The organism is Kitasatospora sp. NPDC043949 (assembly GCF_056435365.1).
Genome location: NZ_JBWKEQ010000010.1, coordinates 56,971 through 112,709 on the forward strand (window position 1 = coordinate 56,971; position 55,739 = coordinate 112,709).

General features: G+C 72.5%; 54 protein-coding genes (1 of these 54 running past the window's edge). 22 read left to right on the forward strand and 32 right to left on the reverse strand.

Going from position 1 to position 55,739, the window contains the following annotated elements:
• The first annotated feature begins 235 nt into the window (after positions 1–235).
• The 4 genes from AC07AL_RS10855 to AC07AL_RS10870 all read left to right on the forward strand — a co-directional run bounded on the left by AC07AL_RS10855 (position 236) and on the right by AC07AL_RS10870 (position 3,511).
• Positions 236–1,111: an alpha/beta fold hydrolase gene (locus tag AC07AL_RS10855; RefSeq protein ID WP_363629529.1), complete on the forward strand. Its 876-nt coding sequence runs from the start codon at positions 236–238 to the stop codon at positions 1,109–1,111.
• Positions 1,112–1,471: 360 nt separating this feature from the next.
• A complete protein-coding gene (locus tag AC07AL_RS10860; RefSeq protein ID WP_159398440.1) occupies positions 1,472–1,630 on the forward strand; it encodes a hypothetical protein in 159 nt (52 codons plus the stop codon).
• Between the two features lie 310 nt (positions 1,631–1,940).
• Positions 1,941–2,579, forward strand: coding sequence for a DUF6758 family protein (locus tag AC07AL_RS10865; RefSeq protein WP_363586743.1), 639 nt, complete (start codon positions 1,941–1,943; stop codon positions 2,577–2,579).
• 71 nt (positions 2,580–2,650) lie between these two features.
• Positions 2,651–3,511, forward strand: a complete 861-nt coding sequence (locus AC07AL_RS10870; RefSeq protein WP_363586744.1) for a PHP domain-containing protein — start codon at positions 2,651–2,653, stop codon at positions 3,509–3,511.
• Between the two features lie 74 nt (positions 3,512–3,585).
• Here AC07AL_RS10870 and AC07AL_RS10875 read toward each other — a convergent pair whose 3' ends face one another.
• Positions 3,586–4,227: a suppressor of fused domain protein gene (locus tag AC07AL_RS10875; RefSeq protein ID WP_363586745.1), complete on the reverse strand. Its 642-nt coding sequence runs from the start codon at positions 4,225–4,227 to the stop codon at positions 3,586–3,588.
• A 426-nt stretch (positions 4,228–4,653) separates the two neighbouring features.
• Between AC07AL_RS10875 and corA the strand changes: the two genes are divergently transcribed.
• Positions 4,654–5,775: a magnesium/cobalt transporter CorA gene (gene corA / locus AC07AL_RS10880; protein WP_363586746.1), complete on the forward strand. Its 1,122-nt coding sequence runs from the start codon at positions 4,654–4,656 to the stop codon at positions 5,773–5,775.
• A gap of 23 nt (positions 5,776–5,798) precedes the next feature.
• Here corA and AC07AL_RS10885 read toward each other — a convergent pair whose 3' ends face one another.
• Positions 5,799–6,731: a DMT family transporter gene (locus AC07AL_RS10885; RefSeq protein WP_400809854.1), complete on the reverse strand. Its 933-nt coding sequence runs from the start codon at positions 6,729–6,731 to the stop codon at positions 5,799–5,801.
• A gap of 160 nt (positions 6,732–6,891) precedes the next feature.
• Between AC07AL_RS10885 and AC07AL_RS10890 the strand changes: the two genes are divergently transcribed.
• The 4 genes from AC07AL_RS10890 (at position 6,892) to AC07AL_RS10905 (ending at position 10,695) form a co-directional block, all read left to right on the forward strand.
• The gene (locus tag AC07AL_RS10890) at positions 6,892–7,431 is read left to right on the forward strand and encodes a hypothetical protein (RefSeq protein ID WP_400809852.1); all 540 of its coding nucleotides are present in this window, start codon (positions 6,892–6,894) and stop codon (positions 7,429–7,431) included.
• 129 nt (positions 7,432–7,560) lie between these two features.
• On the forward strand, positions 7,561–8,856 hold the full coding sequence (locus AC07AL_RS10895) for a magnesium transporter MgtE N-terminal domain-containing protein (protein WP_363586748.1): 1,296 nt from the start codon (positions 7,561–7,563) through the stop codon (positions 8,854–8,856).
• A gap of 49 nt (positions 8,857–8,905) precedes the next feature.
• Positions 8,906–9,478, forward strand: a complete 573-nt coding sequence (locus AC07AL_RS10900; protein WP_371522685.1) for a DUF1003 domain-containing protein — start codon at positions 8,906–8,908, stop codon at positions 9,476–9,478.
• A gap of 56 nt (positions 9,479–9,534) precedes the next feature.
• Entirely contained in the window at positions 9,535–10,695 is a 1,161-nt protein-coding gene (locus AC07AL_RS10905; RefSeq protein WP_363586749.1) for an Mrp/NBP35 family ATP-binding protein, read from the forward strand.
• 70 nt (positions 10,696–10,765) lie between these two features.
• Here the strand turns inward: AC07AL_RS10905 and AC07AL_RS10910 are convergent, their stop codons facing one another.
• The 4 genes from AC07AL_RS10910 to sigE all read right to left on the reverse strand — a co-directional run bounded on the left by AC07AL_RS10910 (position 10,766) and on the right by sigE (position 14,011).
• The gene (locus AC07AL_RS10910) at positions 10,766–11,443 is read right to left on the reverse strand and encodes a hypothetical protein (protein WP_063347930.1); all 678 of its coding nucleotides are present in this window, start codon (positions 11,441–11,443) and stop codon (positions 10,766–10,768) included.
• 222 nt (positions 11,444–11,665) lie between these two features.
• Positions 11,666–12,103 (reverse strand): sec-independent translocase, encoded by a 438-nt coding sequence (locus AC07AL_RS10915; protein ID WP_363621459.1) that lies wholly within the window; start codon positions 12,101–12,103, stop codon positions 11,666–11,668.
• A 154-nt stretch (positions 12,104–12,257) separates the two neighbouring features.
• On the reverse strand, positions 12,258–13,286 hold the full coding sequence (locus AC07AL_RS10920) for a zf-HC2 domain-containing protein (protein WP_363586752.1): 1,029 nt from the start codon (positions 13,284–13,286) through the stop codon (positions 12,258–12,260).
• A complete protein-coding gene (gene sigE / locus AC07AL_RS10925; RefSeq protein ID WP_371522687.1) occupies positions 13,283–14,011 on the reverse strand; it encodes an RNA polymerase sigma factor SigE in 729 nt (242 codons plus the stop codon). The genes AC07AL_RS10920 and sigE overlap by 4 nt, the downstream gene beginning before the upstream one ends.
• Before the next feature lie 312 nt (positions 14,012–14,323).
• Between sigE and AC07AL_RS10930 the strand changes: the two genes are divergently transcribed.
• Complete coding sequence (locus tag AC07AL_RS10930) at positions 14,324–14,932, forward strand: O-methyltransferase (protein ID WP_350879900.1); 609 nt, start codon at positions 14,324–14,326, stop codon at positions 14,930–14,932.
• A 177-nt stretch (positions 14,933–15,109) separates the two neighbouring features.
• Here AC07AL_RS10930 and AC07AL_RS10935 read toward each other — a convergent pair whose 3' ends face one another.
• The gene (locus tag AC07AL_RS10935) at positions 15,110–15,277 is read right to left on the reverse strand and encodes a DUF3117 domain-containing protein (protein WP_014137929.1); all 168 of its coding nucleotides are present in this window, start codon (positions 15,275–15,277) and stop codon (positions 15,110–15,112) included.
• Positions 15,278–15,573: 296 nt separating this feature from the next.
• On the opposite strand from AC07AL_RS10935, the gene AC07AL_RS10940 reads away from it, so the two are divergent.
• Positions 15,574–16,374, forward strand: a complete 801-nt coding sequence (locus tag AC07AL_RS10940; RefSeq protein WP_363586753.1) for an enoyl-CoA hydratase-related protein — start codon at positions 15,574–15,576, stop codon at positions 16,372–16,374.
• Positions 16,375–16,399: 25 nt separating this feature from the next.
• On the opposite strand, the gene AC07AL_RS10945 is transcribed toward AC07AL_RS10940, so the two are convergent.
• Together AC07AL_RS10945 and AC07AL_RS10950 are read right to left on the reverse strand one after the other, a co-directional pair.
• Positions 16,400–16,993 carry a DNA-3-methyladenine glycosylase I gene (locus AC07AL_RS10945; protein WP_363586754.1) on the reverse strand — a complete coding sequence of 198 codons (594 nt, stop codon included), beginning with the start codon at positions 16,991–16,993 and terminating at the stop codon, positions 16,400–16,402.
• Positions 16,990–17,430, reverse strand: coding sequence for a DivIVA domain-containing protein (locus AC07AL_RS10950; RefSeq protein ID WP_363586755.1), 441 nt, complete (start codon positions 17,428–17,430; stop codon positions 16,990–16,992). The genes AC07AL_RS10945 and AC07AL_RS10950 overlap by 4 nt, the downstream gene beginning before the upstream one ends.
• Positions 17,431–17,608: 178 nt before the next feature.
• Here AC07AL_RS10950 and folP point away from each other — a divergent pair, with 178 nt between their 5' ends.
• The gene (gene folP, locus AC07AL_RS10955; protein WP_363586766.1) at positions 17,609–18,421 is read left to right on the forward strand and encodes a dihydropteroate synthase; all 813 of its coding nucleotides are present in this window, start codon (positions 17,609–17,611) and stop codon (positions 18,419–18,421) included.
• 36 nt (positions 18,422–18,457) lie between these two features.
• On the opposite strand, the gene AC07AL_RS10960 is transcribed toward folP, so the two are convergent.
• Both AC07AL_RS10960 and dapE read right to left on the reverse strand, forming a co-directional pair.
• A complete protein-coding gene (locus tag AC07AL_RS10960) occupies positions 18,458–19,267 on the reverse strand; it encodes an LOG family protein (RefSeq protein ID WP_350879904.1) in 810 nt (269 codons plus the stop codon).
• A gap of 123 nt (positions 19,268–19,390) precedes the next feature.
• Complete coding sequence (gene dapE, locus AC07AL_RS10965; protein ID WP_363586757.1) at positions 19,391–20,467, reverse strand: succinyl-diaminopimelate desuccinylase; 1,077 nt, start codon at positions 20,465–20,467, stop codon at positions 19,391–19,393.
• Positions 20,468–20,636: 169 nt separating this feature from the next.
• Here dapE and AC07AL_RS10970 point away from each other — a divergent pair, with 169 nt between their 5' ends.
• On the forward strand, positions 20,637–21,701 hold the full coding sequence (locus AC07AL_RS10970; RefSeq protein WP_363586758.1) for a VldE C-terminal domain-containing protein: 1,065 nt from the start codon (positions 20,637–20,639) through the stop codon (positions 21,699–21,701).
• Positions 21,702–21,981: 280 nt separating this feature from the next.
• Positions 21,982–22,749, forward strand: coding sequence for a hypothetical protein (locus AC07AL_RS10975; protein WP_363586759.1), 768 nt, complete (start codon positions 21,982–21,984; stop codon positions 22,747–22,749).
• A gap of 65 nt (positions 22,750–22,814) precedes the next feature.
• On the opposite strand, the gene dapC is transcribed toward AC07AL_RS10975, so the two are convergent.
• Together dapC and fdxA are read right to left on the reverse strand one after the other, a co-directional pair.
• Positions 22,815–23,906 (reverse strand): succinyldiaminopimelate transaminase, encoded by a 1,092-nt coding sequence (gene dapC / locus AC07AL_RS10980; protein WP_400809891.1) that lies wholly within the window; start codon positions 23,904–23,906, stop codon positions 22,815–22,817.
• A gap of 95 nt (positions 23,907–24,001) precedes the next feature.
• Positions 24,002–24,328, reverse strand: coding sequence for a ferredoxin (fdxA, locus tag AC07AL_RS10985; protein WP_030061559.1), 327 nt, complete (start codon positions 24,326–24,328; stop codon positions 24,002–24,004).
• Positions 24,329–24,459: 131 nt separating this feature from the next.
• On the opposite strand from fdxA, the gene AC07AL_RS10990 reads away from it, so the two are divergent.
• Both AC07AL_RS10990 and AC07AL_RS10995 read left to right on the forward strand, forming a co-directional pair.
• On the forward strand, positions 24,460–25,473 hold the full coding sequence (locus AC07AL_RS10990; RefSeq protein WP_400809845.1) for a GNAT family N-acetyltransferase: 1,014 nt from the start codon (positions 24,460–24,462) through the stop codon (positions 25,471–25,473).
• 92 nt (positions 25,474–25,565) lie between these two features.
• Positions 25,566–26,438, forward strand: coding sequence for a transglutaminase-like domain-containing protein (locus AC07AL_RS10995; protein ID WP_350879909.1), 873 nt, complete (start codon positions 25,566–25,568; stop codon positions 26,436–26,438).
• Between the two features lie 84 nt (positions 26,439–26,522).
• Here the strand turns inward: AC07AL_RS10995 and AC07AL_RS11000 are convergent, their stop codons facing one another.
• Positions 26,523–27,152, reverse strand: coding sequence for a response regulator transcription factor (locus AC07AL_RS11000; protein ID WP_063347943.1), 630 nt, complete (start codon positions 27,150–27,152; stop codon positions 26,523–26,525).
• Between the two features lie 83 nt (positions 27,153–27,235).
• On the opposite strand from AC07AL_RS11000, the gene AC07AL_RS11005 reads away from it, so the two are divergent.
• Positions 27,236–27,736: a GNAT family N-acetyltransferase gene (locus AC07AL_RS11005; protein ID WP_363629541.1), complete on the forward strand. Its 501-nt coding sequence runs from the start codon at positions 27,236–27,238 to the stop codon at positions 27,734–27,736.
• 114 nt (positions 27,737–27,850) lie between these two features.
• On the opposite strand, the gene AC07AL_RS11010 is transcribed toward AC07AL_RS11005, so the two are convergent.
• The 5 genes from AC07AL_RS11010 to AC07AL_RS11030 form a co-directional block, all read right to left on the reverse strand.
• Complete coding sequence (locus AC07AL_RS11010; protein ID WP_363629543.1) at positions 27,851–28,201, reverse strand: hypothetical protein; 351 nt, start codon at positions 28,199–28,201, stop codon at positions 27,851–27,853.
• 14 nt (positions 28,202–28,215) lie between these two features.
• Entirely contained in the window at positions 28,216–29,478 is a 1,263-nt protein-coding gene (locus AC07AL_RS11015) for a sensor histidine kinase (RefSeq protein WP_363629545.1), read from the reverse strand.
• A gap of 8 nt (positions 29,479–29,486) precedes the next feature.
• The gene (locus tag AC07AL_RS11020) at positions 29,487–30,209 is read right to left on the reverse strand and encodes an ABC transporter permease (protein WP_363585413.1); all 723 of its coding nucleotides are present in this window, start codon (positions 30,207–30,209) and stop codon (positions 29,487–29,489) included.
• The gene (locus AC07AL_RS11025) at positions 30,206–31,153 is read right to left on the reverse strand and encodes an ABC transporter ATP-binding protein (protein ID WP_363629547.1); all 948 of its coding nucleotides are present in this window, start codon (positions 31,151–31,153) and stop codon (positions 30,206–30,208) included. Before AC07AL_RS11025 ends, AC07AL_RS11020 begins: the two co-directional genes overlap by 4 nt.
• 205 nt (positions 31,154–31,358) lie before the next feature.
• On the reverse strand, positions 31,359–33,512 hold the full coding sequence (locus AC07AL_RS11030) for a S9 family peptidase (protein WP_363585415.1): 2,154 nt from the start codon (positions 33,510–33,512) through the stop codon (positions 31,359–31,361).
• Between the two features lie 311 nt (positions 33,513–33,823).
• Here AC07AL_RS11030 and AC07AL_RS11035 point away from each other — a divergent pair, with 311 nt between their 5' ends.
• From AC07AL_RS11035 to AC07AL_RS11055, 5 genes are all read left to right on the forward strand, one after another.
• On the forward strand, positions 33,824–34,018 hold the full coding sequence (locus AC07AL_RS11035; RefSeq protein ID WP_063347949.1) for a DUF2304 family protein: 195 nt from the start codon (positions 33,824–33,826) through the stop codon (positions 34,016–34,018).
• 31 nt (positions 34,019–34,049) lie between these two features.
• Positions 34,050–34,985: an N-acetyl-1-D-myo-inositol-2-amino-2-deoxy-alpha-D-glucopyranoside deacetylase gene (gene mshB, locus AC07AL_RS11040; RefSeq protein WP_363629549.1), complete on the forward strand. Its 936-nt coding sequence runs from the start codon at positions 34,050–34,052 to the stop codon at positions 34,983–34,985.
• A complete protein-coding gene (locus tag AC07AL_RS11045) occupies positions 34,982–35,443 on the forward strand; it encodes a DUF6113 family protein (protein ID WP_363585417.1) in 462 nt (153 codons plus the stop codon). Before mshB ends, AC07AL_RS11045 begins: the two co-directional genes overlap by 4 nt.
• Positions 35,444–35,680: 237 nt before the next feature.
• Complete coding sequence (locus tag AC07AL_RS11050; protein WP_478317335.1) at positions 35,681–37,999, forward strand: peptidoglycan binding domain-containing protein; 2,319 nt, start codon at positions 35,681–35,683, stop codon at positions 37,997–37,999.
• Positions 38,000–38,120: 121 nt separating this feature from the next.
• Entirely contained in the window at positions 38,121–39,833 is a 1,713-nt protein-coding gene (locus AC07AL_RS11055; RefSeq protein ID WP_478317336.1) for an ABC transporter family substrate-binding protein, read from the forward strand.
• Between the two features lie 23 nt (positions 39,834–39,856).
• Here the strand turns inward: AC07AL_RS11055 and AC07AL_RS11060 are convergent, their stop codons facing one another.
• The 13 genes from AC07AL_RS11060 to AC07AL_RS11120 all read right to left on the reverse strand — a co-directional run.
• Positions 39,857–40,906, reverse strand: coding sequence for an ABC transporter ATP-binding protein (locus AC07AL_RS11060; protein ID WP_363585420.1), 1,050 nt, complete (start codon positions 40,904–40,906; stop codon positions 39,857–39,859).
• 158 nt (positions 40,907–41,064) lie between these two features.
• Complete coding sequence (locus AC07AL_RS11065; RefSeq protein WP_478317337.1) at positions 41,065–42,249, reverse strand: ABC transporter ATP-binding protein; 1,185 nt, start codon at positions 42,247–42,249, stop codon at positions 41,065–41,067.
• Complete coding sequence (locus AC07AL_RS11070; protein ID WP_363621425.1) at positions 42,239–43,291, reverse strand: ABC transporter ATP-binding protein; 1,053 nt, start codon at positions 43,289–43,291, stop codon at positions 42,239–42,241. Before AC07AL_RS11070 ends, AC07AL_RS11065 begins: the two co-directional genes overlap by 11 nt.
• A 16-nt stretch (positions 43,292–43,307) precedes the next feature.
• Complete coding sequence (locus tag AC07AL_RS11075) at positions 43,308–44,222, reverse strand: ABC transporter permease (protein WP_363585478.1); 915 nt, start codon at positions 44,220–44,222, stop codon at positions 43,308–43,310.
• Positions 44,223–44,298: 76 nt separating this feature from the next.
• Entirely contained in the window at positions 44,299–45,225 is a 927-nt protein-coding gene (locus tag AC07AL_RS11080; protein ID WP_363585423.1) for an ABC transporter permease, read from the reverse strand.
• 117 nt (positions 45,226–45,342) lie between these two features.
• The gene (locus AC07AL_RS11085) at positions 45,343–46,968 is read right to left on the reverse strand and encodes a peptide ABC transporter substrate-binding protein (RefSeq protein WP_363621423.1); all 1,626 of its coding nucleotides are present in this window, start codon (positions 46,966–46,968) and stop codon (positions 45,343–45,345) included.
• Positions 46,969–47,140: 172 nt separating this feature from the next.
• A complete protein-coding gene (locus tag AC07AL_RS11090; RefSeq protein ID WP_478317338.1) occupies positions 47,141–48,157 on the reverse strand; it encodes an ABC transporter ATP-binding protein in 1,017 nt (338 codons plus the stop codon).
• Positions 48,150–49,202: an ABC transporter ATP-binding protein gene (locus AC07AL_RS11095; RefSeq protein ID WP_478317339.1), complete on the reverse strand. Its 1,053-nt coding sequence runs from the start codon at positions 49,200–49,202 to the stop codon at positions 48,150–48,152. The genes AC07AL_RS11090 and AC07AL_RS11095 overlap by 8 nt, the downstream gene beginning before the upstream one ends.
• A 19-nt stretch (positions 49,203–49,221) precedes the next feature.
• The gene (locus AC07AL_RS11100; RefSeq protein ID WP_478317340.1) at positions 49,222–50,166 is read right to left on the reverse strand and encodes an ABC transporter permease; all 945 of its coding nucleotides are present in this window, start codon (positions 50,164–50,166) and stop codon (positions 49,222–49,224) included.
• A complete protein-coding gene (locus AC07AL_RS11105; protein WP_478317341.1) occupies positions 50,159–51,085 on the reverse strand; it encodes an ABC transporter permease in 927 nt (308 codons plus the stop codon). Before AC07AL_RS11105 ends, AC07AL_RS11100 begins: the two co-directional genes overlap by 8 nt.
• Before the next feature lie 140 nt (positions 51,086–51,225).
• Entirely contained in the window at positions 51,226–52,863 is a 1,638-nt protein-coding gene (locus AC07AL_RS11110) for a peptide ABC transporter substrate-binding protein (RefSeq protein WP_478317342.1), read from the reverse strand.
• Positions 52,864–53,292: 429 nt separating this feature from the next.
• The gene (gene typA / locus AC07AL_RS11115; RefSeq protein ID WP_063347962.1) at positions 53,293–55,197 is read right to left on the reverse strand and encodes a translational GTPase TypA; all 1,905 of its coding nucleotides are present in this window, start codon (positions 55,195–55,197) and stop codon (positions 53,293–53,295) included.
• Positions 55,198–55,470: 273 nt separating this feature from the next.
• Positions 55,471–55,739, reverse strand: the 3' portion of a protein-coding gene (locus tag AC07AL_RS11120; RefSeq protein WP_400809828.1) for an ABC transporter family substrate-binding protein. 1,579 nt of this gene lie beyond the right edge of the window; the window shows 269 of its 1,848 coding nt (coding positions 1,580–1,848); the start codon falls outside the window, past its right edge; it ends in the stop codon at positions 55,471–55,473.

The window sequence follows — 55,739 nt, forward strand, 5'->3', positions numbered from 1 at the left end:
TAGCCCCCTGTTTGCTTTCCTCCCCTCCGCTCTCGGGGGTTTTCCCCCTCCTCCCTGCCATCCCCCCCCCCCCCCCCGGGGGGGGGGGCCCCCCCCCCCCCCCCTCCCCCCCCCCCCCCCTCCGGCGTTCCGGCGTTCCGGCGTTCCGGCGTTCCGGCGTTCCGGCGTTCCGGCGTTCCGGCACAGGCTGGATAGGGTCGGGGTCACCGGCCAGTCGCCTGCAGGAGAGCAGCCCATGAGCACGCCGCCGTTCCTCACCCTTCCCCGCTGCGCCCGCGCGCTGCGGCTGTCCACAAGCCGCGGCGGGTTCGCCGCGCTGCGGGCCGAGCCGGACGGGCCGGTGCGCGGCTCGGCGCTGCTGGTGCCGGGCTTCACCGGCAGCAAGGAGGACTTCATCGCCCTGCTGGAGCCGCTGGCGGCGGCCGGCTACCGGGTGACCGCCGTCGACCAGCGCGGCCAGTACGAGACCGGCGGCCCGGACGACCCGGCCGCGTACGCCGTCGAGGCGCTGGGCGCGGACGTCCGGGCGCTCACCGAGGCCGTGGCCGCCGACGGCGGGCCGCCGCACCTGCTGGGGCACTCCTTCGGCGGCCAGGTGGTCCGGGAGGCAGTGCTGGCCGCGGCCGCGGACGGCCCGTCGCCGTGGCGCTCGCTGACCCTGATGTCCACCGGCCCGGGCGCGATCGACCCGGCCGAGGCGGCCCGTACCCAGCTGCTGCTGGACGTGCTGCCGGTCATGAGCCTGGAGGAGATCTGGCAGGTCATGCGGCAGATGGAGGAGGGCAGCGGGGACCAGAAGCAGCGCCCGGAGCCGGCCGTCGCGGAGTTCCTGCACCGCCGCTGGCTGGCCAACGTACCGCTGTCGCTGAGCGTCACCGGTGGCCATCTGGTCGCCGCGCCGGACCGGGTGGCGGAGCTGGCCGCCGCCACCGCCGGCCTGCCGGTGCTGGTGCTGTCCGGGGTGCGGGACTACGCCTGGCCGGTGCCGGAGCAGACCGGGATGGCGGAGCGCCTGGGGGCCCGCCGGGTGGTCGTCGAGGACGCCGGCCACTCCCCCAACGCCGAACGCCCGGCCGCCACGGCCGAGGCGCTGGCCGCGTTCTGGGCCTGAGCCGCACCGGTCCCGGAGAGTGGTCTGAACCACTTCTCGAAGTTCGACCGTCCTCAACACAGGACAAAAGTCGTTAGTTACGGTAATCTTTGATTCTGTCCGGGAATCATCGCCGGCCTCCGCGTCGGCGCGAATCAGCCGAAACCTGGACTTCACGGTCGGGCAACGACCCGGAAGCATCACCACGTCACCGTGGTTCACGAGGCACCAGGCAAGCAGGGGGAGCCCTTGCCGCAGCAGACCGCCGCACGTACGAACCGAACGATCCGGCCGCACCGCCGGACCCGCAGGACCCCGAAAGGGCTGGTACCCACTCAGCCGCAATCGCCCCGACCGACGGGGCAAGAAGAGGAGACGCCCATGACGAAGACCATGCGCTTCGAGATCGTCCGACTGGACGACGCCAACGGCTCCGCCGCCGACCGCCTGATAGCCGACGCCGAGACCGTCCGCGAGTTCGTCCAGGCCGCCGCCCGCACCGGTGAGCGCCTGCTCATCCGCCCGTGCCCGACCGTCTGACCACGCGCGGCGCCTCCGACCGGGAGCCCTCACCCGCCGCCGACGAGCCGGGAGCGTCCGATCCGGACGTTCCGATACCCGACTGACGCCCTGTCACCGCGATCGCCGATGACAGGGCGTCAGTGCGTCCGGGCCCTGGGCCCGTAGACGTTTGCCGCCGCCCGCCACGGGACATCCCCCAACGGGAACCGCCCGTGCCGCGCCGCCCCACCCGCGCCGAACGGGCCCCGCCACCGACAGGTGCCGCCGAGCCCTCCGTACGGGTGATCGTCCTTGACGCGGCGGTCCGGAGGGAGGAGCGTTGTCGCCTATGAGGGGCGAGCCAAGCTGCCCGAGGTGCGCCGGTCGGGTCCGCGCCCCCGGTCTGTTCTCAGACACCTGGCAGTGCGACCGGCACGGAGCCGTGCACCCGATGCAGCCCGTGCTGCCACCGAGCGTCGAAGCCCTGGGCGTCGCCGTCGCCCGCTCGCAGGTCCCCGTCTGGCTGCCCTGGCCGCTCCCGGTCGGCTGGCTCTACACCGGCATCGCCCACGTCGGCGACGACGTCTCCGGCGCCCGGGCCACCGCCGTCGCCTGCTCAGGACCGGCCCCGCTCGGCGGCTTCGGCGAGCTGGTGCTCGTCGCCGAGGAACTGGGGGTCGGCCTCGGCGCCCGCTACGCCGGGATGCCCGGGCCCGACCCGGGCGACTCCGTCGGCCTCTACAAGCCCGCCGACGCCAAACTGCTGGCCGCCGGGCGGCCCACCCCGATGTTCCACGTCCCGGACGCCCCGGTCGACCGCGCGGTGTTCGTCGGCGAGGCCCGCGGCCTCTGGCTCTGGGCCGTCGCCTGGCCCGAGCAGTCCGCCCTGGTGATGTACGACGAACTCGTCCTCACCGACCTGCGCGAGGCCGGCGCCGAACTGGACCTGCTCCCCTGCGGGGCCCTCTCCCCCCGCCTGCTGGGATAGGTGCTGTCCGGCCGGGGCCCGGCGCCCTGTCCTATCCTGGGCGGCACCCCGAGCCCTCAGGAGTCCGCCCCGTGCGCATCGACCTGCACGCCCACAGCAACGCCTCCGACGGCACCGACAGCCCGACCGAGCTGGTCGCGGCGGCCGTGGCCGCGGGCCTCGACGTCGTGGCGCTCACCGACCACGACACCGTCGCGGGCCACGCCGAGGCCGCCGAGGCGGTGCGCGCGCTGCCGGACGGCAGCCGGCTGACCGTCGTCCCGGGCGCCGAGCTGTCCTGCGTGGTGGGCGGCGTCAGCATGCACCTGCTGGCGTACCTGTTCGACCCGGACGAGCCGGAGTTCGCGCGCGAGCGGGAGCTGGTGCGCACCGACCGGTTCCGGCGCGGGCGGGCGATCGTCGAGCGCTGCCGCGAACTCGGCGCGGACATCAGCTGGGAGCAGGTGCAGCGGATCGCCGGGACCGGCTCGGTCGGTCGCCCGCACATCGCCAGCGCGCTGGTCGAGGCGGGCGTCGTGGCCACCGTGTCGGACGCCTTCACCGCCGAGTGGCTGGCCAACGGCGCCCGGGCGGACGTGCGCAAGCACGAGACCGACCCGATCGAGGCGGTCCGGCTGGTCCGGGCGGCCGGCGGGGTGCCGGTGTTCGCCCACCCCGGCGCGGTCAAGCGCGGGCGGACCGTCCCGGACCAGGTGATCGCCGACCTCGCGGCGGCCGGGCTGGCGGCGCTGGAGGTCGACCACACCGACCACGACGAGGAGACCAGGGTGCGGCTGCGCGGCCTGGCCGACGAGCTGGGGCTGCTGGTCACCGGCTCCAGCGACTACCACGGCAGCCGCAAGACCGTCCGGCTCGGCGAGCACACCACCGACCCCGCGGTGTACGAGGCGCTGCTGGCGCAGGCCACCGGCGCGAAGCCGATCGGCGGCTGAGGGCCGCGCGCCGGGGTGCGGGGGCGCGGCGGGAGCGCGGGGCCAGGACGGGAGACTCGTGACCTGAGCCCCGGTCAGTCCAGCCGGACGCCGCGGCGGTCCGGGTCGCGCAGGTCGGCGCCCTGCTCCAGCCAGCGCTCCTGGAGCGCGGCCGCGCCGTGCACCCGCTTCCAGCCGGCCTCGTTGGGCGTCATCGGCAGCAGCGGCAGGAAACGGACCGGGTCGGCCGGCTCGTCCAGCTCCAGGTCCGGCACCAGGCCGCCCGGCTCGGCGGCCAGCACCGAGGTGAACGGCGCGCCGTCCCACAGCGGGGCGCCGAGGTCCAGCGAGCCGCCGGGGGCCACCACCAGGCCCTCGACCTGCGGGGTCGCGGCCAGGGTGGCCAGGCTGCGCAGCACGCTGTCGCGCCCGCCGCGGACGGTCAGCACCAGTTCGGCGCGTGGGCCGCGCAGTTGGTCGGCCACCGGTGCGGTCGGGTCGGCCATCGGCGCGGCGGACATGCCGAGCGTCGCGTACCGGACCAGGCCGTCGGCGTCCGGGCCGAAGCGCAGCACCTCGATCCGGTCGGTGCCGAGGAAGGTGACCGCGGCGCGGCCGCTCGGCTCGCCGAAGGTGGTGATCAGCCGGGCCTCGACGGCGGCCAGCACCGCCTCCCGGGAGAGCGCCGGGGAGCTGCCGCCGTGGGGTTCGCCGAAGAGCGGGAAGTCGTGCGCCATGCCGGTGAGCGTAACCCCCGGGGGCGGGCCGGCCGTGTGCGGGCGGCCCGGGCAAAGCCTCGGGAAAGCCCGGGGCGCCGATGGTCGGTCAGATGTTAGGGTGAGCGACTGGCCACCGGGAATCCTCAGGTTCCCGGGGCGGCGGCACGAAGGAGGTGGTTGCGGTGGATACCGGCCGACCATGCAGTACCGGCAGCTCTACCCGGCCCCGACTTCCCCGCACCCCTCGCCACGCAGGCTGAACCGGCTGATCCAGCCGAGGTAGCCCGGGCAGGCCGGGCGCGGACGAACCGGCCGGGAGAGCACCCTCACCCCCCTTCACCGGTGTTCTTCGCCGTCGCACCACGGCCGCCCGCTCCTCCCCCGCCTTCCGACGGGGGGACCCCGACGCCGCTGTGCGGCGGCTCCTGTTCCAGGGAGCCTGCCATGTCGATGATCAACAGCCTGCGCGCCGCCGTCCGCACCAACCGCCGCCGTTCCGCGGCCGGCGCGTACGACGCCGTCCCGGCGGGCGCCGGCTCGGCGGTCGTCGACTGCGCGGTGTACCAGCACGGCAAGCGCCACGGCGAGACCTGCAGCCCCCGCGAGGCCGCCCGCCGGATCAAGGCCGCGCACCAACTCCCGGACGGGGACGGCTCGTTCAGCTGGATCGGGCTGCACGAACCGACCGAGGCCGAGTTCGAGGGCATCGCCCAGCGCTTCGGCCTGCACCCGCTCGCGGTCGAGGACGCGGTGCACGCGCACCAGCGGCCCAAGGTCGAGCGCTACGACGACGTGCTGTTCGCCGTCTTCAAGACCATCCGCTACGTCGAGCACGACCAGCTCACCCCGACCAGCGAGGTGGTGGAGACCGGCGAGTTGATGGTCTTCGCCGGGCGGGACTTCGTGATCACCGTCCGGCACGGCGGCCACGGCTCGCTGCAGGAGCTGCGACACCGGCTGGAGGCCGACGCGGACGAGTCCGGGCTGCTCGCCAAGGGCCCGTCCGCGGTGCTGCACGCGATCGCCGACCACGTCGTGGACAACTACCTGCTGGTCTCCGAGCGGCTGCAGAACGACGTGGACGAGATCGAGTACGGCGTCTTCTCGGCCAAGGGCGGGCGCAGCGCCGACGTCGGCCGGGTGTACCAACTCAAGCGCGAGGTACTGGAGTTCAAGCGAGCCGTGGTGCCGCTGCTGCGCCCGATGCAGCAGCTGTCCGAGCCGCTGCAGCGCCTCGTCGACCCGGACATCCAGAAGTACTTCCGGGACGTCGCCGACCACCTGGCCCGGGTCACCGAGCAGGTGCACGGCTTCGACGAACTGCTGAACTCGCTGCTCCAGGCCAATCTGGCGCAGGTCTCGGTGGCGCAGAACGAGGACATGCGCAAGATCACCGCCTGGGCGGCGATCTTCGCCGTGCCCACCATGATCACCGGCGTGTACGGGATGAACTTCGAGTACATGCCCGAGCTGCACCACAAGTATGGCTATCCGATGGTGCTCACCGCCATCATCCTGATCTGCGTCGGGATGTACCGGGGCTTCCGCCGCAACGGCTGGCTGTAGCCGCCCGCGGCGCCCGCCGGCCGCTACCGCCGGCCGCCACGGGCGACCAGGACCAGGCCCACCAGGATCAGCACCACCGCCGGATACGCCGCCACCGGGGGCCACTGGCCGAGCCAGAGGGCGGCGATCAGGGCCGCGCCCGGGGTCTCCAGCAGGATCGCCGTGGAGGTGATCGACGGGCCGAGGGTGCGCACCACGCGGTTGCTCAGCGAGTGGCCGAGCAGCTGGGCGGCGACCATCAGCAGCACGATCTGCCACCACACCCCGGCCGGCCAGCCGGCCAGCGGCGTCCCGGCGACCAGGCAGATCGCCAGCAGGCCCGCCGCCGTGGTGGTGTAGCAGACCAGCGTGTACGCGGTGGTGCTGACGGTCCTGCGGACCTCCGCGCCCAGCAGCATGTACCCGGCGGCGGCCAGGCCCGCGCCGAGGGCGAGCGCGTCGCCGAGCAGCGCGCGCGGGGAGAGCGAGAGGTCGACGCCGGTCAGCACCAGCACGCCGGCGAAGGCCACGCCCGTGCCGAGCCAGACCATCCGGGGGGCGCGGACGCCGAGCAGGCGCATCAGCAGGATGGTCCACAGCGGGGTGGTGGTGACCAGGGCGGTCGCCGAGGCCACCGAGGTCATCCGCAGGCTGGGCATCCAGAGCGCGAAGTGCACGGCGAGCAGTGCGCCCGCCGCGATCGCGAGCAGCAGCGCCCGCCGGCCGATCCCGCGCAGTTCGGCGCGGTGGCGCAGCAGCGCGTACGGGCCGAGGACGCCGACCGACATGACGTTGCGCCAGAACGCGATCGCCAGCGCGGGCGCGGCGGTGGCGCTGATCAGCGGGCCGGACAGCGAGATGCCGGCGATGGAGACGGCGAGCAGCAGCAGGTCGGCGGTGGGGAGCGGGTGCACCGGCTCGGTGGCGGTGGCGGTGGCGGCTGGTGCGGGGGCGGTCGCGGGCCGGGCGGCGGGCACGGCGCTCCTCTGCTGGTCACGTGGGCTGGGGCGAGGCGGGGACCGGGCTGAACCGGGCCGGGGCCGGGCGTTCCTACGGTAAGGCCCGTGGCAAGCCGATGGAACTGTCGCCCGACGGCTGAGACAACTCGTGGACGGCGGAGGTCGTACGCTGGGCGCCATGGACCGTACGCCCGCCGCCGCGACCGCCGACGACTTCCTCGACCAGGCCCTGCTGGAGGAGGCCGCGAAGAAGTCCGGCCTCCTCTGGGTCCGCGCGGACGGCCAGGAGCAGGCCCGCCCGCTCTGGCACGCCTGGCACGACGGCGCCGTGGTGGTGGTCGGCGAGGGCGGCGAGCAGCCGCTGCACGGCCTGACCGCCGGATCCGGCGCGGTGGTGACCGTCCGCAGCAAGGACAAGGGCGGCCGGCTGACCGGCTGGAGCGCCCGGGTCTCGGAGCTGGCCCCCGGCGGCGAGGCCTGGCTGGGCGCCGTCGAGGAGCTCAAGGGCAAGCGGCTGAACGCGCCCGACACCGACACCATCACCGACCGCTGGGCCCGCGAGTGCCGGGTGCTGCGCCTGGAGCCCGCCGGTGCGCTGACCGAGCGTCCGGGCACGATGCCGGACGTCTCGCACGCCGCCCAGCCGATGCCCACCGCGGCCACCACCCGCCGCCCCGTCCCGGCCGGCCTGCCCAAACTGCTGTTCAAGCGCCGCTAAAGATTCACGCCCGGGACTCCTCGGCTGTGTACCGTGCCTCGTCGGGCCGGGCTCGCGACACGCGGGTAGCCTTGCCCGCAGGTGCGCCCCGGCGTACCCGGCACGGCATCGAACGAGTCGAGGGAGTTCATGGCAGGGCCAGGCACCCGGGTCTTCATCTCCCACCTCTCCGCCCTCGCCGTCTTCGACCCGAACGGCGACCAGGTCGGCCGGGTCCGTGACGTCGTCGTCTCGCTGCGGCTGAGCGGCCGCCCGCCGCGGGTCCTGGGCCTGGTGGTCGAGGTGGTCGGCCGGCGCCGGATCTTCCTGCCGATGACCCGGGTGACCAGCCTGGAGTCCGGCCAGGTGCTCGCCACCGGCGTGATCAACCTGCGGCGCTTCGAGCAGCGCCCGTCCGAGACCCTGGTGCTCGCCGAACTGCTGGACCGCACCGTCACCTGGTCCAAGACCGGTGAGAACGTCACCGTGCTGGACGTCGGGATGGTGCAGACCCGGATGCGCGAGTGGGAGATCAGCAAGGTCTTCGTCCAGATCGGCCGGGCCGGCCGGCTGCGCAAGGGCAAGGGCGAGCGGCTCACCCTGGACTGGCAGGACGTCACCGGCTTCACGCTGCCCGAGCAGGACCAGGGCGCCGCCAACCTGCTCGCCACCTTCGACCAGCTGCGCGCCGCCGACCTCGCCAGCGTCATGCACCACCTGTCCGCCAAGCGCCGCGCCGAGGTGGCCGCCGCGCTCGACGACGAGCGGCTCGCCGACGTCCTGGAGGAGCTGCCCGAGGACGACCAGGTCGAGATCATCGGCAAGCTCAAGGACGAACGCGCCGCCGACGTCCTGGAGGCGATGGACCCGGACGACGCCGCCGACCTGCTCTCCGAACTGCCCGCCGACGAGGCCGAGCGGCTGCTCCAGCTGATGGAGCCGGACGAGGCCGAGCCCGTCCGCCGCCTGCTGTCGTACGAGGAGAACACCGCCGGCGGTCTGATGACCACCGAGCCGGTCGTGCTGGAGCCGGACGCGACCGTGGCCGAGGCACTCGCCCGCATCCGGGTCTCCGACCACAAGCCCGCGCTCGCCGCGCAGGTGTACGTCTGCCGGCCGCCGAACGAGACCCCGACCGGCAAGTACCTGGGCACCGTGCACTTCCAGCGGCTGCTGCGCGAGCCGCCGTACGTGCTGGTCGGCTCGCTGGTCGACGACGACCTGGACCCGCTGCCGCCGGACACCCCGCTGTCACTGATCACCAGCTACCTGGCGACCTACAACCTGGTGTCCGCGCCGGTCGTCGACGAGGCCGACCACCTGCTCGGCGCGGTGACCGTCGACGACGTGCTCGACCACCTGCTGCCGGAGGACTGGCGCGAGTCCGTCCTGCACGGCCACGACGACACGGACGGCACGAGGGAAGAGGTGCACGGTGGACGCTGACCGCAAGGGGCGGCGGGACGAGTCCCCCCGCCAACGCCTCCAGAGCGAACTGCGGGAACTGCGCCAGCTGCGCGAACTGCGCGGCCGGGAGGGCGGCCGGGAGCGGCGCGCCGAGATCTCCGTGGCCGGCCCGGCCCGCACCCGGCTCGACCAGCCCCGCACCGCCCGGCCCGGGCTGATCTCGCTGCCCGCCTACGACCCGGAGGCGTTCGGCAAGCTCTCCGAACGGATCGCGCGCTTCCTGGGCACCGGCCGCTTCATCGTCTGGATGACGGTGGTGATCATCATCTGGGTGGCCTGGAACACCCTGCTGCCGGAGAACGTGCGCTTCGACAGCTACCCCTTCATCTTCCTCACCCTGGTGCTGTCGCTCCAGGCCTCCTACGCGGCCCCGCTGATCCTGCTCGCGCAGAACCGCCAGGACAACCGGGACCGGGTCAACATGGAGCAGGACCGGGCCCGCAGCGACCGCAACATCGCGGACACCGAGTACCTGACCCGCGAGGTCGCGGCACTGCGGCACGGGCTCGGCGAGGTCGCCACCCGGGACTTCATCCGCTCCGAACTCCAGTCCCTGCTCAAGGAGATCGAGGAGCGCCGGGAGCCCTCCGAGACGCTGTGACCGGCGGCACGCCACCGTCGGGTTAGGGGATCCCCCGAGCGCCGTACCATCAAGGCATGGCCAACGAGACAGAGGTCGCGGCCGGCGTCACGGAGGAGTCCGTACGCCAGGCGCTGGCGACCGTCAACGACCCGGAGATCAACCGCCCGATCACCGAGATCGGCATGGTGAAATCGGTCGAGATCGCCGAGGGCGGCGTGGTGCGCGTCGCGGTCTACCTGACCGTCTCCGGCTGCCCGATGCGCGACACCATCGTCACCCGGGTCCGCGAAGCGGTCGGCCGCGTGCCCGGTGTGACCGGCGTCGAGGTCGAGCTCGACGTGATGAGCGACGAGCAGCGCAAGGAGCTCTCCCAGCTGCTGCGCGGCGGCGCCCCCGAGCGGGAGATCCCGTTCGCCAAGCCGGGCACGCTGACCCGGGTCTACGCCGTCGCCTCCGGCAAGGGCGGCGTCGGCAAGTCCTCGGTCACGGTCAACCTGGCCGCCGCGATGGCCGCCGACGGCCTGAAGGTCGCCGTCGTGGACGCCGACATCTACGGCCACAGCGTGCCCCGCATGCTCGGCGTCGAGGGCCGGCCCACCCAGGTCCAGGACATGATCATGCCGCCGCAGTCGCACGGCGTGAAGGTCATCTCGATCGGCATGTTCACCCCGGGCAACGCCCCGGTGGTCTGGCGCGGCCCGATGCTGCACCGCGCGCTCCAGCAGTTCCTCGCCGACGTCTACTGGGGCGACCTGGACGTCCTGCTGCTGGACCTGCCGCCCGGCACCGGCGACATCGCGATCTCGGTGGCCCAGCTGGTCCCCAACGCGGAGATCCTGATCGTCACCACCCCGCAGATGGCCGCCGCCGAGGTGGCCGAGCGGGCCGGCACCATCGCGGTGCAGACCCACCAGAAGATCGTCGGCGTGATCGAGAACATGTCCGGCATGCCGTGCCCGCACTGCGACGAGATGATCGACGTCTTCGGCACCGGCGGCGGCCAGACCGTCGCGGACGCGCTCACCCGCACCGTCGGCGCGACCGTCCCGGTGCTCGGCTCGATCCCGATCGACGTGCGCCTGCGCGAGGGCGGCGACGACGGCCGCCCGGTCGTGCTCGCCGCCCCCGACTCCCCGGCCGGCGTCGCCCTGCGCGCCGTCGCCGGCAAGCTCGGCGGCCGCCAGCGCGGCCTCTCCGGGCTCTCCCTCGGGCTGACCCCGAAGAACAAGTTCTGATGACGCGTCGCCGAAGGGGCCGGGTGGTTCGACCACCCGGCCCCTTCGGCGTACTCGGCGTCGTCGCGCCCTACGGGCGGGTGTAGGCGGTCAGGTCGGGGGCGGTGGCGAAGCCGGCTCCGTAGGCGCTGACGCCGCGGCCGTAGGCGCCGAGCAGGACGCCCGGGGCCTCGCCGGCGAGCACCCAGCCGTACTCGGACTCGCGGTAGCGGAAGGGCTGCGGCAGGCCGTTCACCGGGAGGCTGAGGGTGGACCAGCCGGGGCCGGCCAGGTCGTCGGCGAGGTCCCACGCGAGGGTGCTCTGCTGGTCCAGCCAGTCCTGGCGCAGCGCGCGGTCGAGCTGGCCGGGCCAGGTCGAGGCGAGCAGGCCCGAGCCGGCCAGCCAGGCGGCGGAGGAGGCGGAGGTCGCCTCCAGGGTGCCGGTGTTGTCGGCGCTGCGGCGGCTGTCCCGGCGGGCCACCGTGACCACGACCGCGAACCTGCGCATGTCGCGCGGCTCGTACTGCCTGGCCGGCTCCTCGCCGTGGCCGAGGCTGCCGTAGTCGACGCTGCCGGGCGCCCCGGCCCGGGGGCCTCCGGCGCCGGCCTGCATCAGGTAGCGGCGGCCGGTCCAGCCGTCGTCCAGGCCGTACCAGGGGAAGTCGGCGGACAGGTAGGGCACCAGCGGGTCCGCCGGGCCGGCCTGCCCGCCGACCACCGGGCCGCCGGCCGTGGCCGTCGTCCCCACCGCCTGACTCGTCGCGTCCATCCCCGGGCCTCCTCAAACACACGTTTGCCTGCCGTGGCGCGCTCCCATCGTGGCGTACCGCGGCGTTCCCGGGAGCCGTTCCTGGTCCGCGACAGCGCGGAATGTGACGGACGGCTCAGCGGGAACAATCAGCACAATAGCGGCGCACACGCCGCCGCCCCGCTCAGCCGGGCGGCCGGGCGGGGCGGTGGCGTGGTCGTACGGGGTGTGACCGGGGGCCGGTCAGGTCGCGTCGGGGTCGAACGGGGGCCGCTCGCCGGGCTGCAACGGCGCCCCGGTGGAGGCCGCCACCGGGGCGGCGGCCTTCTCGAAGCTGACGCTGCCGCTGCGGCCGTTCACCGGCGCCGCCGGCTTGTCGTCCAGGACCGAGCGGATGTCGAGCGAGTCCTTCATCTCCTTGAGGCCCAGCGGGTCCTCTTCGCCGCCCATGAGCTGCTTGCGGACGAAGGTCTTGGGGTTCAGGTCCTCGAACTCGAAGTCCTTGAACTCGGGGCCCAGCTCGCTGCGGATGTCCTCCTTCGCGTTGTCGGCGAAGGAACGGACCTTCCGGATGAAGCCCATGGTGTCCTGGATCAGCTTCGGCAGCTTGTCGGGGCCGAAGATGATGATCGCCATCACGGCCAGGGTCAGGATCTCCAGCCCGCCTACATCGCTGAACACCTAAGCTCCCTAGCTCGTCGGACGACGGTCCCTACAGGGTAATGGCCATCGGCGGGTCCATGGTCCACGCTGCGATGAAGCCGTGGTAAAGACCTGCCGATGGCCGAGATCGTCGCGACCGGGGCGCGAGCGGCGCTCTAGGTGCGGACAGGGCCTAGCGGGTCTGCTGGCGCAGTGCGGGCAGGCCGCCCGAGTTGCGCTCCGAGGCCGGCGGCGGCGTCGCGTCGCGGGTCGCGGCGACGGGGTGGGCCGGGAAGTCCACCGGGATCTGCGCGGTCATCGGGACCAGGCCCCCGCTGCGGCCCGTGCCGCCGCTGTTGCCGACCGTGCTGACCGGGTTGCCGTGCTGGTCCTCGCTCTGCGCGCTGAGGCCGCCGACCCCGCCGAGCGTGACCGCGGCGACCGAGAAGGCGCCCGCGGCGGCGAAGACGAAGCGGCGCCCGCGCGGCGCGGCGGAGCGTACGGCGGCGGCCGGGCGGGGCCGGACGGTGCTCTCGGGGCGGGCCGCGGCCTCGGGGCGGCCGTTGCGCCGGCCCATCAGGGGCCGCAGCACCGCGCCGCCGCGCCCGAACGCCCGCGGGTCGACCCCGGGCACCGGGGTGTCGGCGCCGAGCGCGCCCGCGCCGAAGGAGGCGCCTGCGCCGCGGCCGAAGGAGCCGCCGGTGAGCCGGCTGCCGCCGAGCGTGCCGCCGGCCGCGACCCCGCCGCCGGGCAGGTCGTCGTCGTCACCGCGGCTGCCGCGGCGGACGGGCCAGTCGGCGTCCGCCGGATCGTCCTCGGGCAGGCCGCCGACGGCCATCAGCCGGGCCATCAGGCCGGAGGAGGGGCCGGGGGTGCCGGTGCGGGTCAGCAGGTGCTTGACGGCCCGGCCCGCGTCGACCTCGGCGAGGCACTGCGGGCAGGTCGCCAGGTGGGCCTGGACGCGATCGCGCGAGTCGTGGCCGAGTTCGCCGTCCAGGAACGCGGAGAGGCGCTCACCGAGGTGGTGCTCCTCGGCGGCCGGCTCGGCGGGGCGCACCGGCACCGCGCGCAGCGCCGTCTCGCCCGGCAGCGGCAGCGCGGGCAGGACGGGCTCGCCCGGTTCGTCGCCGCCGCGGCGGCCGGGCAGGGCCCAGCCCCGCCTGGCCGCGGACCGGCCGGACGGGTCCGGCTGGCCCGGCCCGGACCGGCCGGTTCCGCTCACGATCGCCTCCGTCCGCGCGCACCCGGCGCGAGCGCGCCCTCGACGGCGGCGCCGACCGGCACCGGCTCCTCCGAGCCGCCGCGGCGCTCGCGCCCGGGGGCCGAGCCGGGGGCACGGTGCTTGAGCGCGGCGCGCAGGTGCGAGCGGCCGCGGTGGATGCGGCTGCGGACGGTGCCGAGCTTGACGCCCAGCGTGGCGGCGATCTCCTCGTAGGACAGTCCCTCGATGTCGCAGAGCACCACGGCGGCGCGGAACTCCGGGGCGAGGGTGTCCAGGGCGTGCTGCACGTCGGCGTCGAAGTGGGTGTCGCTGAAGTGCTGGGCCGGGCTGGGCTCGCGGGAGGCGAGCCGCTCGGCCGCGTCCTCGCCGAGCGCGTCGAAGCGGATGCGCTGGCGGCGGCGGACCATGTCCAGGAACAGGTTGGTGGTGATCCGGTGCAGCCAGCCCTCGAACGTGCCGGGGGTGTAGGTGGACAGCGAACGGAACACCCGGACGAAGACCTCCTGGGTGAGGTCCTCGGCGTCGTGCTGGTTGCCCGTCAGGCGGTACGCGAGGCGGTAGACCCGGGCGCTGTGCGCCTCGACGATCTCCTCCCAGGAGGGTGGAGTCCAGGTCTGCGCGTCGGGGCCCTCGGTGAAGGTCGCGAGGGCGGGGGCCTCGGTGGTACCGGCGGCCGGCGTCGCGGCGGCGGGCTGGTCCAGGTCGGAGTGCGCAGGCTGGTTCATCACGGGCTTCGGCGTACGGGCCGACGCGGTGCCGCGGGAGTGCCGCCGCACGGGGACGTCGCCCTCGGCCACACCTCCTCGGTCGGCTCTTCTGCCCAGCAGGGCCACCACCATATCCACCTCACCCGTCAAGCCCGGATAAAAGTGCCCGGGAGGTCTCCCGTACCCGGTCCTTCGTGACAACGGCCCGCCGCCGTACGCGGTTCCCGGTCGGCCAGTAATCTGTGCCAGGAAATATCGACTTCCCTCGGCACCGGGCCGTAACCCGGGGCTCCGAAAGAGGCAGCCATCAGCGAGTTCGGGCCCGCGCGTGTGGCCCTCGCCGACACCTACGTCGGCGAGGACGCGGTGCTGACCTACGCCCGGGCGCAGTCCGCGCGCACCGGGATACGGGCGATCGGGCCCAGCGGCGGGGCGTGCCTGCGGCTGCTGGCCGCGGCACTGGACGCCAAGGCGGTGGCCGAGATCGGCACCGGGACGGGCGTCTCCGGGGTCTACCTGCTGCGCGGCATGCGGCCGGACGGCGTGCTCACCACGGTGGACTCCGAGCCGGTGCGCCAGCAGCTGGCCCGCGAGGCGTACCACGCGGCCGGATTCGCGGCCAACCGCTCGCGGTTCATACCGGGCCGGGCGCTGGAGGTGCTGCCCCGGCTCGCCGACGGCCAGTACGACCTGGTGTTCTGCGACGGCGACCCGGCCGAGTCCAGGGAGTACCTGCTGGAGGCGATGCGGCTGCTGCGGCCGGGCGGGATGGTCTGCTTCGAGGGGGTGTTCCAGGAGGGCCGGCTGGCCGAGCCGGAGCTGCAGGACCCCCAGACGGGCGCGGTGCGCGACCTGGTCCGGGACGTCCGGGAGAGCGAGGCGCTGCTGCCGGCGCTGCTGCCGGTCTCGGACGGGCTGCTCTGCGCCATCAAGCGGTAGGACCGTCGAGCGGCAGGGCCGTCAGGCAGCCGGACCGTCAGGCAGCGGCCCCGCCGCCCCGGACCGCGGCCTCCGGGCGGCCGGGCAGGGCCCCAAACGCCGCGGGGCCCGGGCCGACATGACGTCGTACCCGGGCCCGGCAGCACATCTCCAGGAGATGACGAGCACCCGCTGCGGTCAGCCGCAGGCCTTCTTCAGGGCCTCGCCGAGGGCGTCGGCCTCGTCAGGTGTGAGCTCCACCACAAGGCGTCCGCCGCCTTCGAGCGGAACGCGCATGATGATGCCCCGTCCCTCTTTGGTGACTTCGAGCGGGCCGTCACCCGTCCGCGGCTTCATGGCCGCCATGCTCGTTCCCCTTCCTGCAACCGCTCAGCTACGCACCGGCAGTCCGTCCACCGCCGGTATCGAACGCATTGATCGGAAGCCATTATCCCGCATGCCGCGGGCTGATGACCAACATCACTCTCGGTGCAACATCGGCCGGACCGCCCCCAAGCGCCGCAATTGCCGTCATAAGCCCCGGCGTGGCGGCGGCGCGCGGGCCGTCGAAAGGTGCGATACCTCACACTCCCCACCCGGCCGTCCGCTCCGGCATCCTGGCACACGACCGACACCGAGCCGACCACAGGGAGCCCTCGCCCATGTCCGATTCCGTGCTGTACGAGCTGGACGGCGGCCTGGCCGTCATCACCATCAACCGCCCGGAGGCGATGAACGCCCTGGACGTCGCGACCAAGGTCGCGCTGCGGGACGCCGTGGCCGCCGCGGCCGCGGACCCGGCGGTGCGGGCGGTGCTGCTGACCGGGGCCGGCGAGCGCGCGTTCTGCGTCGGGCAGGACCTGAACGAGCACCTGACGGCGCTGAAGCGGGCCGAGGAGACCGGACAGAGCCCGCTGGGCACCGTCGCCGAGCACTACAACCCGCTGGTGCGGGCGCTGGCCGGGATGCGCAAGCCGACCGTCGCCGCGGTCGGCGGGGTGGCGGCCGGCGCGGGCGCCTCGCTGGCCTTCGCCTGCGACTTCCGGGTCCTCTCCGACCGGGCCGGCTTCAACACCGCCTTCGCCGGGATCGCCCTGACCGCAGACTCGGGCGCCTCCTGGACGCTGCCCCGGCTGGTCGGGCACGCCAGGGCCACCGAGCTGCTGATGCTGCCCCGGACGGTCAAGGCCGCCGAGGCGCTGGATCTGGGCCTGGCCACCAGGGTGGTGCCGGCCGGGGAGCTCGCCGCCACCGCGCGGGCCTTCGCCCGGGAGCTGGCCGCGGGCCCCACGGTGGCCTACGGCGCCATCAAGGAGTCGCTGGCGTACGGCGCCTCGCACTCGCTGGACGAACTGCTCGACAAGGAGGACGAGCTGCAGACCCTGGCCGGCGAGAGCGAGGACCACCGGATCGCGGTCCGCGCCTTCATCGCCAAGGAGAAGCCGACCTACCTGGGCCGCTAGGGCGCGCCCAGCGGCCCTCTTCGGATCACACCGGGCGCGCGGTGCGGACGTGGCAGTCCGCCAGGTGGTCGTCGACCAGGCCGCAGGCCTGCATCAGGGCGTAGGCGGTGGTCGGGCCGACGAAGCGGAAGCCCTCCTTCTTCAGGGCCTTCGCGAGCGCGGTCGACTCGGGCGTGACGGCCGGCACCTCCCCCATCGTGCGGGGGGCCGGCCGGTCCGGGGCTCCGGCGAACCGCCAGATCAGCGCGTCCAGCCCGCCGTCCAGGTCGCGGGCGACCCGGGCGTTGGCGATGGCGGCCTCGATCTTGGCCCGGTTGCGGATGATGCCGGTGTCGGCGAGCAGCCGCTCCACGTCCGCCTCGCCGAACTCGGCGACCGCGGCGATCCCGAAGCCGGCGAACGCGGACCGGAAGCCCTCCCGGCGGCGCAGGATGGTCAGCCAGGACAGCCCGGACTGGAACGCCTCCAGGCAGACCCGCTCGAACAGGGCGTCGTCGCCGTGCACCGGACGGCCCCACTCGGTGTCGTGGTAGGCCCGGTAGTCGTCGGTCGACTCGCCCCAGGCGCAGCGGCGCAGGCCGTCCGCGCCGAGCACCGCGCCCTCGGCGAGAGCGGTCACCGGTCGTTCACCGGCTTCGCGTCCTCGGGCCGCTCCTGCTCGGGCCGCTCCTTGGTGAGCGCGACGGCCGGTTCGACCACCTTCGCGAACTCCTCCAGGCCGGGCAGCGGTTCGGCGCCGGCGTCCGGGCCGTCGGTCGCCTCGACCGCGCCGCGCAGGTGCCCTGCGGCCTCCAGTTCGGCGATCCGCGAGTCGCGGTAGGCGAGTTCGGCGCCGAGGCGGTCCAGGACGTCGTCGACCTCGTCCATCCGGTAGCCGCGGACGGCCATCGGCAGCCGCAGGTCGTCCACGTCCGCCTTGCTCAGCGGACGGTCCTGCGGCAGCCGGGCGGCGATGCGGTCCTGCACCGCCTCCGGCATCGAGCCGCCCCCGCCGAGCGCCACCAGCGCGGCGCCGCCGACCACCACGGCCATGGCGACCACGATCACCCAGAACACGAGCTGTCCTCCCGAACTCCCGGCCGGCCTGCTGCGAAGTGCCCCCGACCAAACTGATCATGACAGCATGGTCCCTGTGAGGCCGGGGGCCATCATCGCACCCGCAGCAGCTGTGGAGGAGACATCGGTGGCACTGCGCCTGGGACCGCGGGAATTCGGTGACGACGAGCTGGTGATCATGGCGATCGTCAACCGGACGCCGGACTCGTTCTTCGACAGGGGGGCGACCTTCGCGGACGAGGCCGCGTTCGCCGCCGCCGACCGCGCGATGGCCGAGGGAGCGGCGATCCTGGACATCGGCGGGGTGAAGGCCGGGCCCGGTGACGAGGTCACGGTGGAGGAGGAGCTGCGGCGCACCGTGCCCTTCGTGGCCGAGCTGCGCAAGCGCCACCCGGAGGCCGTGATCAGCGTCGACACCTGGCGGCACGAGGTCGGCGAGGCGGTCTGCGAGGTGGGCGCCGACCTGCTGAACGACGCCTGGGGCGGGGTGGACCCGAAGCTCGCCGAGGTGGCCGCGCGCCACGACGTCGGGCTGGTCTGCACGCACGCGGGCGGCGCCGAGCCGCGCACCCGGCCGCACCGGATCGGCTACCAGGACGTGATGGCGGACATCCTGCGGGTGACCGTCGGGCTGGCCGAGCGGGCGGTGGGGCTGGGTGTGCGGCGGGACGCGGTGATCATCGACCCGGGGCACGACTTCGGCAAGAACACCCGGCACTCGCTGGAGGCCACCCGGCGGCTTCCGGAGATGACCGCGACCGGCTTCCCGGTGCTGGTCTCGCTGTCCAACAAGGACTTCGTCGGCGAGACGCTGGACCGGCCGGTGAACGAGCGGCTGCTCGGCACCCTGGCCACCACCGCGGTCTCGGCCTGGCTGGGCGCGCAGGTCTACCGGGTCCACCAGGTCGCGGAGACCCGCCAGGTGCTGGACATGGTCGCCTCGATCCGGGGCACCCGCCCCCCGGCGGTCGCCCGCCGGGGGCTGGCGTAGGCGGCCCGGAGGGCCGGGGGCCCAGGCCTGTCCGGCCTAGATCTGGTTGGTCGGCCGGCGGGTGTCGGCGAGGATCTTCATGACCTCGTCGATCTCGTCGGTGATGTGGAACAGCTCCAGGTCGTGCGGGGCCGCCTTGCCCTGCGCGACCAGGGTGTTCTTCAGCCACTCGTAGAGGCCGCCCCAGTACGCGCTGCCGAAGAGGATCACCGGGAAGCGGGTGACCTTCTTCGTCTGCACCAGGGTGAGCGCCTCGAACAGCTCGTCCAGCGTGCCGAGCCCGCCGGGCAGGACCACGAAGCCCTGGGAGTACTTCACGAACATCGTCTTGCGGACGAAGAAGTAACGGAAGTTCAGCCCGAGGTCGACGAACTCGTTGAGGCCCTGCTCGAAGGGCAGCTCGATGCCGAGGCCGACGCTGAGGCCGCCGGCCTCGGAGGCGCCGCGGTTGGCGGCCTCCATGGCACCCGGACCGCCTCCGGTGATCACCGCGTAGCCGGCCTCGGCGAGGGCCCGGCCGATGGCCACGCCGGCCTCGTACTCGGGCGAGTCGGCCGGGGTCCGGGCGGAGCCGAAGACGCTGATCGCGGGCGGGAGTTCGGCGAGGGCGCCGAAGCCCTCGACGAACTCGGAGGTGATCCGCAGCACCCGCCACGGATCGGTGTGCAGCCAGTCGGTCGGGCCGGTGGTGTCCAGCAGCCGCTGGTCCGTGGTGCTCGTGCCGACCTGGTCCCGGCGCACCAGCACCGGGCCCTTCTGCTTCTCGGGCCAGGCCTTCTTCTTCCGCGGCGCGCCGACCTGCTCGGGGCCGTGTCCGTAGTGCTTCTCGTCTCCTGTGCCTGTCATGACGAAACCCTACGTCCGGTGATCCCGGTTTTCAGGCAACAGGGGAAGGTCGGTTGGGCGACCGGAAGATGGCGCTCAGCCGATGATCGGCCGGTCGGACCGGCCGATCATCGGAACGGCACCTCAGCTGGTCAGCCAGGCCCGCAGCCGCTCCTCGGTCTCCGCGATGGCGCTCAGCGAGCAGTGCTCCTCCCGCTTGTGCGCGAGGTTCGGGTCACCGGGGCCGTAGTTGACCGCCGGGACGCCCAGCGCGCTGAACCGGGCGACGTCGGTCCAGCCGAACTTGGCCCGGGCCTGGCCGCCGGTGGCCTCCAGGAAGGCCTGGGCGGCCGGCTGGGCGAGCCCGGGCAGCGCGCCCGGGGCGAAGTCGGTGACGGTCAGCTCGAAGCCGTCGAAGACCTCGCGCACGTGCTTCTCCGCCTCCGCCTCGCTGCGGTCCGGCGCGTAGCGGAAGTTGACCGTCACGACGCACTCGTCCGGGATGACGTTGCCGGCCACGCCGCCGTCGATCCGGACGGCGTTCAGGCCCTCCCGGTACTCCAGGCCGTCGATCTCCACCCGGCGCGGCCGGTAGTCCGCGAGCCGGGTGAGCACCTCGGCGGCGTGGTGGATGGCGTTGTCGCCGAGCCAGCTGCGGGCCGAGTGCGCGCGCACGCCGGTGAGCCGGATCTGCGCCCGCAGGGTGCCCTGGCAGCCGCCCTCGACGACCGCGCCGCTCGGCTCCATCAGCACCGCGAAGTCGGCGGCCAGCCAGTCCGGGCGCTCCCTGGCGAGGTGGCCCAGGCCGTTGCGGTGGGCCTCCACCTCCTCGCAGTCGTAGAACACGAAGGTGAGGTCGCGGTTGGGCTCGGGCAGGGTGGCGGCGAGCCGCAGCTGGACGGCGACGCCGGACTTCATGTCCGAGGTGCCGCAGCCGTAGAGCAGGTCCCCCTCGACATGGGAGGGCACGTTGTCGGCGATCGGCACGGTGTCCAGGTGGCCGGCGAGCAGGACGCGCTCGGGGCGGCCGAGGGTGGTGCGGGCGACCACGTTGTTGCCGTACCGGTCCACGGTCAGGTGCGGGTAGCCGCGCAGCGCGGTCTCCACGGCGTCGGCGAGCGCCTGCTCGTCGCCGCTCACCGACGGGAAGTCGACGAGCCGGGCGGTCAGCGCGCCGCCGTCGAGGGTGAGGTCCAGGGGCGTCGGGTTCGGGCTGCTCATGGCGCCAGCCTAGTCCGCGTGGTGTGCACCCCGTGTGGCGCTTCCGTGACGCGGCGCGCGCGGGCCCGCCCCGGAGCGAGCGGACCGGCAACCGCAACCGGGTGGCGCCGCACACCCGTCCGAGTGGGTACGGTGTCGGATCAAGAAGCAAGGCGCGAGAGGGGCGACGGTGGCCAGGAGAAAGAGCGGCGAGGAGCTGGGCGAGGAGTTGGCGCCCCCCCGCCGCGGTCCACTGCGCGCGCTGTTGCTCGTGATCGTCGGCCTGCTCGGCCTCGCGCTGGTCGCGGGACTGGCCGTGGTCGGCATCTGGTGGTTCGGCTTCAAACAGGGCGAGCCCGAGGGCTGCTCGGTGAAGACCGCGGCCGGCAGCGGCACGCTGGAGCTCCCGCAGGCGGCCAACGCCGCGACGATCGCCGCGGTGGCGCGCTCGCGCGGACTGCCGGACCGGGCGACGACGATCTCGCTGGCCACCGCGATGCAGGAGTCCAAGCTGCGCAACCTCGCGGGCGGCGACCGGGACTCGATCGGCCTGTTCCAGCAGCGGCCCTCGATGGGCTGGGGCACGGCGCAGCAGATCGGGGACCCGGTCTACGCGACCAACAAGTTCCTGGACGGCCTGGTCAAGGTGCCCGGCTACACCCGGCTGCCGCTGACCGACGCGGCCCAGGCCGTGCAGAAGAGCGGCTACCCGCAGGCGTACGCCAAGCACGAGACCAAGGCGACGCTGCTCACCTCGGCGCTGGCCGGCCGGGAGCCCGGTTCGTTCTCCTGCGTGGTGCACGACTACGCCAAGCCGGATCCGGTCGACTCGCCCTCCCCCACGGCGGGCTCCACCGTCTCCCCGGCCGCCGTCCAGCCCACCGCCGCGGACCGGGCCCAGGTGCTGTCCGACCGGGTGCGCCGCGAGTTCGGCCGCACCGTGACCCCGGCCACCGGGTACGCCTCGACCATCAAGGGCGCCGAGAACGCGGTCTCGCTCACCCCGGACCCGTCCGCCGCCGCGCTGACCTCCTCGACCGACGGAACCGACGACGGAATCACCGCCGAGCGGGCGAGCGGCTGGGAGGTCGCCCACTGGGCGGTCGCCCAGGCCCAGCAGCTGGGCATCGCGACGGTCGCCTACGACGGGAAGATCTGGCGCAAGACCAAGTCGGAGGACGGCTGGCAGCCGCAGACCTCCGGGACGTCGACCAAGCTCGTTCAGGTCACCCTCGCCACGTCCGACAAGGGCTGACGCACTGACGTTCGGGTGGCCGCCGGACGGGTGAATCCGGTCAACCCCGGTGGACCGGGAGCCCGCCGTGGCGGCCCCGCCGGAGAACCGTCACTCCCCTTGCCCGGCGCCGGGCCCACGGGGCCGTACGGACCCCGCCAGGCGCCGTCACGGCGGTCCTACGATCCGATGGTCGGTCAGACACTTTCCTGGTCCAGGCCGAAACCATCTGGCTTCTCAAGCGGTAACACCGTCAGTCCGCCCGGCGGACGTGACGGACCCAGACCCTCCGAGGAGCCCCATGTCTCACCCCCTCACGCGACGGATCGCCAGCGCCGCGCTGCTCGTGGCGGCCGGCGCGACCCCGCTGGTCGCGGCCGGCTCCGCGTCCGCCCTGGGCGGCGACGCCCTGCTGCCCAAGAGCGACCTGGCCGCGCCGCTGGGCCAGCTGACCAACACCGACACCGGTTCCACCCTCCAGCACACCACCCACCAGCTGGGCCAGGCCGCCGGCAGCACCGGCGCCGCCACCGTCGCCGCGGGCGTACCGGCCTCCGCCGACGCCGCCGGCAACATCGTCGCCCACCAGCTCCCCGAGGCGAACGAGAAGGCCAGCTCGCTGACCGCCCCGGTCGACCAGACCGCCGCCACCACCGGCCAGCTCTCCGCCGTCACCCCGAAGGTCGCCTCCGCACTGGCCGGCAAGCTCGGCGAGGCCGTCACCGGCAAGGGCGTCGGCACCCGCAGCGCCGCGGCCAGCCCGGTCGGCGGGCTCGCCCAGACCGGCGCCATCGCCAAGGGCCTGCCCGGCGCCGACAAGCTCGCCGGCGCCGTCCCCGGCACCAACGCCGTCACCGACGCGCTGCCGCTCGGCTCCGTCGCGCGCGCGCTGCCCGCCCTGCCCGGCACCGACGTCCTGGGCCTGGCCGAGCACGGCTCGGCCAACCGCCTCGGCGGCGCCGACCTCGGCCCGAACAACCCGCTGTCCGGCCTCACCGGCGCGCTCGGCCCGATCGGCGGCCTGCTGGGCGGCGTGAACGGCGGCAGCATCAGCGGCCTGCCGCTGTAACCCGCCCCGGGTACGGCGAAGGGGCCGGTGTTCCGCTCTCGGAACACCGGCCCCTTCGGCGTCGGTCAGCGGGCCGCGTTCAGCCGCTCCACGGCCGCGGCCACCCGCTCGTCGGTCGCGGTGAACGCGACCCGGACGAAGCACTCGCCGGCCGGCCCGTAGAAGTCGCCAGGCGCCACCAGGATGCCCAGTCCGGCCAGCTCGGCCACGGTCTCCCAGCACGGGCGGTCCTGCGTCACCCACAGGTAGAGGCTCGCCTCCGAGTGCTCGACCCGGAAGCCGTACGCCTCCAGCGCCGCCCGCAGCGCCGAGCGCCGGGCCGCGTACCGCTCCCGCTGCTCCGCCACGTGCGCGTCGTCCGACAGCGCCGCGATCGTCGCCGCCTGGACCGGCGCCGGCACGATCATGCCGCCGTGCTTGCGCACCTCCAGCAGCTCCCTGACCACCACCGGGTCGCCCGCCACGAAGGAGGCGCGGTAGCCGGCCAGGTTGGAGCGCTTGGAGAGCGAGTGGACGGCCAGCAGGCCCTCGTGGCCCGCGCCGCAGACGTCCGGGTGCAGGACCGAGACCGGCTCGGCGGACCAGCCCAGCTCCAGGTAGCACTCGTCGCTGACCAGCAGCGCCCCGTGCTCCCGGGCCCAGGCGACCGCCCGGCGCAGCTCGTCCGCGCCGAGCACCCGGCCGGTCGGGTTGGACGGCGAGTTCACCCAGAGCAGGCGGACCCGCGAACCGTCCAGCTCGTCCACCGAGTCGTACTCGACCGGCTCCGCGCCGCACAGCCGCGCGCCCACCTCGTACGTCGGGTAGGCCAGCCGCGGGTAGGCGACCTGGTCGCCCGGGCCGAGGCCGAGCTGGGTCGGCAGCCAGGCCACCAGCTCCTTGGAGCCGACGGTCGGCAGCACGGCCTGCGGGCCGATCTCGGCGCCGCAGCGGCGGTGCAGCCAGCCGGCGATCGCCTCGCGCAGCTCCACCGGGCCCCACACCGTCGGGTAGCCCGGCGTGTCGGTGGCGGCGGCCAGCGCCTTCTGGATCACCTCGGGGACCGGGTCCACCGGGGTGCCCACCGAGAAGTCGCAGAGACCGCCCGGGTGGGCCAGCGCGGTCGCCTTGTACGGCTCCAGCTTGTCCCAGGGGAAGACCGGCAGGAGGTCGGACAGCCTTCCTCGGCCAGATGGGCGGCGCGCCGCCCCCGGGTGACCCGGGAACGGCGCGCGCGTGCTGTTGGTGTTCACAGCTCAGATGCCACCGATCGTCAGTGGTCGGCGTTCTGCGGCGGCAGAGCGGCGATGAAGGGGTGGTCGCGCTCGATCAGGCCCAGCTTCGAGGCGCCACCGGGCGAACCCAGATCGTCGAAGAACTCGACGTTCGCCTTGTAGTAGTCCTTCCACTCCTCCGGGGTGTCGTCCTCGTAGAAGATCGCCTCGACCGGGCAGACCGGCTCGCAAGCGCCACAGTCGACACACTCATCCGGGTGGATGTAGAGCGATCGCTCGCCCTCGTAGATGCAGTCAACCGGGCACTCTTCGATGCACGCCTTGTCCTTCACGTCGACACAAGGCTGCGCGATGACGTAGGTCACGCTGTCGTTCCTCCTCGGAAGGGCCGTGGCGGCCCGTTCTGTTCTGCTCGCGTGCGCGGTGAGCGCGGCGTCGTCGATGCCCGCCCCTAGTATCGCGGGTCGGAGACCGCAAATGCACAGGAGGTGCCCAGATGACGGCAGGCGGCCCGGCCCAGGACCGTCCGGAGGTCCGGATAGATCGCTCTGACGTGGGACGACGCGTGTCCGTCCGGCGCCTCTCGGGGTTCGTGGACGACCGGCCGGTGTTCCGGGATTCGATCGGCGTGCTCACATCGTGGGACGATCATGGACTGACGGTCGCTCCGCGGACCGGCGACCCCGTCTCCTTCCCCGAGAAGCTGCTGGTCGCGGGCAAGGTCGTGCCGCTCTTCCCGGCCCGGCGCGCACCGCTGCCCGCCGCCACGCCCGTCGAACTCCAGCGGATCGCGGCCCGCGGCTGGCCCGCCGTCGAACAGGAGCCGCTCGGCGCGTGGACGCTGCGCGCCTCGGCCGGGTTCACCCGCCGCGCCAACTCCGTCCAGGCACTCGGTGACCCCGGACTGCCGCTGCCCGACGCGCTCACCGCCGTCCACCGCTGGTACGCGGCGCGCGGCCTTCCCGCGTACGTCGAGGTGATCACCCCGGGCTCGCCGAACGAGTTGCGGGCCGAGCTCGACCGGCTGGGAGCCCGTTACGCGCCCACCCTGGTGCGCACCGCCCCGCTGGCCGGGCTCGCCCGGGCCGGCTCCGGGCCCGAGCGGGTCCGGCTCGCCCGGACCGCCGACCCGGCCTGGCTCTCGCTCTACCGCCGGGTCGGCGAGGACGAGGCGCTGGAACGGGCCGCCCGGCAGGTGCTGCACGGCGGGCCGTCGGTCTGGTTCGCCACCGTGCCGGGCGCCCCCGGACAGCCGCCGCTGGCGATCGGACGCTGCGTCGTCGACGGGCCCTGGGCCTGCTTCGGCGCGATCGAGGTCGCGCCGTACGCCCGGCGGGCCGGGCTGGCCACGACCGTCATGGCGGTGCTCGCCGCCCGGGCCGCCGAGGAGGGGGCGACCGGTGGATACCTCCAGGTCGAGGCGGACAACACCGGGGCGATCGCGCTCTATGACGGACTCGGCTTCACGACCAGTCACACTTACCACTACGCCCTTCTCCCCCAGGGGTAGCACCGCCCGCCCGCCCGCACCGCCGCCCCGCCCGCCCGCCGCTCCTCGCCCGCCGTTCGCCCGCCCGTCGTACGAAAGCCGTCGCCGTCACCGTGACCGAGCAGAGCAGAGACCGCTTCCGGACCGCCGCCCGCGCCGAGCATCCCGACCCGGTGCTGCTCTGCCTGCTCGCCGCCGCCGAACACGGCCCGGTCCTCGACCCGGACGACCCCGGGGAACCGCCCAGCGTGGACGCCCTGCTCGCCGCCTGCGAGGCCGCCCTCGACCGGCACGCGAGCGCCGTCCGGCTCGCCGTCGCCGAACGCGCCCCCGCCGGCCCGGAGGAGACCGCCGCCCTGCTCGCCGCCGTCCTCGGCGGGCGGGAACGCTTCCACGGGCGGCAGTCCGACTACCGGCGGCTCGAGTCCTCGCTGCTGCCCGACGTGCTGCGGCGGCGGCGCGGACTGCCGATCATGCTGTCCCTGGTGTGGATGGCGGTCGGGCGGCGGGCCGGGCTCGCCGTCCACGGCATCGCGCTGCCCGGCCACGTCATCGTCGCCGTCGGCGGGCCGGGCGGCGGCGACGAGTACGTGCTCGCCGACCCCTTCCACGGCGGGCGGCTGCTCGACCCGGACGACGCCGAACGCCTGGTCCGCGGCGCCGGGCAGGAGTTCAGCCCCGACCTGCTCACCCCCGCCCAGCCGCTCGACCTCGTGCTGCGCGTGCTCGGCAACATCCGCGCCTGGGCCGCCGACCGCCCCGAACACGCCCGCACCCAGCTCTGGGCCACCGAACTCGCCCTCCTGCTGCCCCGCCACCCCGCCCAGCTCCGCCTCGAACGCGCCGAACTCCTCGTCCGCACCGGCGACTTCCTCGGTGGCTCGGCCGAGATGGACGCCTTCGCGCAGATCCTCGACACCTTCGACCCCGACACCGCCGCCAAGGTCCGCCAGGAGGCCCGGGCCGCCCGGCACCGGCTCAACTGACGACCGCCCGGGAACTCGCTCGGAGCCAGTCGGGGGCGCGCCCAGAACCAGCCGGGGGCGCGCTCGGAGTCAGCCGGGGCGCGCTCAGAGCCAGCCCTTCTCCCGGGCGATCCGCACCGCCTCGGTGCGGTTGCGGGCCTCGGTCTTCTGGATCGCCATCGACAGGTAGTTGCGGACCGTCCCCTCCGACAGGTGCAGCCGCCGCGCGATGTCCGCGTTCACCGCCCCGTCCGCCGCCGCGCCCAGCACGTCCCGCTCGCGCGCCGTCAGCGGATTCGCCCCCTCCGCCAGCGCGGCCGCCGCCAGCACCGGATCGATCACCCGCTCCCCGCGCAGCACCCGCCGGATCGCCTCCGCCAGCTCCGAGGCCGGCGCGTCCTTCACCAGGAACGCGTCCGCCCCCGACTCCATCGCCCGCCGCAGGTACCCCGGCCGGCCGAAGGTCGTCGCGATCACCACCCTCGTCCCCGGCGCGTTCCGACGCAGCTCGGCGGCCGCCTCGATGCCCGTCATCCCCGGCATCTCGATGTCCAGCACGGCCACCTGCACCTCGTGCGCCAGCACCGCCGCCACCACCTCGTCCCCGCGCCCCACCTGCGCGACGACGTCGATGTCCCCCTCCAGCCCGAGCAGCGCCGCCAGCGCCTCCCGGACCATCCCCTGGTCCTCGGCGAGCAGCACGCGGATCAGGGCCCCGTTCTGAATGTCACTCATGGCCACGACCTTAGAGGGGCGCCGGAGAGGCCGCGGAAGGTATTCGCCTGGCTCGCCGAAGGCCTGCGGGCCAGACTGGCGGCATGCTGAACCTGGAACGCCTCCGCCCGGACCACGCCGACGCCCTGCTGGCCTTCGAGCGCGCCAACCGCGCCTGGTTCGCGCGGACCGTTCCGGACCGCGGTGACGCCTACTTCGCCGAGTTCCCGGCCCGCCACGCCGCCCTGCTCGCCGAACAGGACTCCGGCGTCTGCCGGTTCCACGTCGTCCTCGACGCGGCCGGCGCCGTCCTCGGCCGCGTCAACCTCGTCGACATCACCGACGGCACCGCCGAACTCGGCTACCGCGTCGGCGAACACGCGACCGGCCGGGGCGTCGCCACCACCGCCGTCGCCCACCTCTGCCGGCTGGCCGCCGCGGACTACGCCCTCACGTCGCTGACCGCCGTCACCACCCTCGACAACCTCGCCTCCCAGACCGTCCTCACCCGCAACGGCTTCGCGGTCGTCGCCGAACTCACCCTCGACGACCGCCCCGCGCTCCGGTTCGGCCGCGCCCTCACCGACGGCCGGCCGTCGGCATAGGAAACCGGGGGGGGGGGGGGGGGGGGGAAGAGGGGACCCCCCCCCCCCCCCCCCCCCCCCCCCCCCCCCCCCCCCCCCCCCCCCCCCCCCCCCCCCCCCCCCCCCGGACGCGGGTCAGAGCCAGCGCTGCGCGGCCTCGACACTGTCGGAGCCACTGGTGTTGAAGGCGATGGCGGCCTGCGGGGCGTGGCGGCGGACGAGGTTGACGACGAGCTCGAAGAAGGGCAGGGCGGGTTCGGGCTTGCGGATGCCGCCGCCGATGACGACGACGTCCCAGTCCCGGTCGGCGAGGGCGGCGGTGATCGCGGGCCCGGCCGTCTCGTCGGGCGCGACCAGGGCCATCTCCGCGTCGATGCCGTGGTCGGCGAAGCGGGCGAGTTCGGCGTCGAGGACGGCCCGCAGGCCGTCGCCGTCCATGCCGGGGACGGTGTGCGGGTCGAAACCGAGGATGAGTGCGGTAGCCATGCCGGGGAGGACGGTCAACCCGACCGGCCGGGTTCCGTGCCGGCCGGCGCGGTGACCGTCCGCAGCGGGACGAAGGCCCGGAGCCGGAAGCCCCGGCCCCGCTCGCCCGGCCCGGCCTCCAGCCGCCCGCCGACCAGGGCCAGCCGCTCCTCCAGGCCCGAAAGCCCGTTGCCCGGCTGGGACTTGCCCGGTCCGCGCCCGTTGTCGGCGATCTCCAGGACGGCGTAGCGCTCGCCACCGCCCTCCCAGCTCTCGTCGGCCGTGACGGTGCAGACGGTGGCGCCCTCGCCGTGCCGGACGATGTTGGTGACGGCCTCGCGCAGTGCCCAGGCCAGCGCGCCCGCCTCCTCGTCGGCAAGCCCCGGCCAGGTGTCGGCCAGTTCCGGCGCGGCCTCCAGCCTGACCTGTGCGGCGGCCAGCGCGGTGCGGGCGGCGGCGAGTTCGACCGGCAGGGTGGGGCGGCGGAAACCGGTCACCGCCTCCCGGACGTCGATCAGCGACTGCCGGGCGACCTGCTCGATGTCGGCGACCTGCGCCCGCGCCGCCTCGTCCTTGCCGGCGTCCATGAACCGCCCGGCCAGTTCGCTCTTCAGCGTGATCAGCGACAGCGAGTGCCCGAGCAGGTCGTGCAGGTCGCGGGAGAGGCGCAGCCGTTCCTCGGAGGCGGCCAGGTGGGCGACGGCGGCGCGGGCCTCGCGCAGTTCCTTCATGGTGGCGACCAGCCGCTGCATGCCGGTCATCGCGGCGCCGGCGAGGAAGGAGGTGAGGGCCAGGGTGGGGATGGTGTCGCCGCCGGCGTGGCTCAGCACGCCGACGGTGGCGGTGAGCGCGGCCATGGCGGCGACACCGGGCAGCGCGTAGCGCACCGGCAGGATCACGGCGACGCACACCGAGGCGTAGGTGAAGAGGGTCAGGAAGGCCTCACCGAGGACGAAGGCCGAGACGCTCGCGAGCACGACCATCATCGCGACGATCAGCCGACAGGCCCGGGGCCGCATCCCGACCATCGAGCGGAAGATCACCAGCAGGACGTAGCTGCCGACGAAGACCGCCAGGCAGAGCCAGCCGAACACCCGGGCGGCCGTCCCGTGCCCGCCGTGCAGCAGGTTGCCCACCGGGTAGGCCAGGTAGATCGTCCACAGCAGCATCCAGCTGACCTTGACCAGCAGCTGCCGCCTGGTCTCGATCGGCGAGCCCGGGACGGTCATGAACGACGTGCGCGCCGGACCCGCCTCCGGCTGCTCGTCGGATCGGCGGGTCTGGCGCGGCTCGGTCATGCCGGTCATCATGCCTGGCGGGTGTCGCGGCGGTACAGCGCCGCCGCGGCGACGACGAACACCGCGAGGAAGGCGGCCAGCCCGGCGACCGCGCCGGTGTCCAGGGAGTGCCCGGGCTGGGTGAACGCGGCCAGCTGGTTGTACAGGTACACCGGGTTGAACCGGGCGAACTTCTCCAGCGAGCCGCTCACCGGGAACCACGTCCCGCCGAACAGCGCCATCACCATGTAGGTGATCATCACGATGGTCTGCACCGAGTCCGGCGCCGCCGCGTACCCGAGCGCGACCCCGAGCGCCGCGAACACGAAGCTGCCCAGCCACAGCGCCGCCGCCAGACCGGCCCACTGCGCCGCGCCGAGCGACACGCCCTGGACCGCGCCGAGCGCGAAGACCACCAGGATCGCCGGCAGCGTGGTCACCGAGCTCGCGGCGATCTTGCCGAGGGTGTACGCCCGGCCGGGCAGCGCGGTGAGCCGCAGCTGGCGCACCCAGCCGCTCTTGCGCTCCAGCGAGATCCGCTGCGCGCTGCCGGTGAGCACCGCGCCGACCGCGCCGAAGGTGGCCATCGAGACCATGAAGTAGGTCTTCGCCGACAGGCCGCCGGCCAGTGGGGAGGAGCCGTAGGCGTGGGTGAAGAAGAAGTACATCAGCGCCGGGAAGGCGATGGTGAAGACCAGGTAGCGCCGGTTGCGGAAGGTCCGCAGGATCTCCAGCCGGATCAGGGTGGTCATCGCACGGTCTCCTTCGCGTCCTCGCGCTGGTCCTGCGCGCCGGTGATGGTCAGGAAGGCCTGTTCCAGGCCGAGGCCGGTGACTTCCAGCCCGCGCGGGTACAGGCCCGCCCGGTAGAGCCCGGCGACGCTGGCGTCGGCGTCCGCGGTGCGGATCCGGACGGTCCGCACGCCCGGCACCCGGGCGGTGACGTCCAGGGACTGCACGCCCGGCAGCAGGCGCAGCACGCCTTCGTCGAACTCCCCGTCCGCGTCGTGGAGTTCGAAGGCGACCCGACGGGCTCCGGCGCGCGCCTTGATCTCGGCGGAGCTGCCGTCGGCGATCAGCCGGCCCCGGTGCAGGACGAGGACGCGGTCGGCGATCGAGTCCGCCTCCTCCAGGTAGTGGGTGGCGAACAGCACCGTGCGCCCGGCGTCGGCCTGCGCCCGCATGCTCGCCCAGAACGCCTGCCGGACGGTGACGTCCATGCCGGTGGTGGGCTCGTCCAGCACGATCAGGTCGCTGTCTCCCGCGATCGCGAGCGCGAAGCGGACCCGCTGTTCCTGGCCGCCGGACAGCTTGTCCGCCCGGCGCTCGGCCAGTTCGGTGATCCCGGCGTCGGCCAGCACCTCCTCGACCGACCGGCCGCGCGGGTGCACGTCGCGGGCGAGCTCGACCAGTTCGCGGACCTTGACGTCGGCCATCAGCCCGCCGCTCTGCAGCATCGCGCCGACCCGGCCGGCCGCGATCGCCTCCCGCGGGGTGCCGCCGAACAGCGTGACGCTGCCCTGGTCGGGCTGGCGCAGGCCGAGCAGCAGGTCAAGGCTGCTGGACTTGCCGGCGCCGTTCGGGCCGAGCAGGGCGACGGTCTCGCCCGGGCGCAGCACGAGGTTGAGGTCGTCCACGGCGCGCACCCGCCCGTAGCTCTTGCCGACGCCGCGGAAGGCGGCCACTTCGGTGCTCATCGTCCCGTTCTTCTCCCCTGGTGGTGTCGCGCCCGTGGTCGCGATCGGTGTCGCGATCGGTGTCGTTCGCACCACCTCAGAGTCCCGTGCGGGCGGGGTGCGGCGGCAGTGTCCGCCGTCGTGCCTTCGGTATGACGGATGTCATGGCTGCGGCCGGTACCCGGGTCAGGGGTACCGGCCGCACGACCGCAGGTCAGGCTGGGTGTCAGAGGCCCAGCGCGCGCTTCACGAAGTCGACCTGGAGCAGCAGCAGGTTCTCCGCGACCTCCTCCTGCGGCGTCATGTGCGTGACACCGGACAGCGGCAGCACGGTGTGCGGGCGGCCGGCCGCGAGCAGCGCGGAGGACAGCCGCAGGGTGTGCGCGGCGACCACGTTGTCGTCCGCCAGGCCGTGGATGATCATCAGCGGCCGCTCCAGCCCGGCGGCGTAGCCGGTCAGCGAGTTGGCCGCGTACACCTCGGGCCGCTCGGCCGGGTGGCCGAGGTAGCGCTCGGTGTAGTGGGTGTCGTACAGCTCCCAGTCGGTCACCGGCGCGCCGGCGACGGCCGCGTGGAAGACGTCGGGGCGGCGCAGCACGGCGAGCGCGGAGAGGTAGCCGCCGTACGACCAGCCGCGGATGGCGACCCGGCCGAGGTCCAGCGGGAACTCCTCGGCGAGCGCCTGCAGCGCGTCGGCCTGGTCGTCGAGGGTGGCACCGGCGAAGTCGAAGGCGATGGACTTCTCCCAGGCCGGGCTGCGGCCGGGGGTGCCGCGCCCGTCGGCGACGACCACGGCGAAGCCCTGGTCGGCGAACCACTGCGAGTTGAGGTGCGGGTTGTGCGCCTGGACGACGCGCTGGCCGTGCGGGCCGCCGTACGGGTCCATCAGGACGGGCAGCAGGCCGTCCCGCTCGCGGTCGTAGCCGGTGGGCAGGAAGACCGCGGCCGGGATGCGGCGCTCGCCGGCGAAGCGGAACACCGGGCGGGCGGTGATGACCGGGGTCTCGGCGTAGGAGGCGATGGTGGCGACGTCGTCGACGACCACGCCTTCGGGCAGGTCGCGGGCGACCTGGACGAGGGTGCCGGGCAGGTCGGGCTCGGCGGTGGCGCGCACGGTGATCCCGCCCGCGTGCACGGCGCTGGTGACGGAGGTGAACGGACGGCCGTTGGCGGACTCCCAGCCGAGCCGCTTGCCGTCGTGGCTGATCCGGCCGACGGCGATCCAGCCGGGCTCGGGGTCGGTCTCCGCGGCGCCGCCGGAGGCGGTGAACAGCACCTCGGCGTCGGTGACGGCGACCACCGAGCGCAGGTGCAGGTCGGCCCCGGTGACGGCCTGGTCGCCGATCACCAGCGCCCGCACGCCGCCCTCGTCGGAGATCCGGACCAGCTTGCCGTCCGGGGTCCAGGCCGGGACGCCCTGGAACAGCTCCAGCCAGGCGTCGTCGCGCTCCTCGAACAGCACCTCGGTGGCGCCGGTGGCCACGTCGAGGCCGAGGACCAGCTGGCTGCGCTGGTCGCGGGCCTGGACGAGCAGCAGCGGCACGCCGCCCGCGGACCAGTGCACCCGGGCGAGGTACGGGAAGGCCGTGCGGTCCCAGACCACCTCGGTGCGGCCGCCGTCCAGGTCGAGCACCCAGAGGCCGACCTCGGCGTCGGCGGTGCCGGCGGCCGGGTAGGCGACCTCGGCGGGCTCGCGCTGCGGGTTGGCCGGGTCGGCGATCCACCAGCGGCGCACCGGGGTGTCGTCGGCGCGCTCGACCAGCAGCCGGTCGCCGTCGGGGGACCACCAGAAGCCCCGGTCGCGGCTCATCTCCTCCTGGGCGATGAACTCGGCCTGCCCCCAGGTGACGTTCGGGCCGTCGGGCTCGGCGAGCACCCGGTCGGCGGTGCCGTCGGCGCGGGTGAGGCGCAGTTCGCCGGCGGTGTTGGCGTAGGCGACGTGGCTGCCGTCCGGGGAGACCCGCGGGTCCAGCAGCGGGCCCTGGGCGGGCAGTTCGGCGGTGGCGCCGGTGGCCAGGTCCGCGGTGAACAGCCGGCCGGAGAGGGCGAAGGCGGCCAGCCGGCCGGCCGCGTCCAGGGCGTAGCCGACGATGCCGGCCGAGCCTTCGCGGCTGCGCTCGCGGCGGGCCTTCTCGGCGGGCGAGAGGTCCTCCTCGCCGCCGCCGAGCAGCACGGCCGGGTCGGCGGCGATCCGCTCCTCGCCGGTGGCGGTGTCGAGGGTCCAGAGCAGGTTGGCCCGGTCGCCGCCCGATCGGGAGCGCAGGAAGACGACCCGCGAGCCGTCCGGTGCGACGGAGAAGGAGCGGGGCGCGCCGACGGTGTAGCGCAGGGTCCGCGCGTACTGCCGGGGGAAGGTGTCCGCAGGGGTGTGGGAGGTCATGGCACCAGACCCTACGACGCCGTACTCCCGCTGCCGGGCGCCGGTGATCACTCGTTCGGAGCATCGTTCCCGAGTACGCCCCAAAGGCGCCCATACCCCCTCCGACCGGCCCATGCGCCCTACGAGTGCCTCCGTACCCCGGCATGTGGAGACTCACCGAATGTAATGCTCCCCTTACTCATCGGGTATGACTGGTCGGGCGAGTGATCGTCGGGCCCGTCCCGGCCACGGTCGCCCGACCGCAAGTCCCGTACGGTCCCACCGTCACCCTCCCCAGGGGGTGGCGCACCCGAGAAGGGGTGTGAGCCGACATGGCTTTGTCCGTCTCCGCAGCCATGCTGATGCTGGTCATCGTGGTGGTACTGATCCGCCGCTCCGGGCTGAAGCTCGCGCACGCGATCATCTGCGCGCTGCTCGGCTTCTACCTGGCGTCCAGCTCGATCGCGCCGTCGATCAGCCAGGTCACCAGCAACCTCGCCGGGATGATCAACGGCCTGAAGCTCTGACCCCGCCACGGCGGTCGTTAGGCTTCCTCCCATGACCGCGACTACCGGCCGCCGCCTGCTCCTGGTGCACGCCCACCCCGACGACGAGTCGATCGGCAACGGCGCCACCATGGCCCGGTACGCCGCCGAGGGCGCCCAGGTCACCCTGGTGACCTGCACCCTCGGCGAGGGCGGCGAGGTGATCCCGCCCGGGCTGGCCCATCTGACGGCCGATCGGGAAGGCACCCTCGGCGCGTACCGGATCGGCGAGCTGACCGCGGCGATGCGCGCGCTCGGCGTCACCGACCTCCGCTTCCTCGGCGGCCCTGGCCGCTACCGCGACTCCGGGATGATGGGCCTGCCCGACAACGACGTGCCCGGCTGCTTCTGGCGGGCCGACCTCGACGAGGCGGCCGGCCACCTGGTCGCGGTGGTCCGCGAGGTCCGGCCGCAGGTGCTGGTCACCTACGACGAGAACGGCGGCTACGGGCACCCGGACCACATCCAGGCGCACCGGGTCGCGATGCGCGCGTACGAGCTGGCGGCCGATCCGGCGCACCGCCCGGAGCTGGGCCCGGCCTGGCGGATCGCCAAGGTGTACTGGAACCGGATGCCCCGCTCGGTGATCGAGGCCGGGCTCGCCGAGACCGCCGCCCGGGCGTCCTTCCCCGGGACGGCCCGGCCCGCCGACGTTCCCGGGGTGGTGGCCGACGAGGTGGTCACCACCGTGCTGGACGGCTCCGCGTACGCCGGGCGCAAGGCCGCCGCGATGGCCGCGCACGCCACTCAGATCACCGTGGACGGCGCCTTCTTCGCGCTCTCCAACGACCTCGGCCAGCCGCTGGTCGCCACCGAGTACTACCAGCTGGTACGCGGCCAGGCCGGGCCGGAGCGGCCCGAGGACGACCTGTTCGCGGGGCTGTCGCCCGCCGCCGACCCGCTGCCCACCGCCACCGCCACCGCCACCGCCGAGGAGAGCGTCCGATGACCGAGCCCGCCGCCGCCCGGCCGCCGCGCCGCTCGTTCCCGGCGGCCGTCCTCGGCACCCGCGGGGAACGGCTGGCCGAGCCTCAGCCCCCGCGCGCCGCCCGGATCGCGGCCTACGTCCTGTTCTTCCTGCTGGGTGTCGCGGTGTCGGTCTGCGGATCCTTCGTGCAGGCCTTGTGGCCGCCCGTGGGGGTCCTGCTGGCGCTCGCGGCGACCGGCGCCACCTTCTACGGCGGCCTACGGGTCACCGGCACCCGGCTGGGCGCGGCACTGCCCGCGGCCGGCTGGTTCATGGCGATGCTGCTGGTGATCGTGCCCCGGCCGGAGGGCGACAACGTGCTGTGGTCCAACGCCACCTCGCTCGGCTGGCTGTTCGGCGGCTCGGTCCTGGGCGTGATCTGCGCCACCCTGCCGACCCGCGGCAGCTGGTTCCCGGGCGTGCCCGGCCCGCCGCGCTGAACCCGCCCGCGGGGCACGTACGCACCGCGCACGACGCGCAGTCAGGAGCGCGCGGCCGTACTCTCATACCGGAGGAACCGGACGTATCAGGATCTGTCCGAAGCCGTTCGCCGCTCTGTTCTTCCCAGTATGGTGGTCCCGCAGAACGCCGTACCCGACCGCCGCCCGCCCAGGCCCGGCGACCACGAACCGCGGTCGCGCCGCACGGCCCGCCCGCGAACCCGGAGCAGAGCAGCATTGAGCAGCCGCGAATCTGACAACGCCCACCCGACGCCCCGGCGTACGGGTCCGGACGCCTACCCGTCGGGCACCCCGCCCTACGGCACACCGGGGCTCCCGGGCGGCGACCGGGCCGGTGCCGCCCAGGGCGCCGCGTCGGGCGGCGAGGACGACGGCCCGAAGACCGAGACCACCCTGACGACCCGGGTCCGGATCAACATCCCCGGGTCGCGCCCGATCCCGCCGGTCGTGGTCCGCAGCACCGTCAAGAACGAGGACGGCCCGGGCGAGGAGGCCCCGGCGGCCGTCCCCGAGCCGGGCGGCCCGCGGCACCGGTCCGCGCCCTCCGCCCCCGTCCTCGGGGTGATGGAGGGCGGCGCCCGCACGGCCACCCCGCCGGAACTGCCGCCGGAGTGGCAGGTCCCGCCGATCCCGCCGGCGACGTCCGAGGCCGAGTCCACCGGCGCCTGGTTCCGGCCCCGGCAGAAGAAGGCCGAGCCGGCGCCGACCGCCGTACCGGCCGGTGCCCCGAACACCCCGGGCGCGCCGGAGGCCCCGGCCGCGCCCGCCGCCGCCGAGCCCCGGCCGACGGCCGCCCCGGCCCCCGGCGCCCGCCCGAACGGTGCCCGCCCCGCCCAGGGCGCGGCCCGTCCGAACGGCCGACCGGTGCCCGCCCAGGCCCAGGCCCCGAACCCGGCCCCGAATCCGAACGGTGCGCCGTTCCCCGCCGGCCCCGGTGCGCAGGCCCCGGCGGAGGAGCCCGGCGTGTACGAGGCCGCCTCCCCCTTCGCGCCGCCCACCGCCGACCCGTTCGCCCCGATGGCGCCCACGGCCGGAGCCCGTGGCCGGCGCGACGACCGCCCGCAGCAGGACGCCCAGCAGAACGGCGGCCGGCGCAACGGCCGGCAGTCCGACGGACGGCCGCAGCAGGGCCCGCGCCCGGGCGCCCGCCCGCAGGGCCCGGCGGCCGGCGCGACGGACCCGGAGGACACCTCGGTCGACGGCTTCGAGCCGATCCGCGAGGGCACCCCGCCGCCCGCCGCCATACCGGGCCTGCCGCAGAACGGCGCCGCGCACGGCGGCGAAGCCCGCCCGCAGCCCGGCCTGTTCGCCTCGGCCCCGGCCGGTGCCGACCCGTTCGCCGCCCAGCGCCCCGCCGCACCGGGCCAGGACGCCTTCGCCCACCCGGCCCCCGGCGGGCTCTTCCCCGGCGCCCCCGGTACCGCCCCCGGGCACCCGCAGCAGCCCGGACCGGACCCGGAGGCCACCGAGTTCACCCCGCTGCCGACCCCCGCCCCGGGCCCCCGGCCCGCACCGCAGCCGGCCAGGACCGAGTCCGCGCCCGCGCCCGCCAAGACCAAGGGCAAGGCCAAGCCGAAGGCCAGCGCCGGCAAGAAGCTGGTCAAGCTGGGCGTGTACGGCGTCGGCTTCGTGCTGTTCCTCGGCGCCGCCGCGTACGGCACCGGCCTGATGCTCAACCAGTCCGACATCCCCAAGGGCACTGTGGTGCTCGGCACCGACATCGGCGGCAACAGCCGCGACCAGGCGATCCACCAGCTCGACGAGACCGTCGGCAAGACCGGCCAGCAGCCGCTCAAGCTGAAGGTCGGCGACCAGGCGCTGAACCTCGACCCGACCGTCGCCGGGCTGAGCTTCGACACCACGGGCACCGTGGACGGCCTCGCCCAGCACAGCTACAGCCCGGTCGACGTCATCAAGTCGCTGAAGGGCGGCACCAAGGCGGTCGCACCGGACGTCAAGGTGGACCGGGCCAAGCTCAAGGCCGCCCTGGACACCCTGGCCTCCGGCTCGGGCCAGGGCCTTCAGGAGGGCTACGTCAAGTTCGCCGACAACGGCGACCCGGTCGTGGTGCCCGGCCGGGCCGGCCAGGCCGTCGACTCGGCGAGCGCCCTCGACGTGGTCGAGCAGGCCTACCGCGACCGCGCCGCCGGCAAGCCCGAGCAGCCGATCGCGCTCGCCGTGACGGCCGCCCAGCCCAAGGTCTCCCCGCAGGCCCTGCAAGCCGCCGCGGACAGCCTCGGCAAGTCCGCGCTCAACGGCAACGTGTACGTCCTGGCCGGCGCCAAGAAGTGGATCTTCGGCAAGCAGGTCGCCGCCAAGACGCTCACGCTCGTCCCGGACGCCTCCGGCAAGATCGTGCCCAAGTGGGACCTCGACGCGCTGAACGGCCAGCTGGGCAGCGTGTTCGACAAGGTGAAGGTCAAGAAGAACGGCCAGAACGCCGCGATCACCCCGCAGGACGTCGCGGACGCCGTCACCTCGCTGCTCGACAAGACCGGCGAGAAGGACCGCACCTTCAAGTTCACCGTCGCCTGAGCAGCGACCGCACCGATCGGGGGGCGGGCCGGCATCCGGCCCGCCCCTCGACAACTCCCCCTCCCGGTCAGCAAGATGTGACGCCACACCTTCCGCCACAGCCACCTCGGGGAGCACGCCGATGAGCCGCCGCCTCCAGCACCGGACGGCTCTGCTCGCCGGTCTCACCGCCCTGTCGCTCTCACTGACGCTCTGTTCGTGCGCCTCCGGCCAGGGTGGCGCCGCCGCGGACGGGCCGTCCGCCACCGGGGCCCCCAAGCTCACCTCGATCGACGTCAACCCGCGCGAGCGCTCCCAGCTGCGCCAGGGCGGCACCCTGCACCTGGCGATCGCCCAGTTCTCCCGCCAGTGGTCGCCGATCCAGACCGACGGCAGCGAGTCCTCGACGATCAGCGTCAGCAAGCCGCTGCTGCCGACCTTCTTCCGCTCCGACGCGGCCGGCACCCAGACCGCCAACCCGGCCTACCTGCAAGACGCCCACGCGGAGCTGCGGGACGGCCGGCAGGTCGTCGTCTGGACGCTCAACCCGAAGGCCCACTGGTCCGACGGCACCCCGATCACCTGGCGCGACCTCGAAGCCAACTGGCGGGCGCTGAACGGGAAGGACCCGGCCTACCGGCCCGCCAGCAACACCGGCTTCGAACAGGTCTCCTCGGTCGAGCGGGGCAAGGACGACTTCCAGGCGGTGATGACCTTCGACCGGCCGTTCTCCGAGTGGCAGTCGATGTTCAACGGCGCCGCCAACGCCCCGCTGCTGCCCGCGAGCCGGCTAGCCACCCCGGAGCTGTTCAACTCCGCCTACCTGGACGCGATCCCGGTCACCGCCGGCCCGTTCAAGGTCGAACGGCTGGACCGCGCCGCCCAGACCATCACGCTGGTCGCCGACCCCGCCTGGTGGGGCGACAAGCCGCTGCTGGACCGGATCGTCTTCCACGCCATGCTGCCCAACGCCATGGCCCCCGCCTTCGCCAAGGGCGAGATCGACCTCTTCAACAACGGCCCGGACGTCGCCGGCTACCAGACCATCAAGAGCACCAAGGGCGCCGCCGTCCGCCGGGCCGGCGGGCCCGACTTCCGCCAGCTCACCCTCAACGCCCGCACCCCGGCACTCAGCGACGCGACCGTCCGCCAGGCCGTCTTCCAGGCCATCAACCGGGACGCCGTCATCCGCTCCGACCTGAACGGCCTGGACTGGCCAGCCGCCCCGCTCAACAACCACCTGCTGGTCGCCAACCAGAACGCCTACCGGGACAACTCCCTCGGCCTCAGCCGCTACGACCCCGCCGAGGCCGCCCGCAAGCTGGACGCGGCCGGCTGGCGGCTCGACGGCGACGTCCGCAAGCGCAACGGCCGCGAGCTGAACCTGCGGATGGTCATCCCGGCCGGCGTCACCCAGGCGCAGAGCGAGGCCGACAGCGCCACCAGGACGCTCAAGGACATCGGCGTCAAGGTCACCACGGTCACCTCCGCCGCCAACGAGTTCTTCGACAAGTACGTCAACCGCGGCGACTTCGACATCACCGCGTACTCGCTGCTCGGCACGCCCTTCCCGGCCAGCGGCAACCGCGCCGACTTCGTCCAGAACGGCGGCACCAACCACGTCGGCACGGGCAGCCCGGCGGTGGACGCCGCCCTCGACCGCGCCGCCGCCGCACCCGACGCGGCCACCGCCTCCGAGGCGATCAACCAGGCCGACGGCGAGCTGTGGAAGGTGGCCGGCGTGCTGCCGCTCTACCAGCGCCCGCAGCTGTACGGCGCCCGCGCCAACCTCGCCAACATCGGCGCCCAGGGGCTGTCCGACATCGTCTGGGAGAACGTCGGCTTCGAGCGGTAGGCGCCGGCGGCGCCCCGGCGCCCTCAGCCGTGCAGGGTCTCCCGCCAGAAGTGGCAGGCGCTGCGACGGCCCGGCAGCTCGGCGCCCTCGGCGTCCACCATCGGCACCAGCGGCGGGAGTTCGCTCAGGCAGCGGTCCTGCACCCGGTCGCAGCGCGGGTTGAACGCGCAGCCCTGCGGGATCTCCAGGAGGCTGGGCGGCAGGCCCTTGATGGCGTGGAGGTTCTGCCCCTTCTGGTCCAGCCGCGGGATCGAGTCGAGCAGTCCCCGGGTGTACGGGTGGGCGGGGCGCGCGTACAGGTCGCGCACCGGGGCCGTCTCGACGATCCGGCCCGCGTACATCACCGCGATCGTGTCCGCGACGTCGGCGACCACGCCGAGGTCGTGGGTGATCAGGATCAGCCCCATGTGGAACTCGTGCTGCAACTCGGCCAGCAGGTCCATCACCTGGGCCTGCACGGTGACGTCCAGCGCGGTGGTGGGCTCGTCCGCGATGATCAGGTCCGGCTCCATGGAGAGCGCCATGGCGATCATGATGCGCTGGCGCATGCCGCCGGAGAACTGGTGCGGGTAGTCACCGACGCGCTGCCTGGCCGCCGGGATCCGCACCCGGTCCATCAGCTCGATGGCCCTCTCCCTGGCCTCCTTGCGGCTGGCGCCGCGGTGCACCTGGAACATCTCGCCGAGCTGGTACCCCACGCTGAGCACCGGGTTGAGCGAGGACAGCGCGTCCTGGAAGATCATCGCGATCTTCTGGCCCCGGACGAACCGCCGGGCCCTGGAGCCCATGGTCAGCAGGTCCTCGCCGCGGTAGAGGATCCGCCCGCCGGTGATCCGCCCGGGCGGCGTGTCCAGGATGCCCATGATCGCCTGCGCGGTCACCGACTTGCCCGAACCGGACTCACCCAGCACCGCCAGCGTCTCCCCGGCCGACACCGAGTAGCTCACCCCGTTGACGGCCCTGGCCACGCCGTCCCGGGTACGGAACTCGACGTGCAGGTCGTCGACCTCCAGCAGCGGGGTCCCGGGCACCAGGTTCTCCCGACCGCCGCCGATCACCTCCACCATGTCCATCCGAGCAGCCCTCCCCCAGCGCAGCGGCGAGCACCTGTACGCGCAGAGCAACTATCAACGACCCGACCCCACTTGCGGAATCGCGCGGCACGTCTCTTTTCCATCACAAGAAAGGGCGCACCCCCGGTGCGGGGGCGCGCCCTGGGTCTCGCGAGCCGCTAACCGGGCTCGGTACCGCCCTGCCCGACCTCGCGCTCCGCCGCGCTCTGCCCCATCTCGCGCTCCGCCGCGCTCTGCCCGACCTCGCGCTCCGCCGCGCTCTGCCCGATTTCGCGCTCCGCCGCGAAGTGACACGCCGAGTCGTGCCGGGCCGCCCCGCCCAGCCAGGACGGCGAGGCGAGCAGCGGGATCTCGGCCGCGCAGCGGTCCTGCGCCTTCCAGCAGCGGGTGCGGAAGCGGCAGCCGGACGGCGGGTTGGCCGGCGAGGGCACGTCCCCGGTGAGCACGATCCGGTCCCGCGACTCCCTGGCCGTCGGGTCCGGCACGGGGACGGCGGAGAGCAGCGCCTGGGTGTACGGGTGGGTGGCGTGGTCGTAGATCTCGGCATCGCTGCCGATCTCGACCATCTTGCCGAGGTACATCACGCCGACCCGGTCCGAGATGTGCCGGACGATGGAGAGGTCGTGCGCGATGAACATGTACGAGAGGTTGAACTCCCCCTGCAGCTTGTCCAGCAGGTTGATCACCTGCGCCTGCACCGACACGTCCAGCGCGGAGACCGGCTCGTCACAGATGATGATCTCCGGCCTGAGCGCCAACCCCCTTGCGATGCCGATGCGCTGGCGCTGCCCGCCGGAGAACTGGTGCGGATAGCGGTTGATGTACTCGGGGTTGAGCCCGACCACGTCCAGCAGGTCCTGGACGGCCTTGCGGCGGTCCCCCTTCGGCGCCACCTCGGGGTGGATCTCGAAGGGCTCCCCAATGATGTCGCCGACCGTCATGCGCGGGTTCAGCGAGGTGTACGGGTCCTGGAACACCATCTGGATGTTGCGGCGGACGGCCTTCAGCGCCGACCCGGACAGCCGGGAGATCTCCTCGCCCTTGTAGCGGACCGATCCCCCGGTGGCCGGCTCCAGGTTCATCAGCACCTTGGCCAGCGTGGACTTCCCGCAGCCGGACTCGCCGACGACGCCCAGCGTCTCGCCCTGCCTCAGGTCGAAGGAGACCCCGTCGACGGCCTTCACGGCGCCGACCTGCTTCCTGAACAGCACGCCCTTGGTCAGCGGGAAGTGCTTGACCAGGTCCCGGACTTCGAGGATCGGCTCGCCGCGCGGCACTTCCTGGGCGAAGGCGGCCTCCTCCGGCACCGCGGCGCCCAGTGCGGTGGACCCGTTAGCGGCCATGGAGGGTCTCCTTCCAGAAGAAACAGGCGCTGCCCCGCCCGGCCAGCGGGGCGCCGTCGTCCTCGGCGACCGGGTACAGCTCCGGCACCTCGGCCCGGCAGCGGTCCTGCGCCCGCGGGCAGCGCGGGTTGAAGGCGCAGCCCTGGGGGATCCGCAGCAGGTTGGGCGGCAGGCCCTTGATGGCGTAGAGCTCCTGGCCCTTCTGGTCCAGCCGCGGGATGGAGTCCAGCAGGCCGCGGGTGTACGGGTGCGCGGGGCGCGCGTACAGCTCGTGCACCGGGGCGGTCTCGACGATCCGGCCGGCGTACATCACGGCGATCTTGTCGGCGACGTCGGCGACCACGCCGAGGTCGTGGGTGATCAGGATCAGGCCCATGTTGTACTCCGCCTGGAGCTCCGCGAGCAGGTCCATCACCTGCGCCTGGACGGTGACGTCCAGCGCGGTGGTGGGCTCGTCCGCGATGATCAGGTCCGGTTCCAGGGCCAGCGCCATGGCGATCATGATGCGCTGGCGCATGCCGCCGGAGAACTGGTGCGGGTAGTCGTTCACCCGCTGCTTGGCCGCCGGGATCCGCACCCGGTCCATCAGTTCGACGGCCCTGTCCTTGGCCTCCTTGCGGGACGCCCCCCGGTGGGCGCGGAACATCTCGCCGAGCTGGAAGCCCACCGTCAGCACCGGGTTGAGCGAGGACAGCGCGTCCTGGAAGATCATCGCGATCTTCTGGCCGCGGATCCTGCGCCGCTCCTCGTTGCCCATCTTCAGCATGTCCCGACCGCGGAAGCGGATCTCCCCGCGCGGGATCCGGGCCGGCGGCATGTCCAGGATGCCCATGATCGCCTGCGCGGTCACCGACTTGCCCGAACCGGACTCGCCGAGCACCGCGAGCGTCTCCCCCGCCCGGACGCTGTAGTCGACCCCGTTGACCGCCTTGGCCACGCCGTCCCGGGTGACGAACTCGACGTGCAGGTCGCGGACGTCGAGCAGCGGCCCCTCGTACGACGCGGCCCGCTCGGACCTGCTGGCGTCCACAGCTGTACTCACGTTGCGCTCCCCTCGCTCAGCGAAGCTTCGGGTCGAGGGCGTCGCGCACCGCGTCGCCCAGCATGATGAAGGCCAGCACGGTGACGGAGAGCGCCACGGCCGGGAAGAACAGCACGTACGGCGCCGTCCGGATCACCTTCTGGGCGGAGGAGATGTCGATGCCCCAGGAGATGGTCGGGTCCTGCAGACCGATGCCGAGGAAGCTCAGCGTCGCCTCGGTGGCGATGTAGCCGCCGAGCGCGATGGTGGCGACGACGATCACGGGGGCGATCGCGTTCGGCAGGATGTGCCGGAACATCAGCCGCCCCGTCCCGGCGCCGAGCGCCCGGCCGGCCACCACGTAGTCGGACTGTTTGACGGTCAGCACGGCGCCGCGCATGACGCGGGCGATCTGGGTCCAGCCGAGGAAGGCCAGCGCGATGACCACGCTCCACACCGTGCGGGTGGTGAAGGCGTTCAGCAGCACCAGGGCGCCGAGCAGCAGCGGGAGGCCGAAGAAGATGTCGGTGATCCGGGAGATCACCGCGTCGACGGCGCCGCCGAAGTAGCCGGCGACCATGCCGGCCAGTCCGCCGAGCACGGTGACCGACAGGGTCACGCAGATGCCGACGGTGATCGAGGCGCGGGCGCCGTACACCACCCGGGCGTAGATCGACCGGCCCTGCCCGTCGTAGCCGAACCAGCCGGCACCGAAGAAGTCCGTCCAGTCCGGCCGCCTGAGGTAGTCGTGGATCAGGTCGGCCTTGCGCGGGTCGGCGTCGGTGAACGCCCAGGGGAAGACCGCCATGACGACCAGCAGCAGGATCAGCACGGCGGAGATCAGGAAGATCGGCCGCCGGCGCAGGTCCCGCCAGGCGTCGCCCCAGAGGCTGCGGGCCTCCTCCCGCTTGGCCGGGTCGGGCTCGACCAGGGTCTCCTGCTCGACCGCCATGCCCTGCTCCCCGGCGTAGTCGAGGTGCGAGACCCCGGGCTTGGGGCGCGGCTCGTACGAGTTCTCGTCGTGGACGTCAGGCATAGCGGATCCTCGGGTCCAGGACCGCGTAGAGCAGGTCGACGAGCAGGCTGGCGACGAGGTAGACGATCACCAGGACGGTCACGATGCCGACCACGGTGGGGCCTTCCTTCTGGTTGATCGCCCGGTACAGGACGTTGCCGACGCCCTGCACGTTGAAGATGCCCTCGGTGACGATCGCCCCGCCCATCAGGGCGCCGAGGTCGGTGCCGAGGAAGGTGACCACCGGGATCAGCGAGTTGCGCAGCAGGTGGCGGGAGATGACGGTCCGCCGGGGCAGCCCCTTGGCGACCGCCGTGCGGATGTAGTCGGCCCGCAGGTTCTCGCCGATGGACGTCCGGGTGAGCCGAGCGACGTACGCGAGCGAGAGCGAGCCCAGCACGATCGCGGGCAGGATCAGCTGGGAGAGGTCGGTGGAGTCCTGCACCGTCGGGGTGACCCAGCCGAGGTTGGTGGCGAAGATCGTCTGCGCGATGTAGGCCAGCACGAAGACCGGGATCGAGATCACCACCAGGGTGAGGATCAGCACCAGGGTGTCCTGGACGCTGCCGCGCCGGAGGCCGGAGGCCATACCCAGGGCGAGGCCGAGGACCACTTCGAAGACGAAGGCCATCAACGCGAGCCGGATGGTGACCGGGAAGGCGGTCGCCATGATCTCGGAGACGGGGCGGCCGGTGAAGCTCGTCCCGAAGTCCCCCTGGAAGAGGTTCCCCATGTAGTGCAGGTACTGCTTCCAGACCGGCTGGTCCAGGAAGTACTTGTGCTTGATGCTGGCCACGATGGCCGGGTCGGCGGCCTTCTCGCCGAACAGCGCCGACACCGGGTCGCCCGGCAGCGTGTAGACCATCAGGAAGATCAGCAGCGTGGTGCCAAAGAACACCGGGATCATCTGCAGCACCCGCCGCAGCACGTAACTGCCCATCCGAGCCTCCTTCCTAGACGTGCCCTGGGTGCACGGCCGGCCGGGGACGGTCGGCCGGGAGGGCCGGGCCCCGCCCTCCGTGCGGGAAGGGCGGGGCCGGCGCGAGGGGTCGGGGGATCAGCCCTTGACCTCGACCTGGGTCCAGGCCGGGTTTCCGAAGGAGTCGAACTTCACGTTCTGCACCTTGGTCGAGTAACCCGAGTTGGTGCGGTAGTACCAGAGCGGGATGGCCGGCATCCCGCTCGGCAGCACCGCCTCGGCCTGCTGGTAGCCGGTCACCGTGTCGGCGACGCTGGCGGCCTCGTCGGCCTTGGTGGCCGCCTGGTCGAACTGCGGGTTGCTGTAGCCGAAGTCGTTGGACGCGGCGCCGGTGCGGTACACGTCGGACAGGAAGTTGGCGTTCAGCGGGTAGTCCTGCACCCAGCCGGTGCGGAAGGCGCCGTTGACCTGGTGCCCGGTGATCGCGGCGCGCGCGGTCTTGAAGTCGGGCTTCGGGTCGCCGAGGCACTCGACGCCGGTGCTCTGCCGGATCGAGTTGCAGACCGCGTCGACCCACTCCTTGTGGCCGCCGTCGGAGTTGTAGGTGATCAGCAGCTTGTTGCCGGGGACGCCGCCGCCGTCGCTGATCAGCTGCTTGGCCTTGGCGGGGTCGAACTTGCAGAAGTCGCCGCAGGCGCCGTCCTTGTAGCCCTCGACGCCCTCGGCCACCCAGGCGGTGGCCGGCTTGCGGGAGTTCTGCAGCACCGTCTTGGTGATGGTGTCGCGGTCGATCGCCATGGACAGGCCCTGGCGCACCTTGGCCTTGTCGGGCGCGGCCCAGTCGGCCTGGTAGAGGGTGAAGCCGATGTTCTGGATGGCGCCCTGCGGGGCGTCGATCGCCCGGTCTCCGAGGTCGCTCTTGTACGTCGCCAGCGCGGACGGCGGCACCTGGTCCATCACGTCCAGGTTGCTGGACTGGAGGTCGGCGTAGGCGGCCTCGGACGTGGTGTACATCTTGAAGACGATGCCGCCGTTCTTCGGCTTGTCGACGCCCTGGTAGTCCGGGAAGGCCTTGGTGACGACCTCGGTGTTGTGGTTCCAGCTGACGAACTGGTAGGGGCCGTTGCCCACCGGCTTCTGCCCGTACCCGGTCGGGTCGTTGAAGAAGGCGTCCGGCAGCGGGGAGAAGGCGATGTAGCCGAGCTTGTACTCGAAGTACGAGACCTTGTTGCTGAGCTTGACGGTGAAGTGCAGGTCGTCGACCACGGTCAGGCCGGACATCTTGGTCGCGGTCGGCTGGCCGCTGCCGGGGTGGACGTCCTGGTAGCCCTCGATGTCGGAGAACCAGGAGCTGTTGATCTGGTTGTTGCTGGTGGTCGCGCTCCAGTTCCAGGAGTCCACGAAGTTCTTGGCGTGCACCGGCGTGCCGTCGTGGAACTTCCAGCCGTCCTTCAGCGTGACGTCGAAGGTCTGGGAGTCGCTGGTGTCGATCTTGTCGGCGACCTGCATCCGGATCTTGGCGGTGGCGGGGTCGTAGTCGACCAGCCCCTTGAAGAGGTTCTGGATGATGCGACCACCACCGACCTCGTTCGCGTTGGCCGGCTGCAGCGGGTTCTGCGGCTCACTGCTCTGGTAGCTGAAGCTCTTGCTGCTGTCCGACGAGCTGTTGCTGCTTCCGCCGCCGCCGCTGCTGCACCCGGTGGCCACCAGGGCCACGGATGTCGCAGCGGCGAGGACCCAGCGAGCACGGGCGGCTACGGGCATGGAAGTCCCTCCTCGTGGTGTGTGTCGCATCACACCCCATGAGAAGCGCGCCCGGACGACGGCGCGAGTCAGGTGCACCCGGACGGGTGCACCTGACGCCCCGTGAGTTGACGGAACGACGGAAGGGCCCGCGGCGCGAAGCCACGGGCCCTTCCGGGGATGCCACAGGGAGTCAGGCGGCGGCCGGCTCCCGGACCTCGGCGAAGTGACAGGCCGACTCGTGCGCGGCCGGGCCCTTCAGCACCGAGGGCACCGCGAGCAGCGGGATCTCCTCGGCGCAACGGTCCTCCGCCTTCCAGCAGCGGGTGCGGAAGCGGCAGCCGGACGGCGGGTTGGCCGGCGAGGGGATGTCACCGGTCAGGATGATCCGATCGCGGTTCTCGCGCGCCGTCGGGTCCGGCACCGGCACCGCGGAGAGCAGCGCCTGGGTGTACGGGTGGGTGGCGTTGTCGTAGATCTGCTCGTCGGTGCCGATCTCGACCATCTTGCCGAGGTACATCACGCCGACGCGGTCGGAGATGTGCCGGACGATGGAGAGGTCGTGCGCGATGAACATGTACGACAGGCCGAAGTCGCCCTGCAGCTTCTCCAGCAGGTTGATCACCTGCGCCTGGACGGACACGTCCAGGGCGGAGACCGGCTCGTCGCAGATGATGATCTCGGGCTTGAGCGCGAGACCGCGGGCGATGCCGATGCGCTGGCGCTGGCCGCCGGAGAACTGGTGCGGGTACCGGTTGATGTACTCCGGGTTCAGACCCACGACGTCCAGCAGGTCCTGGACGGCCTTGCGGCGGTCGCCCTTGGGCGCCACCTCGGGGTGGATCTCGAAGGGCTCCCCGATGATGTCGCCGACCGTCATGCGCGGGTTCAGCGAGGTGTACGGGTCCTGGAACACCATCTGGATGTTCCGGCGGACGGCCTTGAGGGCCTGGCCGGACAGCTTGGAGATGTCCTCGCCCTTGAACAGCACCTGGCCGGAGGTCGCCCGCTCCAGGTTCATCAGCACCTTGGCCAGCGTGGACTTGCCACAGCCGGACTCGCCGACGATGCCGAGCGTCTCGCCCTTCGCCAGCGCGAAGGAGATGCCGTCGACCGCCTTGACCGCGCCGACCTGCTTCTTGAAGAGGATGCCCTGGTTCAGCGGGTAGTGCTTGACCAGGTCCCTGACCTCCAGGATGGGCTCAGCCATGGAGGGTCTCCTTCCAGAGGTGGCACGCGCTGCGGCGGCCGGTGAGCTCCTTGCCGTCCTTGTCGGTCACCTGGTGCAGCGCCGGGATCTCCGTGCGGCACAGGTCGGTGGCGACGTCACAGCGGGGGTTGAACGCGCAGCCGGCCGGGACCTTCAGCAGGTTCGGGGGCAGGCCCTTGATCGCGTACAGCTCCTGGCCCTTCTGGTCCAGGCGCGGGATGGAGCGGAGCAGGCCCTTGGTGTACGGGTGCGCCGGGTTGGCGTACAGGTCGTGCACCGGGGCGGTCTCGACGATCCGGCCGGCGTACATCACGGCGATCTTGTCCGCGACGTCGGCGACCACGCCGAGGTCGTGGGTGATCAGGATCAGGCCCATGTTGTACTCGGCCTGGAGCTCCGCGAGCAGGTCCATCACCTGCGCCTGGACGGTGACGTCCAGGGCGGTGGTGGGCTCGTCCGCGATGATCAGGTCGGGCTGCATGGAGAGCGCCATGGCGATCATGATGCGCTGGCGCATGCCGCCGGAGAACTGGTGCGGGTAGTCGCCGACGCGCTGCCTGGCGGCCGGGATGCGCACCCGGTCCATCAGCTCGATGGCCTTCTCCTTGGCGTCCTTCTTGGAAGCGCCCTGGTGCACCCGGAACATCTCGCCGAGCTGGTAGCCCACGCTGAGCACGGGGTTGAGCGAGGACAGCGCGTCCTGGAAGATCATCGCGATCTTCTGGCCGCGGATCCTGCGCCGCTCCTCGTTGCCCATCTTGAGCATGTCCTGGCCGCGGTACAGGATCTCGCCCTGCGTCACCTTGCCGGGCGGCATGTCCAGGATGCCCATGATGGTCTGGGCGGTCACGGACTTGCCGGAGCCGGACTCTCCGAGCACGGCGAGCGTCTCGCCCGCCGCGACGGAGTAGTTGACGCCGTTCACGGCCTTCGCGATGCCGTCCCGGGTGTGGAACTCCACGTGGAGGTTCTTGACCTCCAGCAGCGGGGTGCCAACTTCGAGTCGGCCGCTCTTCTGGTTGTTGTTCTCGATCACGGTGGTCATCGGGTCGTCACCTCTTCTCTCAGCGGAGCTTCGGGTCGAGGGCGTCGCGCACCGCGTCGCCGAGCATGATGAAGGCCAGAACCGTGAGGCTCAGCATTCCGGCGGGGAAGAACAGGGCGAACGGAGCGGTCCGGATCACCTTCTGGGCGGTGTTGATGTCGATGCCCCAGGAGATGGTCGGGTCCTGCAGACCGATGCCGAGGAAGCTCAGCGTCGCCTCGGTGGCGATGTAGCCGCCGAGCGCGATGGTGGCGACGACGATCACCGGGGCGACCGCGTTCGGCAGGATGTGCTTCCACAGGATCCGGCTGGTGCCGGCGCCGAGCGCCTTGGCCGCCGTCACGAAGTCGGACTGCTTGATGGTGATGACCGAACCACGCATGACACGGGTCATCTGGGTCCAGCCCAGGGCGACCAGTGCGAACACCACGCTCCAGATGGTGCGCGAGGTGAAGGCGTTGAGGATCACCAGGGCGCCGAGCAGCAGCGGGATGCCGAAGAAGATGTCGGTGACCCGGGAGATGAGCGTGTCGACCCAGCCACCGAAGTAGCCGGCCAGCATGCCGGTGATGCTGCCGAGGATGGTCACACCCGCGGTGACGCAGATGCCGACGACGACCGAGGCACGGGCCCCGTAGATCACCCGGGCGTAGATGCTGCGGCCCTGGAGGTCGTAGCCGAACCAGTCGGCCTGGAAGAAGTGGCTGTAGTTCGGCTTCGTCAGGTAGTGCGCGCGCAGGTCGCCGGCGCGCGGGTCCGCCGAAGTGAACAGCCCGGGGGCGATCGCGATGACGATCAGCAGCAGGATCAGCAGCGCGGAGATCACGAAGATCGGCTTGCGGCGCAGGTCGTGCCAGGCGTCGGAGCCGAGGCTGCGGGCCTTCTCGGGCTTGGCCGCCGCGGTGTCGGCGGCACGCTGGGCCGGGATCTCCTCGGCCGTCTTCTTCTCGGTCAGGTCAGGCATAACGGATCCTCGGGTCCAGGACCGCGTAAAGCAGGTCGACGATCAGGCCGGCGGCCAGGTACACGAGCACCAGGAAGGCCACGAAGCCGGAGACCGTCGTGCCCTCCTTCAGGTTGATCGCGTGGAAGAGCGCGTTACCGACACCCTTGACGTTGAAGATGCCCTCGGTGACGATCGCGCCGCCCATCAGGGCGCCGAGGTCGGTGCCGAGGAAGGTGACCACCGGGATCATCGAGTTGCGGAGCAGGTGGGTGCCGATCACCTTGCGCCGCGGCAGGCCCTTGGCCACCGCGGTGCGGACGTAGTCGGCCTTGATGTTCTCGGCTATGGAAGTACGGGTGAGGCGCGCCACGTACGCCAGCGACAGCGAGCCGAGCACGATGGCCGGCAGCATCAGCTGGGTGATGTCGTTCGAGTCCTGGACGGTCGGCGTGACCCACTTCAGGTCGTCCGCGAAGATCGTCTGGAAGATGAAGCCGAGCACCGGAACCGGGATCGAGATCAGCAGCAGGGTCATGACCAGGGTGCCCTTGTCGAACGCCTTGCCGCGGCGCAGACCGGCGAACAGGCCGACAGAGACGCCCAGCACGATCTCGATGATGAAGGCCAGCAGCGCCAGCCGGACCGTGACCGGCAGCGCCTCGGTGATCACGTCGAGCACCGGCCGTCCGGCCAGGGTGGTTCCGAAGTCACCGGTGAGCAGTTTCCCCATGTAATCGAAGTACTGCTCGTACCACGGCTTGTCGAAGCCCATCTGGTGGGTCAGCGCGGCGAGCTGGGCCGGGTCCGGCGCCTTGTCGCCCCACATCGCGGCCACCGGGTCACCCGGCAGCATGTGCACCATGACAAAGATGAGCAAGGTCGTTCCGAAGAAGACCGGGATCATCTGGAGCAGTCGCCTCGCGACAAAGCGCCCCATCGTGCCTCCATGTATGACTCTGCCGGGCCCGTCATCCCGGCCAGAGATAAGTCGGCGTGCCAACGGCCGGTGCCAGTCCTCGCCCTTGTGGGGATGGACGGGCACCGGCCGTTGTCACCGGGTCAGGCGGTGCCGACCGATTACTTCTTCTTGACCTCGACGTCGGTGTAGACCGGGTTGCCGAAGGAGTCGAACTTCACGTTCTGGACGTTGTTGGACCAGCCGGAGCTGGTCTTGTAGTACCAGAGCGGGATGGCCGGCATGTCCTTGGCCAGGACGGCCTCGGCCTGCTGGTAGAGCTCCGCGGTCTTCTCGACCGAGGTGGCCGCGTCGGCCTCCTTGGAGAGCTTGTCGAACTCCGGGCTGGAGTAGCCGGCGTCGTTCGCGGCGGCACCGGTGCCGTAGACGTCGCGCAGGAAGTTCGCGTTCAGCGGGTAGTCCTGCACCCAGCCGGTACGCATCATGCTCGACACCTGACGCTTGGTCACCAGGTCGCGCGAGGTCTTGAAGTCCGGCTTCGGGTCACCGAGGCACTCGACGCCGGTGGCCTGGCGGATCGAGTTGCAGACCGCGTCGACCCACTCCTTGTGACCGCCATCGGAGTTGTACAGGATGGTGATCTTGTTACCGGGGACACCGTTGCCCTCGGCGATGAGCTGCTTGGCCTTCGCCGGGTCGTACTTGCAGGCGTCGCCGCAGCTGCCGGCCTTGAAGCCCATGACGCCGGGCGCCACGAACGCGTCGGCGGGCTGACGCGTGCCGTTCAGCACGGTCTTGGTGATGGTGTCACGGTCGATGGCCATCGACAGGCCCTGGCGGACCTTGGCCTTCTCCGGAGCGCTCCAGTCGGCGTTGTACAGCGCGAAGGAGATGTTCTGGATGGCGCCCTGCGGCTGGTCGACCGCGCGCTTGCCCAGGTCGTCCTTGTACTTGGGCAGGTCGGTCGAGTCGACCTGGTCCAGGACGTCGAGGGTGTCCGACATCAGGTCCTTGTACGCGGCCTCACCGGAGGTGTAGTTCCGGAAGACGATGCCGCCGTTCTTGGCCTTGTTGACGCCCGCGTACTTGTCGTAGGCGGCCAGGGTGATGGCCTTGTTGTGCTCCCACGACACGAACTTGTACGGGCCGTTGCCGACCGGCTTCTGGCCGTAGCCCGCCGGGTCGGAGAAGAACCCGGTCGGCAGCGGGTAGAAGGCCGAGTAGCCGAGCTTGTACGTGAAGTACGAGACCGGGCTGGTCAGCTCGATGGTGAAGTGCGTGTCGTCGACGACCTTCAGACCGGACATGGTGTCGGCGGTCGGGTCACCCTTCTCCGGGTGAACGGCCTCGTAGCCGACGATGTCGGAGAACCAGTCCGAGTTGATCTGGTTGTTCTTGGTGTTCGCCGACCAGTTCCAGGAGTCCACGAAGGACTTGGCCGTCACCGGGGTGCCGTCGTGGAAGGTCCAACCGGACTTCAGCGTGACGGTGTAGTTCTTGGCGTCAGTGGTCTCGATCTTGTCGGCCACCTGGTTACGCAGGGCGCCAGTGGCGGGGTCGTAGTCGACGAGGCCCTGGAAGAGCTGCTTGACGATGCGGCCGCCCTGGTTCTCCATGGCGTTGGCCGGCTGCAGCGGACGCTGCGGCTCGCCGCTCTGGTAGCTGAACACGCCCTGGGCGTTGACCGCAGCGCCATCGGAGCTGCTCCCACCGGTGGAACCGCCACTGCTACAAGCAGTCGCGGCGAGGGCGACCGCAACAGCTGCGACAACCCACTTGGCCTGGCTCCCACCACGCATCGGTGTGCCTCCTGAATTCGACGTTGCAACGAGGAGGGCACTGCGGACGGGTGTTACCTGGCCCGCTGTGCCGTCCGCGCTCGTGGTTTCGGCGCGCACCCCTGCGCGTCACCCTTGACCCGAGCCTGACTGCACCCACTATCCGTCACGCACGGACACGAAAGTGACCAGTGACGATCTCAATTAGGTCACATGAACAGTCGGTAAGTTTCGAAAACCGGACATAAGAGACATAGCCAGACAGGCACCAAACGGACAGTCGTCATGAATGACGAACTGTCACGTTCGCTCAGCGGACACCTGGGAGTGATGAGCGCTATTCCGTTAATACGCCCGTCGACAACTTGGAGTAGTTGAAAAAGTTCGCCCCCCTCTCCATGGGAAAGGGGGGCGAAGCATTCCGGCCAAAGGCCGGTCAAGCCGTCCGGATCACGCCTTCTTGGCGCGCGAGGCGGTGCGGCCGCGGTCCTTCGCGTCGAGGACGACCTTACGGATGCGAACCGTCTCCGGGGTCACCTCGATGCACTCGTCCTCGCGGCAGAACTCCAGCGACTGCTCCAGCGAGAGCTTGCGCGGCGGGACGATCGACTCGGCCACGTCTGCGTTCGAGGAACGCATGTTGGTGAGCTTCTTCTCCTTGGTGATGTTGACGTCCATGTCGTCGGCGCGCGAGTTCTCGCCGACGATCATGCCCTCGTACACCTCGGTGCCCGGCTCGCAGAAGAGCACGCCGCGCTCCTGGAGGTTGGTCATCGCGAAGGCGGTGACCACGCCGGACCGGTCGGCGACCAGCGAACCGTTGTTGCGGGTGGTCAGGGTGCCGAACCACGGCTCGTGGCCCTCGTGGATCGAGTGCGCGATGCCGGTGCCGCGGGTGCTGGTGAGGAACTCGGTCCGGAAGCCGATCAGACCGCGGGACGGGACGACGAACTCCATCCGGACCCAGCCCGAGCCGTGGTTGGACATGTTGTCCATCCGGCCCTTGCGGACGCCCATGAGCTGCGTGACCGCGCCCATGTGCTCCTCCGGCACGTCCACCGTGAGGCGCTCGACCGGCTCGTGGGTCTTGCCGTTGACCTGCTTGGTGACGACCTGCGGCTTGCCGACGGTCAGCTCGAAGCCCTCGCGGCGCATGGTCTCGATCAGGATGGCCAGCGCCAGCTCACCGCGGCCCTGCACCTCCCAGGCGTCCGGGCGCTCGGTCTCCAGGACGCGCAGCGAGACGTTACCGATCAGCTCACGGTCCAGGCGGTCCTTCACCTGGCGGGCGGTGACCTTGCGGTCCACCTTGCCGCTGGACTTCGCGTCCGCGCCCTTGCCGCTGCCGCCACGGCCGACCAGCGGCGAGGTGTTGGTGCCGATGGTCATCGAGATGGCCGGCTCGTCCACCGTGATCAGCGGCAGCGCGATCGGGTTCTCCGGGTCGGCGAGGGTCTCGCCGATCATGATCTCGGAGATGCCGGCGACGGCGCAGATGTCACCCGGGCCCGCCACCTCGGCCGGCTTGCGGGTGAGCGCCTCGGTCATCAGCAGCTCGGAGATGCGGACGCTGGAGATGGTGCCGTCGCGCTTGATCCAGGCCACGGTCTGGCCCTTGCGCAGCTCGCCCTGCTCGACGCGCAGCAGCGCGATGCGGCCGAGGAAGTTGTCGGCGTCGAGGTTGGTGACGTGGGCCTGGAGCGGCGCGTCAGCCTCGTACGTCGGGGCCGGGACGTGCTCCAGCAGGGTGGAGAAGAACGGCTCCAGGCTGGTGCTGTCGGCCGGGACGGTGCCGTTCTCCGGCTTGGTCAGCGAGGCGACGCCGTCACGGGCACAGGCGTAGACGATCGGGAACTCGATCTGGTCCTCGTCGGCGTCCAGGTCCAGGAACAGGTCGTAGGTCTCGTTGATGACCTCGTCGATCCGGGAGTCCGGGCGGTCCGTCTTGTTGATGCAGAGGATGACGGGCAGCCGGGCGGTGAGCGCCTTGCGGAGCACGAAGCGCGTCTGCGGCAGCGGGCCCTCGGAGGCGTCGACCAGCAGGACGACCGCGTCCACCATCGACAGACCGCGCTCGACCTCGCCACCGAAGTCGGCGTGGCCCGGGGTGTCGATGATGTTGATGGTGATGGGCGCGCCACCATCCTTCGGGTGGTACTTGACGGCGGTGTTCTTCGCGAGAATGGTGATGCCCTTCTCGCGCTCCAGGTCGTTGGAGTCCATCATCCGGTCGTCCAGGTGCTGGTGGGCGGCGAAGGCGCCGGCCTGCTTCAGCATGGCGTCGACCAGAGTGGTCTTGCCGTGGTCGACGTGGGCGACGATAGCGACGTTGCGGATGTCGTTGCGCGTGGGCATGCCTAGCTGATTCTCCTGGAATCGTGGGTTACGGCGCCCGGCCGCGAGACGCCGACCAGCGATCCCTGCTGGATCGCCGCCGCCCGTTCCGCCTGCTACTACCGGTCCACCCGCCGTGGCAACGGACATGCCCCGGCTTCCTCCTATCGTACGGGGAAGCGCCCAGGTGAGCAGAAACGGGCAGGTCGGGCGGGATCAAGATCACAGGCAGGCCACCCGTTCGTCACCCGCTGTTCGCTCCCCGACCGGCTCCGGCGGGCCCGGGGAACGGGCTCAAGCGCTCCACCCCACGTCCTGGAAGCGCGGCCAGCCGTACCCCCAGACCCCGGCGCCCGCGACGCCCGCCCGGACGCCGACCAGCTCGGGCCGCTGGTAGAGCGGCACCGAGTGGCCGAGCTGCCAGATCCGCACGTCCGCCTCCTGGAGCAGGCGGAGCCGGGCGGCCGGGTCGAGCTCGGCGGTGGCGCGGTCGAAGAGCCGGTCGATCTCCTCGGTTCCGCTGCGGGCGTAGTTGCTGCCGGGGTCGAGGGTGCCGTCGGCGT

Bases quoted from the DNA above. Each gene is read 5' to 3' on its own strand.
- AC07AL_RS11035 (WP_063347949.1), top strand. From the start codon at position 33,824: ATGGCTTTGTCCGTCTCCGCAGCCATGCTGATGCTGGTCATCGTGGTG.
- AC07AL_RS10875 (WP_363586745.1), bottom strand. From the start codon at position 4,227: ATGGCGCACGACTTCCCGCTCTTCGGCGAACCCCACGGCGGCAGCTCC.
- AC07AL_RS11030 (WP_363585415.1), bottom strand. From the start codon at position 33,512: ATGACCTCCCACACCCCTGCGGACACCTTCCCCCGGCAGTACGCGCGG.
- AC07AL_RS11085 (WP_363621423.1), bottom strand. From the start codon at position 46,968: ATGCCCGTAGCCGCCCGTGCTCGCTGGGTCCTCGCCGCTGCGACATCC.
- AC07AL_RS10960 (WP_350879904.1), bottom strand. From the start codon at position 19,267: ATGACAGGCACAGGAGACGAGAAGCACTACGGACACGGCCCCGAGCAG.
- AC07AL_RS10935 (WP_014137929.1), bottom strand. From the start codon at position 15,277: ATGGCGGCCATGAAGCCGCGGACGGGTGACGGCCCGCTCGAAGTCACC.
- AC07AL_RS10860 (WP_159398440.1), top strand. From the start codon at position 1,472: ATGACGAAGACCATGCGCTTCGAGATCGTCCGACTGGACGACGCCAAC.
- AC07AL_RS10890 (WP_400809852.1), top strand. From the start codon at position 6,892: ATGGACCGTACGCCCGCCGCCGCGACCGCCGACGACTTCCTCGACCAG.
- AC07AL_RS11025 (WP_363629547.1), bottom strand. From the start codon at position 31,153: ATGAGCACCGAAGTGGCCGCCTTCCGCGGCGTCGGCAAGAGCTACGGG.
- dapE (WP_363586757.1), bottom strand. From the start codon at position 20,467: ATGAGCAGCCCGAACCCGACGCCCCTGGACCTCACCCTCGACGGCGGC.
- AC07AL_RS10940 (WP_363586753.1), top strand. From the start codon at position 15,574: ATGTCCGATTCCGTGCTGTACGAGCTGGACGGCGGCCTGGCCGTCATC.
- AC07AL_RS11000 (WP_063347943.1), bottom strand. From the start codon at position 27,152: ATGAGTGACATTCAGAACGGGGCCCTGATCCGCGTGCTGCTCGCCGAG.
- AC07AL_RS11095 (WP_478317339.1), bottom strand. From the start codon at position 49,202: ATGACCACCGTGATCGAGAACAACAACCAGAAGAGCGGCCGACTCGAA.
- AC07AL_RS10905 (WP_363586749.1), top strand. From the start codon at position 9,535: ATGGCCAACGAGACAGAGGTCGCGGCCGGCGTCACGGAGGAGTCCGTA.
- AC07AL_RS11055 (WP_478317336.1), top strand. From the start codon at position 38,121: ATGAGCCGCCGCCTCCAGCACCGGACGGCTCTGCTCGCCGGTCTCACC.
- typA (WP_063347962.1), bottom strand. From the start codon at position 55,197: ATGCCCACGCGCAACGACATCCGCAACGTCGCTATCGTCGCCCACGTC.
- corA (WP_363586746.1), top strand. From the start codon at position 4,654: ATGTCGATGATCAACAGCCTGCGCGCCGCCGTCCGCACCAACCGCCGC.
- AC07AL_RS11005 (WP_363629541.1), top strand. From the start codon at position 27,236: ATGCTGAACCTGGAACGCCTCCGCCCGGACCACGCCGACGCCCTGCTG.
- AC07AL_RS10895 (WP_363586748.1), top strand. From the start codon at position 7,561: ATGGCAGGGCCAGGCACCCGGGTCTTCATCTCCCACCTCTCCGCCCTC.
- folP (WP_363586766.1), top strand. From the start codon at position 17,609: ATGGCGATCGTCAACCGGACGCCGGACTCGTTCTTCGACAGGGGGGCG.
- AC07AL_RS10990 (WP_400809845.1), top strand. From the start codon at position 24,460: ATGACGGCAGGCGGCCCGGCCCAGGACCGTCCGGAGGTCCGGATAGAT.
- AC07AL_RS10865 (WP_363586743.1), top strand. From the start codon at position 1,941: ATGAGGGGCGAGCCAAGCTGCCCGAGGTGCGCCGGTCGGGTCCGCGCC.
- AC07AL_RS11090 (WP_478317338.1), bottom strand. From the start codon at position 48,157: ATGGCTGAGCCCATCCTGGAGGTCAGGGACCTGGTCAAGCACTACCCG.
- AC07AL_RS11020 (WP_363585413.1), bottom strand. From the start codon at position 30,209: ATGACCACCCTGATCCGGCTGGAGATCCTGCGGACCTTCCGCAACCGG.
- AC07AL_RS11065 (WP_478317337.1), bottom strand. From the start codon at position 42,249: ATGGCCGCTAACGGGTCCACCGCACTGGGCGCCGCGGTGCCGGAGGAG.
- AC07AL_RS11105 (WP_478317341.1), bottom strand. From the start codon at position 51,085: ATGGGGCGCTTTGTCGCGAGGCGACTGCTCCAGATGATCCCGGTCTTC.
- AC07AL_RS11010 (WP_363629543.1), bottom strand. From the start codon at position 28,201: ATGGCTACCGCACTCATCCTCGGTTTCGACCCGCACACCGTCCCCGGC.
- AC07AL_RS11100 (WP_478317340.1), bottom strand. From the start codon at position 50,166: ATGCCTGACCTGACCGAGAAGAAGACGGCCGAGGAGATCCCGGCCCAG.
- AC07AL_RS11015 (WP_363629545.1), bottom strand. From the start codon at position 29,478: ATGACCGAGCCGCGCCAGACCCGCCGATCCGACGAGCAGCCGGAGGCG.
- AC07AL_RS11060 (WP_363585420.1), bottom strand. From the start codon at position 40,906: ATGGACATGGTGGAGGTGATCGGCGGCGGTCGGGAGAACCTGGTGCCC.
- AC07AL_RS10855 (WP_363629529.1), top strand. From the start codon at position 236: ATGAGCACGCCGCCGTTCCTCACCCTTCCCCGCTGCGCCCGCGCGCTG.
- AC07AL_RS11075 (WP_363585478.1), bottom strand. From the start codon at position 44,222: ATGGCGGTCGAGCAGGAGACCCTGGTCGAGCCCGACCCGGCCAAGCGG.
- AC07AL_RS11080 (WP_363585423.1), bottom strand. From the start codon at position 45,225: ATGGGCAGTTACGTGCTGCGGCGGGTGCTGCAGATGATCCCGGTGTTC.
- AC07AL_RS11045 (WP_363585417.1), top strand. From the start codon at position 34,982: ATGACCGAGCCCGCCGCCGCCCGGCCGCCGCGCCGCTCGTTCCCGGCG.
- AC07AL_RS10975 (WP_363586759.1), top strand. From the start codon at position 21,982: ATGTCTCACCCCCTCACGCGACGGATCGCCAGCGCCGCGCTGCTCGTG.
- sigE (WP_371522687.1), bottom strand. From the start codon at position 14,011: ATGAACCAGCCTGCGCACTCCGACCTGGACCAGCCCGCCGCCGCGACG.
- AC07AL_RS10910 (WP_063347930.1), bottom strand. From the start codon at position 11,443: ATGGACGCGACGAGTCAGGCGGTGGGGACGACGGCCACGGCCGGCGGC.
- AC07AL_RS11110 (WP_478317342.1), bottom strand. From the start codon at position 52,863: ATGCGTGGTGGGAGCCAGGCCAAGTGGGTTGTCGCAGCTGTTGCGGTC.
- mshB (WP_363629549.1), top strand. From the start codon at position 34,050: ATGACCGCGACTACCGGCCGCCGCCTGCTCCTGGTGCACGCCCACCCC.